46 protein-coding genes (1 of these 46 running past the window's edge) are annotated in these 57,048 nt (G+C 71.2%); 36 read left to right on the forward strand and 10 right to left on the reverse strand.

Annotated elements, in window-relative coordinates:
- Nucleotides 1-80: 80 nt before the first annotated feature.
- On the reverse strand, nt 81-1,388 hold the full coding sequence (locus G4D85_RS23310) for a GEVED domain-containing protein (protein ID WP_164015616.1): 1,308 nt from the start codon (nt 1,386-1,388) through the stop codon (nt 81-83).
- Nucleotides 1,389-1,572: 184 nt separating this feature from the next.
- Here G4D85_RS23310 and G4D85_RS23315 point away from each other — a divergent pair, with 184 nt between their 5' ends.
- The 4 genes from G4D85_RS23315 to G4D85_RS23330 all read left to right on the forward strand — a co-directional run bounded on the left by G4D85_RS23315 (nt 1,573) and on the right by G4D85_RS23330 (nt 4,979).
- Nucleotides 1,573-2,058 carry a zinc-binding dehydrogenase gene (locus G4D85_RS23315; protein WP_164015619.1) on the forward strand — a complete coding sequence of 162 codons (486 nt, stop codon included), beginning with the start codon at nt 1,573-1,575 and terminating at the stop codon, nt 2,056-2,058.
- 166 nt (nt 2,059-2,224) lie between these two features.
- Nucleotides 2,225-3,241, forward strand: a complete 1,017-nt coding sequence (locus G4D85_RS23320) for a serine/threonine-protein kinase (protein WP_164015622.1) — start codon at nt 2,225-2,227, stop codon at nt 3,239-3,241.
- 218 nt (nt 3,242-3,459) lie between these two features.
- Complete coding sequence (locus G4D85_RS23325) at nt 3,460-3,768, forward strand: hypothetical protein (RefSeq protein ID WP_164015625.1); 309 nt, start codon at nt 3,460-3,462, stop codon at nt 3,766-3,768.
- 251 nt (nt 3,769-4,019) lie between these two features.
- A complete protein-coding gene (locus tag G4D85_RS23330; protein ID WP_164015628.1) occupies nt 4,020-4,979 on the forward strand; it encodes a type VI immunity family protein in 960 nt (319 codons plus the stop codon).
- Between the two features lie 53 nt (nt 4,980-5,032).
- Here the strand turns inward: G4D85_RS23330 and G4D85_RS23335 are convergent, their stop codons facing one another.
- A complete protein-coding gene (locus G4D85_RS23335) occupies nt 5,033-7,594 on the reverse strand; it encodes a protein kinase domain-containing protein (protein WP_164015631.1) in 2,562 nt (853 codons plus the stop codon).
- Nucleotides 7,595-7,749: 155 nt separating this feature from the next.
- Between G4D85_RS23335 and G4D85_RS23340 the strand changes: the two genes are divergently transcribed.
- The 11 genes from G4D85_RS23340 to G4D85_RS23390 all read left to right on the forward strand — a co-directional run bounded on the left by G4D85_RS23340 (nt 7,750) and on the right by G4D85_RS23390 (nt 28,015).
- Entirely contained in the window at nt 7,750-17,298 is a 9,549-nt protein-coding gene (locus tag G4D85_RS23340) for a tetratricopeptide repeat protein (protein WP_164015635.1), read from the forward strand.
- A 20-nt stretch (nt 17,299-17,318) separates the two neighbouring features.
- A complete protein-coding gene (locus tag G4D85_RS23345) occupies nt 17,319-17,924 on the forward strand; it encodes a hypothetical protein (protein WP_164015638.1) in 606 nt (201 codons plus the stop codon).
- Nucleotides 17,924-18,616, forward strand: a complete 693-nt coding sequence (queC, locus tag G4D85_RS23350) for a 7-cyano-7-deazaguanine synthase QueC (protein WP_164015641.1) — start codon at nt 17,924-17,926, stop codon at nt 18,614-18,616. The genes G4D85_RS23345 and queC overlap by 1 nt, the downstream gene beginning before the upstream one ends.
- Entirely contained in the window at nt 18,613-19,284 is a 672-nt protein-coding gene (gene ddpX / locus G4D85_RS23355; protein WP_164015643.1) for a D-alanyl-D-alanine dipeptidase, read from the forward strand. The genes queC and ddpX overlap by 4 nt, the downstream gene beginning before the upstream one ends.
- 17 nt (nt 19,285-19,301) lie before the next feature.
- The gene (locus tag G4D85_RS23360) at nt 19,302-19,580 is read left to right on the forward strand and encodes a hypothetical protein (protein ID WP_164015646.1); all 279 of its coding nucleotides are present in this window, start codon (nt 19,302-19,304) and stop codon (nt 19,578-19,580) included.
- A 29-nt stretch (nt 19,581-19,609) separates the two neighbouring features.
- Nucleotides 19,610-20,284, forward strand: a complete 675-nt coding sequence (locus G4D85_RS23365; protein WP_164015650.1) for a peptidoglycan-binding domain-containing protein — start codon at nt 19,610-19,612, stop codon at nt 20,282-20,284.
- Complete coding sequence (locus G4D85_RS23370) at nt 20,284-23,337, forward strand: hypothetical protein (RefSeq protein ID WP_164015653.1); 3,054 nt, start codon at nt 20,284-20,286, stop codon at nt 23,335-23,337. Before G4D85_RS23365 ends, G4D85_RS23370 begins: the two co-directional genes overlap by 1 nt.
- Before the next feature lie 131 nt (nt 23,338-23,468).
- Nucleotides 23,469-23,810 carry a hypothetical protein gene (locus G4D85_RS23375; protein ID WP_164015656.1) on the forward strand — a complete coding sequence of 114 codons (342 nt, stop codon included), beginning with the start codon at nt 23,469-23,471 and terminating at the stop codon, nt 23,808-23,810.
- Between the two features lie 153 nt (nt 23,811-23,963).
- A complete protein-coding gene (locus G4D85_RS23380; protein ID WP_164015659.1) occupies nt 23,964-25,481 on the forward strand; it encodes a YfbK domain-containing protein in 1,518 nt (505 codons plus the stop codon).
- A 9-nt stretch (nt 25,482-25,490) separates the two neighbouring features.
- Nucleotides 25,491-27,314: a sensor histidine kinase gene (locus G4D85_RS23385; protein WP_164015662.1), complete on the forward strand. Its 1,824-nt coding sequence runs from the start codon at nt 25,491-25,493 to the stop codon at nt 27,312-27,314.
- Nucleotides 27,311-28,015, forward strand: a complete 705-nt coding sequence (locus G4D85_RS23390; RefSeq protein WP_164015664.1) for a response regulator transcription factor — start codon at nt 27,311-27,313, stop codon at nt 28,013-28,015. Before G4D85_RS23385 ends, G4D85_RS23390 begins: the two co-directional genes overlap by 4 nt.
- A gap of 2 nt (nt 28,016-28,017) precedes the next feature.
- Here the strand turns inward: G4D85_RS23390 and G4D85_RS23395 are convergent, their stop codons facing one another.
- Together G4D85_RS23395 and G4D85_RS23400 are read right to left on the reverse strand one after the other, a co-directional pair.
- Nucleotides 28,018-28,947: a hypothetical protein gene (locus G4D85_RS23395; RefSeq protein ID WP_164015667.1), complete on the reverse strand. Its 930-nt coding sequence runs from the start codon at nt 28,945-28,947 to the stop codon at nt 28,018-28,020.
- A complete protein-coding gene (locus G4D85_RS23400; protein ID WP_164015670.1) occupies nt 28,944-30,791 on the reverse strand; it encodes a protein-arginine deiminase family protein in 1,848 nt (615 codons plus the stop codon). The genes G4D85_RS23395 and G4D85_RS23400 overlap by 4 nt, the downstream gene beginning before the upstream one ends.
- A 145-nt stretch (nt 30,792-30,936) precedes the next feature.
- Between G4D85_RS23400 and G4D85_RS23405 the strand changes: the two genes are divergently transcribed.
- Nucleotides 30,937-32,193 (forward strand): serine/threonine-protein kinase, encoded by a 1,257-nt coding sequence (locus G4D85_RS23405; protein ID WP_164015673.1) that lies wholly within the window; start codon nt 30,937-30,939, stop codon nt 32,191-32,193.
- A gap of 10 nt (nt 32,194-32,203) precedes the next feature.
- On the opposite strand, the gene G4D85_RS23410 is transcribed toward G4D85_RS23405, so the two are convergent.
- Complete coding sequence (locus G4D85_RS23410; protein WP_205525667.1) at nt 32,204-33,523, reverse strand: hypothetical protein; 1,320 nt, start codon at nt 33,521-33,523, stop codon at nt 32,204-32,206.
- Between the two features lie 247 nt (nt 33,524-33,770).
- Here G4D85_RS23410 and G4D85_RS23415 point away from each other — a divergent pair, with 247 nt between their 5' ends.
- Nucleotides 33,771-35,003, forward strand: a complete 1,233-nt coding sequence (locus tag G4D85_RS23415) for a type IV pilus twitching motility protein PilT (protein WP_164015676.1) — start codon at nt 33,771-33,773, stop codon at nt 35,001-35,003.
- Nucleotides 35,004-35,068: 65 nt separating this feature from the next.
- Nucleotides 35,069-36,154 (forward strand): alpha/beta fold hydrolase, encoded by a 1,086-nt coding sequence (locus G4D85_RS23420; protein WP_164015678.1) that lies wholly within the window; start codon nt 35,069-35,071, stop codon nt 36,152-36,154.
- A gap of 52 nt (nt 36,155-36,206) precedes the next feature.
- Here the strand turns inward: G4D85_RS23420 and G4D85_RS23425 are convergent, their stop codons facing one another.
- Nucleotides 36,207-36,488, reverse strand: a complete 282-nt coding sequence (locus G4D85_RS23425; protein ID WP_164015681.1) for a hypothetical protein — start codon at nt 36,486-36,488, stop codon at nt 36,207-36,209.
- 121 nt (nt 36,489-36,609) lie between these two features.
- Between G4D85_RS23425 and G4D85_RS23430 the strand changes: the two genes are divergently transcribed.
- On the forward strand, nt 36,610-38,256 hold the full coding sequence (locus G4D85_RS23430; RefSeq protein WP_164015683.1) for a DUF1800 domain-containing protein: 1,647 nt from the start codon (nt 36,610-36,612) through the stop codon (nt 38,254-38,256).
- Between the two features lie 76 nt (nt 38,257-38,332).
- Complete coding sequence (locus G4D85_RS23435; protein ID WP_164015686.1) at nt 38,333-39,580, forward strand: DUF1501 domain-containing protein; 1,248 nt, start codon at nt 38,333-38,335, stop codon at nt 39,578-39,580.
- A gap of 37 nt (nt 39,581-39,617) precedes the next feature.
- On the opposite strand, the gene G4D85_RS23440 is transcribed toward G4D85_RS23435, so the two are convergent.
- A complete protein-coding gene (locus G4D85_RS23440) occupies nt 39,618-41,195 on the reverse strand; it encodes a right-handed parallel beta-helix repeat-containing protein (protein WP_164015689.1) in 1,578 nt (525 codons plus the stop codon).
- 159 nt (nt 41,196-41,354) lie between these two features.
- Between G4D85_RS23440 and G4D85_RS23445 the strand changes: the two genes are divergently transcribed.
- A complete protein-coding gene (locus tag G4D85_RS23445; protein ID WP_164016092.1) occupies nt 41,355-42,164 on the forward strand; it encodes an alpha/beta hydrolase in 810 nt (269 codons plus the stop codon).
- Between the two features lie 47 nt (nt 42,165-42,211).
- Here G4D85_RS23445 and G4D85_RS23450 read toward each other — a convergent pair whose 3' ends face one another.
- The gene (locus G4D85_RS23450; protein WP_164015691.1) at nt 42,212-43,510 is read right to left on the reverse strand and encodes an SGNH/GDSL hydrolase family protein; all 1,299 of its coding nucleotides are present in this window, start codon (nt 43,508-43,510) and stop codon (nt 42,212-42,214) included.
- A 56-nt stretch (nt 43,511-43,566) separates the two neighbouring features.
- On the opposite strand from G4D85_RS23450, the gene sitA6 (G4D85_RS23455) reads away from it, so the two are divergent.
- From sitA6 (G4D85_RS23455) to G4D85_RS23510, 12 genes are all read left to right on the forward strand, one after another.
- Nucleotides 43,567-44,277, forward strand: coding sequence for a SitA6 family polymorphic toxin lipoprotein (gene sitA6, locus G4D85_RS23455; RefSeq protein WP_476705375.1), 711 nt, complete (start codon nt 43,567-43,569; stop codon nt 44,275-44,277).
- Between the two features lie 30 nt (nt 44,278-44,307).
- Entirely contained in the window at nt 44,308-45,030 is a 723-nt protein-coding gene (sitI6, locus tag G4D85_RS23460) for a SitI6 family double-CXXCG motif immunity protein (RefSeq protein WP_164015694.1), read from the forward strand.
- A gap of 158 nt (nt 45,031-45,188) precedes the next feature.
- A complete protein-coding gene (gene sitA6 / locus G4D85_RS23465; RefSeq protein WP_164015697.1) occupies nt 45,189-45,899 on the forward strand; it encodes a SitA6 family polymorphic toxin lipoprotein in 711 nt (236 codons plus the stop codon).
- 18 nt (nt 45,900-45,917) lie between these two features.
- Nucleotides 45,918-46,652, forward strand: coding sequence for a SitI6 family double-CXXCG motif immunity protein (gene sitI6, locus G4D85_RS23470; protein WP_240359452.1), 735 nt, complete (start codon nt 45,918-45,920; stop codon nt 46,650-46,652).
- Nucleotides 46,653-46,828: 176 nt separating this feature from the next.
- On the forward strand, nt 46,829-47,521 hold the full coding sequence (gene sitA6 / locus G4D85_RS23475; RefSeq protein WP_164015702.1) for a SitA6 family polymorphic toxin lipoprotein: 693 nt from the start codon (nt 46,829-46,831) through the stop codon (nt 47,519-47,521).
- 30 nt (nt 47,522-47,551) lie between these two features.
- Nucleotides 47,552-48,274, forward strand: a complete 723-nt coding sequence (gene sitI6 / locus G4D85_RS23480; protein ID WP_164015705.1) for a SitI6 family double-CXXCG motif immunity protein — start codon at nt 47,552-47,554, stop codon at nt 48,272-48,274.
- A gap of 137 nt (nt 48,275-48,411) precedes the next feature.
- Nucleotides 48,412-49,065 (forward strand): methylthioribulose 1-phosphate dehydratase, encoded by a 654-nt coding sequence (locus G4D85_RS23485; RefSeq protein ID WP_164015708.1) that lies wholly within the window; start codon nt 48,412-48,414, stop codon nt 49,063-49,065.
- The gene (locus G4D85_RS23490) at nt 49,062-49,607 is read left to right on the forward strand and encodes a 1,2-dihydroxy-3-keto-5-methylthiopentene dioxygenase (RefSeq protein WP_164015710.1); all 546 of its coding nucleotides are present in this window, start codon (nt 49,062-49,064) and stop codon (nt 49,605-49,607) included. Before G4D85_RS23485 ends, G4D85_RS23490 begins: the two co-directional genes overlap by 4 nt.
- On the forward strand, nt 49,604-50,305 hold the full coding sequence (gene mtnC / locus G4D85_RS23495; RefSeq protein ID WP_164015713.1) for an acireductone synthase: 702 nt from the start codon (nt 49,604-49,606) through the stop codon (nt 50,303-50,305). The genes G4D85_RS23490 and mtnC overlap by 4 nt, the downstream gene beginning before the upstream one ends.
- Before the next feature lie 14 nt (nt 50,306-50,319).
- Nucleotides 50,320-51,204 (forward strand): S-methyl-5'-thioadenosine phosphorylase, encoded by an 885-nt coding sequence (locus G4D85_RS23500; protein ID WP_164015716.1) that lies wholly within the window; start codon nt 50,320-50,322, stop codon nt 51,202-51,204.
- The gene (mtnA, locus tag G4D85_RS23505) at nt 51,201-52,307 is read left to right on the forward strand and encodes an S-methyl-5-thioribose-1-phosphate isomerase (RefSeq protein WP_164015718.1); all 1,107 of its coding nucleotides are present in this window, start codon (nt 51,201-51,203) and stop codon (nt 52,305-52,307) included. Before G4D85_RS23500 ends, mtnA begins: the two co-directional genes overlap by 4 nt.
- Nucleotides 52,308-52,327: 20 nt before the next feature.
- Nucleotides 52,328-52,969, forward strand: a complete 642-nt coding sequence (locus G4D85_RS23510) for a class II aldolase/adducin family protein (RefSeq protein ID WP_164016096.1) — start codon at nt 52,328-52,330, stop codon at nt 52,967-52,969.
- 3 nt (nt 52,970-52,972) lie between these two features.
- Here G4D85_RS23510 and G4D85_RS23515 read toward each other — a convergent pair whose 3' ends face one another.
- Together G4D85_RS23515 and G4D85_RS23520 are read right to left on the reverse strand one after the other, a co-directional pair.
- A complete protein-coding gene (locus tag G4D85_RS23515) occupies nt 52,973-54,181 on the reverse strand; it encodes a metallophosphoesterase (RefSeq protein WP_164015720.1) in 1,209 nt (402 codons plus the stop codon).
- A 205-nt stretch (nt 54,182-54,386) separates the two neighbouring features.
- On the reverse strand, nt 54,387-54,920 hold the full coding sequence (locus G4D85_RS23520) for an FHA domain-containing protein (RefSeq protein ID WP_164015723.1): 534 nt from the start codon (nt 54,918-54,920) through the stop codon (nt 54,387-54,389).
- 69 nt (nt 54,921-54,989) lie between these two features.
- Here G4D85_RS23520 and G4D85_RS23525 point away from each other — a divergent pair, with 69 nt between their 5' ends.
- The 3 genes from G4D85_RS23525 to G4D85_RS23535 all read left to right on the forward strand — a co-directional run.
- Nucleotides 54,990-55,964 (forward strand): alpha/beta hydrolase, encoded by a 975-nt coding sequence (locus G4D85_RS23525; RefSeq protein ID WP_164015725.1) that lies wholly within the window; start codon nt 54,990-54,992, stop codon nt 55,962-55,964.
- Between the two features lie 52 nt (nt 55,965-56,016).
- The gene (locus G4D85_RS23530; protein WP_164015728.1) at nt 56,017-56,895 is read left to right on the forward strand and encodes a bestrophin family protein; all 879 of its coding nucleotides are present in this window, start codon (nt 56,017-56,019) and stop codon (nt 56,893-56,895) included.
- Nucleotides 56,896-56,988: 93 nt separating this feature from the next.
- On the forward strand, nt 56,989-57,048 hold the 5' end (the start) of the coding sequence (locus G4D85_RS23535) for a GNAT family N-acetyltransferase (protein WP_164015730.1). Its footprint extends 504 nt past the window's final position; only the first 60 of its 564 coding nucleotides appear in the window; it begins with the start codon at nt 56,989-56,991; its stop codon lies off the right edge, out of view.

The raw sequence follows: 57,048 nt of genomic DNA on the forward strand, positions 1-57,048 counted from the left end.
GCTGGAGAGGGAGTGGATGCGCTGGGGCACCTGTCGCTGAGGCTCGAGGCTCACTTCCGGCTCAGCTCGAAAGCGCCGGACTATTCCCCCGCGAAGCCCGGAGCGGGGAGCACCGTCAACGGACGCTCTCGGGACGCTTCGGGAACACCCTGGACCGTCTGGCTCCGGGGCCCAGACACCGTGAGCGACGCCGGTTTGGAATCCTGGGCCCGGACCCCGGACGTGAATGCGGGCATGGGGAGCACGTTGAGGAGGTAGTCCTCGGTTTCGCCGTAGTTGTAGATGCCGCAGGAAGAAACGTCGGACGGGTCGACCACCGTGGTTCCGTCGTAGACGGCGGTGACGAAGCGAACCCGCTTGTTGCCTGGGAGCACCGACGCCGGGATGTTGAACGTGATGGTGTAGGTGACGTCGCTGGAAACAGAGGGGGCGTCGATGATGAGCTCCCCCGCATCCGTGAAGTCATTGTCCGCATTCCAGTCAACGTACATCTTGAAGAGCTTCTCGTAGTTCGCCCCCCCGCAGGAGCCGAAGGCGATGTCGATCTGCTTGCCAACCTGTCCCGCGGTGGCGGACGTCACGAGCTGCGTGTTCCTGGTATAGACGGGGCAGGTTGAACCCCCACGCGTGTCGTTGACGAACTCGGACGTGGCCACGTAATCAATGGCGCCATAGGCCAGATAGTCCGCAGTGGACTGGCAATAGGGGTCGACCTCGAAGTTCGTGGTGGAGGCCTGCTGCACGTTGCAGATGCGCAGATTGGGCGTGCTCGTGTGCCCGACCCGGATGACGCCCGAGGCCGCGCCAGCGGGCACCTGGGCAATCATTGACGTTGGACTCAGGATGGCTCTCGCGGCGCTCACCCCGTTGAAGGTGACGAAGGTCTGGGCGGTGAAGTTGGTGCCCGTGAGGGTGACGATGCCGCCCACTGGAGCCGACGGTGGAGAGAAACTGGTGAGGGTCGGCTGGTTCCCCGCGGTGACGGCCAACAGGACCGACATGGTGTCGGTTCCCGCCTTTGCGACGACGTAATAGTTGCCCACCGCGAAGCAGGAGCCATTCGTCGTCGAAGGCAGGGTGAGGTATTCCTGGACGATCTCCGAGCAATAGGGCCCGGGCTGGTAGATGTAGGCTTGGTAGTTGGTCTTCAGATAGATGCTGGAGGTTGTCAGCGTCGGGGTCGTCGACAGATAGAACTCGACGGGAATGTAGCCAGACGCTGTGCGAAGCGCGCCCGCGGAAAAGGAGATGTTGTGGGTCGTTCCCAGGGGCCAGGTCGACGTCGAGCCCATTGAGCAGACATCTTCATCGTATATATATGCCTGGGCTGAACCACCCAACGACAGGAGCCCCAAGGCAAGAGCGGCGGCAATGGACTGCTTTCGCATGTGAAATCCCTTTCCGAATGCAGGCGGACAATTGGCTTTGCCTTTTGCTATCGCTCAAGTCAAGCTGAAGTCGGGTTTGGGAAGTGATTGGGAGATTGGAAATGACCCGCCAGGGCTGTGGAGCGAACCTGGGCGCCGGGTGAGCTGACAGGCTAGGGAGCCGCCGGGTGCCTGGTGGTCGGCGGTGCAGCTCGCGCGCGCACCTGGCGCTGAAGTGACTGCTGTCTGTGGCGCGCGCAATGCGGAGTGGGTGCGCTCGCTCGGCGCGGCCGAAGTCATCGACTATGCGAAGGAGGACTTCGTCGGGGGCGGTGCCCGCTTCGATGTGATGCTAGACCTCGGCGGCAACCGAGCGCTGTCGGACTGCCTGCGCGTGTTGAACCCGAAGGGTGTCTACGTCGCGTGCGCGGGCGACGGCGGCGATTGGTTCGGGCCGCTGGCCCGGCTCGCAGGCATGGCACTCCGGTCTCTCTTCTCCAGCCAGCGGCTCTGGACGTTCGTCGCGGCCCCGAAGCAGAAGGACCTGTTGTTCCCCAAGGTGCTGGTGGAGGTCGGCAAGGCCAGGCCCGTCATCGAGCGTTCGTGGGCGCTGAGCGAAATCGCCGAAGCGCTGCGCCACGTGGGCGAGGGACACAGCCGCGGCCAGTCGGTCGTCCGCGTCGCGGGCTGACCCGCGGCCTCTCCGGCAACGTGCCGTTCAGCGACCGGGCACGTGCGACGCCTGTGATGCACCGGCGGATGTAACGGCCCTGTAACCGCGCCTCCTTCCGCACGACCCGACAGACCTTTTCGCGCGTCCATGCGTTCGTGTCTTTAGAACACGAAGGAGGATGGCCATGGACGAGCTGTTGCGGTTGGGCCTGCGGGTGTTGGAAGGCTCGCACCTGGGAGGGGAGGCGGCCGCTCTCGAGCAGGAGATCGCGCGCAACCCGCGCGTGTTCCGGGAGCTGTGGCAGGAGTCGGAAGAGGTGCTGGAGCGACGCAGGGAGCTGGCGCGCCAGCTTCGGGAGCTGCGCCGTCACATCCGGAGGTTGCCCCCGGGGGACGCCTCGCGAGCGGGGAACCTGCTCCGCCGCGCGGGGGGAATGCGCCGGGTTGCGGGTGGGGCTCGACCTCCCCTGTCCTGGCGCCTCGCCGGCCAGGCCGAGCGCGTGGTCCGGTTTGCCAGCCAGGGCGCGCGCGGGGTGGCCTCGCGGCTGGGCCTCGTGGGCCAGTGGCTGGCCCGGGCGGGCTCGGTGTCCATGCGAGCCGCGACGCGGGTGGGGAATCTGGCGCTCCGGCTGCCGGGGGCCCGTTCGGTGGTGGCCATGGGGACGCGCGTGGTCGGAGCGGCGGGCCCCGTCCTGAGGCCGGCCGCCGCGGTGGCGGGCCGGGCCCTGGGCGCGGCGGGGACCCTGCTGCGACCCGTTGGCGCGCTGCTGGGCCGGGCCGTGGCGGCGGTGCTCCCCCGGGCCCTGCTCGCGGCGGCGGTGGCCAGCCCGGCGGTGCTCATCGCAGGGGCGCTCGTGCTCGCCATCGGACTGGGGCTGCTGTTCGCGGCGGCTCGCGGCGGCGGCGAGGTCGCTCGCGGGCCCGACTGCGACTGCAGCCGCATCAACTTTGGGCTCCTCACGAAGCCCTACCAGGACCACTGCCGGGGCGTGGAGGCAAAGCTTCGGACCCTGGACGCCGAGGACAAGCTGGGGCTGAAGACCGGTCCGGCAGGCACCTTCGTGGGCGGAGCATTCTGCGACTCCGTCGCGATGGGACCCTACGCGTGGCCCGTCTCGGGAGGCCCCCGGACGCCCCCGCCTCGCCCTGCGCCGCCCAAGGCCTGCACGTCCACGTCGGGCCTGGCACAGCGGTGTGGTTGATGGGGGCCGCTCGCGGGCCGGTGTGAGCCATCCACCGGCCCCGTTGGGTGAGCGGGTGGCCCACCGACGGAAGGGGCGATTTACGCAATTCACGAAATAACCCATGATTCTGCGGAATGAACGTGGGCGTGAAGGCCATGGCGCGGTGCTCCCCAGCGACCGTGGCTCATGGCCGGTGCCAGGCCCCTCGAACTGGGGAACCGAGATACCGGGTGTTGATGGCCAGCCTGTTGCTGGTCGCGTGCGGCGCCCCGCGCGCCAACAGGCACGGCGGGCCACGCCACTATGCGCAGTCGATGGACTCGGCGACGAGCGCCTGCCTGCGCACCCCCGCCTGCTACACGGCTACGGGCGAGGACGCCATCCTCCCGTGGCTGTCACGCGCGGCGAGCGCGGCGCGCACCACCGCCGCGGTGATGCGCCTGCTGGAGGAGGCGGACCTCAAGCGCGCCGAAGCCATCCTGATGGAGTGCGCCTCGGAAGCGAACGGCCAGGTCAATGAACAGCGCTACGGGAAGGGGAAATGAGCCACTCCCGAGCAATGCCAGGAGCGGGTGTCGACCCCTCGGGACAGCAGGAGACGCGTGCGGAGGAAATGGGCCGGGTGAAACACGCGGTGGCGCTGGAGTGCGCGCGCCAGAATTAGCAATACTCCCCAATGGAATGGATACCATCGCAAGCATCCCTTCTACGGGAAGAACCAAGGCCAGGTGTACTACGAGTCATTGGGAGGCAGGACGCCTGCCGTGGTGGTGCCCCATGCTGGAATCAAACCACCATGGCAGCCTTGAATCCAAAGCTTCGCGTCCACGAGACCTACCCTGCATGTCCGCCAGAAATCCCCGAGCCAAGACGATGTCTGGCCATTCGGGACAGCCTGAACATCACCTTCTACATGCGGCGTCCCCACAGTGAGGTGAGGCATGACATCACGCATGCCTTGGAGGTCTACTGCCAGGCTGTAGGCCGTCATAGACTGTCAACCTATGGGGGCTACTCGGAACACTGGCAGGCTCTCGACGACGAGGGCTGGGCGGCGGTCCGGGAGGACTTGCTCGATCCGGAAGGCGGCGGCAGCGTCGTCCTGCGTGAGTGGGCGACGGTGACGCCAGGGCACGCGTTCACCTATTTCGGCCGACTCTACGACTTCCCTGGATACAGGACCTGGCCCGACGAGTCTTCCACCGTCTCCTTCTGGCTGCCGACCGAATACCTGGAGGAACGTGGTCCCGACTGGGTGCGGGAGCTGGCGCTGGAACTTGCCTCCCGGCTTCCCTTCAACTCCGGCCATGCGGGCCTGTTCCTACAGTCGTACTTCGACCCGATGACGCACGCTGAGGTCCGCGCAGCCTGCTTCGCCTACCCAGGCATGGACATAGTGAGGGAGAACGAGCTGGCCAATCACATCGGCACCCGGGTGAAGGGCGCACACTGGCTGACCTTCCTCGGCCAGCCGGTGCTCGGAGAGCTGGGCGGCGCGACAGGCCTCCGCTCCCGGCTGCACTCGCCCAACACCGCCGTGCAGGGCCTGGGACAAGACCGCGTCGTGGTGACACTGGGCAAGCAGCCCGAATTCGGAGACGTGGAACCCGAGCGCACCCTGGCCCCGTACCGCGAGCTGGCCCGCGTGTGGAGCCCTGGCTCTACCGCGAGCGCGCGCCGTGGACCGGCTTCACCGAGGATGACATGCGCCGCTGGGAGCGCCGCCTCCTCGATTAGCGGCGCGCTGGGGTGTTGAGCCCGCGGCGGGGATTGTCAGAATGCCCAGGCCCCCAGCCTCGCTCATCACCCTCAGTCGCGCTTGTTCGAGAGCTTCTTGATGGCGGCGCCGGCCTCGTTGTGGCCGCAGCTCAAGTTCAGGACTCCCGTCCTGGGAAGCTGCGTGGCACGGGTGAGGGCGGGGAGGGCATCCGGGTTGCCCAGGCCCGCCAGCCGCACTGCCGCCTGCGCGCGGATGTCGCAGTCCTCCGACTCCAGCGCCCGGCTGTACGCGTCCACCAGGTCCACGCTGGCCGTGGCCTTGACGTACTCCAGGTAGCGCAGCGCGCCCCACTGTCGCAGCGAGTACTCCTCTTCGGCGAGGTCCTCGAAGTGCCCAAGCACGGACTCCTTGGGGAACTTGTCGAGCAGGGCCTCCATCGTGGCGCCACCGCCCCGGCCGTAGTCCTCCGCGAGCCCGTCGAGGACTGGTGCTTCCACCTGCGCGCGCCCCTCGTCATCCAGCTTGGAGAGCAGGAAGTACTCGCTCTTGTGGGTACCTTTCGCGTGGTACACCGCCGCGCGCGCCCGCCGCCAGGAAGGCTCCTTCTGCGCTTCCTCCGGCACCGCTTCCAGCTGCTCCTGGGCGTCGTCCTTCTTTCCCTCTTCCAGCAGGGCGTAGGCGCGCACGACCGGGTCGTTCAGGTGCACCAGCCACGCCGCGCCGGCGCCCAGCAGCGCCAGGGCGCCCACGAGCACCACCAGCTGCGCGCGCCGATTCGTGCGCAGCACCGTCAGCGCCGAGCGCAGCCACTCCGTCAGGCGCCGCGAGGCTCCGCTCAGTCGGGCCATTCCTGGCAGGGCGGCCACGCGTGCTCCGAGCGGGGAGAATGCTCCGCTCACCCGGCCCAGCAACGACGCCAGCTTCGCACCCATGCCGCTCGCGGGGACGAAGCGGTCACCGAAAGGTGGGCCCTCCGCCGCGCGCTGGCAGCGGTAGAGCTGGAGCTGCTCCTCGCGGCCGGGCAGGGTGATGGTGCCGCACGGCTCGGCGGTGGCTTCGGCGCGGTTGCGCGCGAGGTTCACCGCCTCGGTGAACGTCACTTCGCCCGCGGCGGCCACGTGCTCCACCGACGCCACGACCTCCATGGGCTCGCCCAGCACGGTGTCGCTCGTGAGGAGCACCTCGCCCGCGTGCAGGCACACCCGCACGTGGAACTGCTCCTCCGGCGGCACCGTCTGGTTGTGGCGCCACAGCCGGTCCTGCATGGCCATGCCGCACAGCACGCCCGCCGTGGGAGAGCGGAACACCGCCAGCAGCGCGTCGCCGCGCTTCTGCACCAGCCGGCCCTCGTGCTCCTTCACCAGGGGCGTCAGCAGCCGGTCGTGTGTCTCCAGCATCCGCGCGTTCTCTTCGTGCGTCTGCCGGCTGGTGCGCTCGGCGAAGCCCTGGATGTCGGTGAGCATCACCGTCAGGTTCTGCGGCTTCACCAACGAAGCGCCGCCCGTCACCGTCGCCACGCTGCCCGACGGCTTCGTCCCGAAGGCCGCCGTCCCCGTGCGCATCGCCACGGGTGCCATGGGGCCAGAGCCCACGGGACCGGTGCCGTACGCACCGGCGCCCGCGCCGAATGCAGCCGTGCCGCTGCTCTGTGGCGGCGCCGCGCCTCCCGCGAAGACGGCCGTGCCGCTCGGGCCCGCCGACACCACGGCGGACTCACCCGTGCCGAAGACGGAGGTGCCGGAGGACGGCCCGCCGCCCTGGGGCACATAGACGGGCGTGCCCAGGCCGGGCGTGAAGGCGGAGAGCGCGGAGTGCGCCGCCGCCAGCGCGTCCGCCAGCTCGTGCGCGCTCTGCGGTCGCTTCAGCGGGTCCTTCTCCAGCAGGCGCATCACCAGCGACAGCAGGCCGATGAAGCGCGACAGCGACGGGGCCGCCCTGTCGAGAGGCAGCGGCGCATGGGAGGCGTGCTGCGCGAGGAAGTTGCGCGGCGCGGGCCCGTCGAAGGGCAGCCGCCCGGCCAGCACGCGGTACATCAGCACGCCGAAGGAGTAGAGGTCGCTGCGCGTGTCCACCTTCGCGCCCACGGCCTGCTCCGGGGACAGGTACTCCGGCGTGCCCAGCACCACGCCCACCTGGCTGACGGCGCTGCCAGCCTCCGGCTCCACCAGCCGGGCGATGCCGAAGTCCAGGAGCCGGGCCTGCTCCCCGCGCGCTCCCGGGGAGATGAAGACGTTCTCCGGCTTCAAGTCCCGGTGGATGATGCCCTTGTCGTGGATGGCGGCCAGCCCCTCCGCCAGCTGATGGAGCAGCGGCAGCGCGCGGCCCGGGTGCATGGGGCCGGGGATGAGCACGTCGTAGAGGCTCTGACCCTCCACGAACTCCATGACGAGGCAGGCGTGGTCTCCGGACTCGCCGAAGTCGACGATGTGCACCACCGCCGGGTGCTCCACGGCGGACAGGAGGCGGGCCTCCCGCTTGAAGCGCTCGGCCATGCCGGCCTGGGCGTGCAGGTCCTGGTGGAGGACCTTGATGGCCACCTTGCGCCCCAGGGACACCTGCTCACCCAGGTACACCTCTCCCATCCCACCCGAGCCCAGGGGGCGGAGCACCCGGAAGCGACCTTCGAGGACGAGGGAGTCGGGAGCCAACACGTCTGACGCATATAGTCCGACTTCCGTCCGGGGTGCATGTCGTTCCTCCGGCACGTCGTGCGCCAGTCATCACGCCTCGTTGCCTGCTCCACAAGCGGGGGGATTGTCAGAAATTTCGGGGGCTTGGGTGGCGTGGTACCCTCCCCGCTTCTGCGATGGCTACTGATAGCGACTCTTCCAAGCCCGCCGCGGCGCAGGATGCGCGCGCCGCCGCCCCCGAGCTGCGCCTGCTGGACCGCAGGGCGTTCGTGGGCTTCCCGGCATTGGAGGTGCTGCCGGGCGTGCGCGTCTCCGACTTCGCGCTGCAGATTCCGGACGTCAGCTTCCCCTTCAACGTCAGCGCCGGCGCCACGCGCTACCAGCGCAAGAAGCTGCTCTTCGGCTTCCTGGAGCTGTCCGTCGACGCGGACGTCGTCACGCGCCGGGTGGCGGAGCTGGCCGGGCGACTGGCCGGCATCGAAGAGCTGCGCCTCCACTTCCGCCCCGGCTACCTGGAAGGCCAGGGGCGGCTGCCGGCCCCGGAGCGCACGCCCTTCACCTTCAAGGTGGCGTTCGACGCGGACGGGGAGAAGCTCGCCGTCTACCTGTACGACGTGCGCCTGTACGGCTTCTCCTCCACGCCCTCGGTGCAGGTGCCCGGGATTCTGGCCACCGCCGTGGGCGCGCTGGGACTGGTGCCCGACGTGGAGGTGCGCGGGGCCACCGGCTTCTCCACGCGCGTGCTGCCGGCGCTGTGCCAGCTCGCGGCGGTGAGCCGGGGCTACAAGATGCCCTCGCTGGACACCGCGCGCCTGTCCGCCGCCGAAGTCTCCGGCACCGGCCTGCGCCTGCGCTTCGCCGCCGGGGGCCTGCCTCCGCCGGCCGCGCCGGACGAGGAGCTGATGCTCGCGCTGGAGGGCGCTCGCGCCTTCGCGGACGCGGAAGGACTCATTGCCCAGGGCCGGCTGGCCGAGGCGCGCCAGGCGTACCTCCAGGCCGGGGACGCGCAGGACGCGCACCCCTTCGCCGCCGAGCGGCTGCTGTCGCTCATGGTGGCGGACCCGCAGGCACACGACCTGGCGCTGGATATCGCGGCCACCCTGCAGCGCCGGAGGGACCGCAGCCCCGCGTCCCTCTGGGGCGAGGCGGTGGTGCGCGAGCGCCGGGGCGAGGGTGCCCGCGCCGCCGAGCGCTACCTGGCCCTGTGCGCGCTGGCCCGCCGCACCTCGGAGGAGGCCGCGGCCTTCTTCGCCGCCGAGGCCGCCGCCCGCTGCTCGCGCGACACCGCGCCGCAGGTGGCGGTGAAGGCGCTGCACGAGCTGCTCGGCCTCAAGCCGGACCACCTGCCTTCCCTCAAGGCGCTGGCGCGCGCCTCCGACCAGGCCCGCGACAGGGCCGGCGCGGTGCGGGCCTACCGCCGGCTGGCGGCGCTCGCGAGAGACCCGGCCGAGGCCGCGGACGCTCACGTCCACCTCGCCCGGCTGTGCGCGCAGACGGAGGACGATGTCGCCGGAGCCCGGCTGCACTGCGAGGCCGCGCTGCGGCTGGCGCCGGACCACCCGGACGCGCTGCTGCTGCTGGGTGAGCTGTGCCACCGGGGCGGAGAGCACCTGCGCGCGCTGAAGGCGCTGGACCGCCTGCGCGAAGTCGCCATGGCCCGGCACGAGCTGGACCGGGTGGGCCATGCGGACCTGCTCGCCGGCCGCGTGTGGGAAGAGGGACTGAAGCAGCCGGACAACGCGCTGCTGCGCTACCGCGAGGCCGTGTCGCTGCTGCCCGGCGAGCCGGAGCCGCTGTTCGCCGCCGCCCGCGTGGCGGAGGGACTGGGGCGCTTGCAGGAGGCGCTCGCGGGCTACCAGCAGGCGCTGGAGCTGGCGGGGCCGGCGCCGCGCTCGGAAGGGGTGCGCCAGGCCGCGCACGCCAGCCACCACGCGCTGGCGCGGCTGTACCGCACGCGGCTGGGAGACCCGGCGCGCTCGCGCGAGCACCTGGAGTCCGCGCTGTCGCTGGACCCGCGCGACGCGGTGGCGCTCGAGGAGCTGATTCCGTACTTCCGCGCCACCGGCCGCTCGCAGGAATTGGCCGAGGCGGTGGAGAAGGCCGCCGCGCTCCAGGAGGAGTCCGGCAAGCGCGCCGCGCTGTGGGCCGAGGCCGGTGAGCTGTACCGAGGCAAGCTCCAGCAGCCGGAGAAGGCCGAGCGCCTCCTCCTGCTGGCCCTGGAAGCCGACGGCGACCACCGGCCCGCGCTGGAGTCGCTGCTGGCGCTCGCCGAGTCACGGCGTGACGGCGCGCTGCTGACGCGCTGCCTGTCCTCGCTGGCGCGGCTGTCCACGGACCTGAAGGACCGCGCGCAGAAGTACCGCCGCCTCGCGGTGGCCGCGCGCGACCTGGCCTTCGACCTGGACCTCGCGGTGCACGCGCTCCAGGAAGTGCTGCGCGCGGAGCCGGACGATTTGCCCGCGCTGGGCGAGCTGTGCGCCCTGCAGCGCAAGCGCGCGGACATGGCGGGGCTGGCGACGGCGCTGGAAGTCCGCGCGCGGGTGGCGGAGACGCAGAACGACAAGCGGCTCGCGGCCGCGGCGCTGCGCGAGTTGGCCGGAGTGTTGGAGGCCCGCCTGGGCCGCGTGGGCGACGCGCTGGTGGCGCTGGAGAAGGCCGCGCGGCTGGCGCCGGACGCCGCCGTGCTGCTGGACCTCGCCGACCTGTCGCTGCGCTGCGAGCGCCCCGAGCACGCCCGCCGCGCGCTGGAGACGCTGCTGTCCACGCTGCCCCGCACGGCGGCGCCGGAGAAGCTGGCGGACGTGCGCGCCCGGCTGGGCCGCGCGTGCGAGATGCTGGGCGACCGCGACGGCGCCATCGCCGCCTACGCGCAGGCCTTCCCGCTGCGCCGGCTGGACGATGCGCTGGCCGCGCGCCTGGAGGCCCTCTACACGGAGGCCGGTGAGACGCAGGCCCTGGCCGAGCTGTGGGCCAGCCGCGCGCAGGCGCTGATGGGCGCCGACCGCGCCGAGGAGGCCGCGCCCCTCTTCCTCCAGAGCGCCCGCGCGCTGCTGGACCGGGGCGAGAAGGCCGCCGCGCTGCTGCGCCTGACGGCGGCCCTGGAGGCGAGCCCCCAGGGCCCGCTGGCCGCCGAGGTGCTGGAGTCGCTGGCCGAGCTGGAGCTGGAGCGCGGCGAGAAGCTGGAGGCCGCGAGGCTGTACGCGCGCCGCGCCGCGCTGGTACTGGACGCGCGCACCGGGGCGAAGCTGCTCTACCGCGCCTCGCTGCTGGCGGCGGGCACCAGCCGGGAAGAGGCCTTCCTCGCCGAGGCGCTGGAGCGCGACGCTTCCTTCGCCCCCGCGCGGCAGCGTCGGGGCGAGCTGCGCCTGCCGACGGACGCCCGCGCCGCGCTGGAGGACTTCGAGGCCGTGCTGGCGCTGCCGCCGGTGGACGCGGACGCGCCTCGTGAGCAGGAGCGCGTGGCCCTCACGCGCAAGGCCGCCACCGCCGCGGTGCGCGCGGGCCGCACGGACGCCGCGCGCCGCCTGCTGGCCGAGTACTGCGCCCGCGCGCCGGAGGACCTGGACGCCCGGCTGGAGCTGGCCGCGCTGCACCGCAAGGCCGGCGCCCGCGAGGCCCTGGCGGACCTGCTGGTGGAGCTGTGGCCGCGCCTCTCGGGCGACCCGCGCCGTGCCGCCCGCCGCGAGCTGGCGGAGCTGTCGCTGGGGCTGGGCCGTGCGAGCGCCGCCGTGGACTCGCTGCGCAGCCTGCGGCTGGAGGAGCCCCACGACACCTGGGCCGCGCAGGCCCTGCTGGATTTGCTGCCCCCGCCGGGCACGGGCACGACGGAGGAGGAGGCCGAGCGGCTGGAGCTGCTGGGCACCCTCGTGGCCGCCGCCGCGGGCGAGGCCCGTGCGGAGCTGCTCGCCCGTCGCGCCGTGCTCCACCGCGCCGCGGGCCGCATGGCCGCCGCGCGCGACGACTTCTCCGAGGCCGCGAAGCTCTCCCGCCGCCCCGCGCCGCTGCTGCTGGCGCTGGCCGAGCTGGCCCGCGAGTCGGGCGACGAGACGGCGGAGCTGGAGGTGTGGCGCAGCGCCGTCGCCGCCGACGCCAACCTCTCCACGCGCGCCCGGGAGCGCCTGCTGGCCCTGGCCGCCGTGCTGGTGGAGAAGGACGTGCGCGGCGCCGCCCGCGACGCCCTCCGCGCCGCGATTGCGCTGGAGCCGCCCGCCGCCGAGCGCTGTGACGCCTTCTTCGCCCTGGCCGAGCTGGCCCACCGCGACGCGCAGCCGGACGACGAGGCCGCCGCGCTCGCCGAGGCCGCCCGCCAGGGCCCGACGCCCCGCCGCGTGGAGGCGCTGCTGGCGCGCGCCACGCTGCTCGAGGCGCGAGGACATATAAAGGATGCGGGGCAGAGCCTGGAGGCCGCGCTCGCCCTGGCGCCCCGCCACGCGCAGGCCACCATCGCCCTCCAGCGCGTGCTGCGCGCCCAGCAGGACTGGGCCGCCCTGGCGGAGCTGCTCTCCTCCGAGGCGGCGCACACGCCGCCCGCCGAGGCCACCGCGATGTACGCGGAGCTGGCGGACCTCTACCTGGACCGCCTGGAGCAGCCCATCCCCGCCGAGGCGGCGCTGCGACAGGCCCTGCGCCTGTCTCCCGCCGACGCGGCCGTGCGCCGCCGTCTGGTGACGCTGGTGGCGGGCCGGGGCGAGCCGAGGGAGGCCGCCGCGCTGCTGGAGACGGCCGCCGAGAGCGCCTCCGCCTCCGAGGCCGCCGTGCTGCTTCGCGAGGGCGCCGGGTATGCCCGGAGCGCTCAGGATTTGGAGCGAGCGCTGAAGCTGGCGCGCAAGGCCCACTCGCTGGTGCCCGCGCAGGGCGCGGAGCTGGCGTCGCTGGCCGAGCTGCTCTACCTGCGCGGCGCGGTGCTGGAAGCGCTGCCGCTCCAGGACACGCTCGCCGCCGGGGCGGACTTCCGCGCCGCGCCGGACGCCGCCGAGGCCACGTGGCTGCGGCTGGGCGAGCTGGCCGAGCAGGCCGGAGAGACGAAGCGCGCGGTGGGCGCGTACCGGAAGCTGCTCTCCGAGCGCCCCCTGTGCGAGGCCGCGGTGCAGCGGCTCGCCGCGCTGCTGGAGAAGGATGACCCGCGCGGCGCGTTCGACGTGCTCGTCGCCCACGCTCGCGCCCTGGCGCCCTCCGAGGACACGGTGCGGAGGCTCGTCGCGCTGGCGGAGCGTGCCCGCGCGGCGCTGGCGGACGCGGGCGTGGCGGCGTCGCTGCTGTCGCGCGCGGCGGAGCTGTCGAAGGAACCGCTGCCGCTGCGGCGCCGGCTGGCTGCTCTCTACCGAGACACGGGACGCTCGCTGGAGCTGCTCACCGAGCTGCGCCAGGTGGCCACCCTCAGCCTCCAGGCCGGAGACGTGGCCGAGGCGCTCGCCGCGTACACGGAAGAGGCCCGGCTCGCCGAGGACGTGGGCCGCGCGGACGACGCGCTGCGGGCCCTGGCGGACGCGCGCGACGTGCTGGAGTCGAAGGGGCAGGCCGCCGAGGCCGCCGCCTGCGAGCGCCGGCGCGCGGAGCTGCTGCGCGACGTGAAGCTGGACCCCACCGCCGCGGAAGCGGCGCTGGAGCGGGCCTTCGCGCTGGCGGAGGACCTGGGCACGGCGCGGCTGGGCGCGGCGCTGGCCGAGCGGCGTGACGACTCGGAAGCCGAGGCCCGCTGGCTGGAGCGCGCGCTGCCGCTGCTGCGGGACGCGAAGGAGGCGGCGACGCTGCGGCTGCGGCTGGCGCGGCTGCACCTGGGCGTGCTGTCGGACGTGGCGAAGGCCGAGGACTTCCTGCGCGAGGCGCTGCGCGGGGACCGCTCGCTGGCGGAGGCCGAGGCGCTGCTGGCGAAGCTGCTGGAGAGCGACGGGCGGCTGGCGGAGCTGGCGGCCTGGTACGAGGAGTGCGCCGAGGGAGAGACGGACTCGGAGCGTCGCGCGGACCTGCTCCAGCGCGCCGCGGTGCTTTACCGCGACAGGGCGGGGCGCCCGGATGCCGCCGCCGCCGCGTTCATCGCCGCCCGCGCCGCGCGCCCGGATGACCTGGAGCTGACGGCCCAGGCCGCGGAGTTGCTGCACGAGGTGAAGCGCCACGCGGACGCCGCCGAGTTCGACGCGGTGCTGCTGGAGGCGGACCCGTTCCGCGAGCCCATCTTCACGCGTCACCTCGCCTTCCTGGAGGAGACGGAGGACCACCAGGCGCTCGCCGAGCTGATGCTGCGCCGGGCCCAGCGCCAGGAGGCCACCGACGCCGCGGAGAGCTACCTCGCCGCCGCCCGGGCCTTCCGCGCGGGTGGTGCCCGGGAGCGCGCGCTGCTGTGCGAGGACCAGGCCTTCGACCTGAGCCCCGCCAGCGAGGAGGCCTTCGAGCGCGTGCGCGAGCGCGCCGCCGGAGACGTGCGCCGGCTCTCGGAGTTGCTGGCCCTGCGCGCCGAGGCGCTGCCCGCGCCCCATGCCCTGCCGCTGCTGCGCGAGCGCGCCAACGGCCTGCTGGAGGCGGGCGAGGTGTTGCTGGCCGCCGAGGCCTTCGACGAGTACCTCTCCCGCGCCGGAGACGACGTGGAGGCGCTGTCCGCGCGCGCCGAGCTGGCCGCGAAGGGCGGCGGGCCCATCGCCGCGCGTCCGTATGACCGCCGCCTGCTGTCGGCCGGTGGGGACGCGCTGCCGGTGCCGGTGCGCGCGCGCACATGGCTGCGGCTGGGGCACGCCTCGCTCGGCGCGGGCGCGTACCACGACGCGGCGGATGCCTTCGAGGCGGTGGTGTCGCTGGAGCTCGAGGGCGAGCGCGGCCGTGAGGCCCTGTCGCTGCTGGCCGAGGTGCACTCGCGCACGGGCAACGGGCCGGGGCTCTACCGGGCCTCGCTCCAGCTCGCGCGCCGCGCGGACGACGCGGCCACGGCCGAGGTGCTCTACCGCCGCGCGGCGGACCTCTTCGACGACCCGAAGGACGCCATCGACGCGCTGCTGCCCCTGGCGCGGCTGCGGCCCGCGGACGCCGCCGTCATCGACCGGGCGGTGGCGGGCCTGCGCGCCCTCGGCCGGCACGGTGACTTGCTGGAGGTGTACGCGTCCGGCGCCGAGGCCGCGGGAGGAAAGCGCGCCGCCGAGCTGCTGCTGGCCGCCGCCTCCGTCGCCACCGAGTCCCTGGCGGACGAGGACGCGGCCTGGTCGCTCACCCAGCGTGCGGCCGAGGCCGCCCCGGAAGACCTGACGGCGCTCCGCGCGCTGGTGGACGGCCTGCGCAAGCGCGACGAGTCCACGCGGCTGCTGGAGGCGCTGGAGCGGCTCGTGCCCCGCCTGGAGGACGCGGACGAGGCGTCCGTGCTGCGGCTGGAGCTGGCCGCGCTCGCTCGTGGCGCCGCCCGTGAGGACGCGGCCCGCGAGGCGCTGGAGGCGGTGGTGTCACGCGGGGCCTCGGGCGCCGGCTACGCCGACGCGCTGGAGGCGCTGGAGAAGCTGCTGGGCGACGCCCCCGGGCGCAGGGCCGAGGTGCAGGTGGCTCGCGCGGAGCTGGTGTCCGGCCGTGAGCGCCAGGTGCTGTTGATGGCGGCGGCGCGGGCCTTCGAGTCCGCCGGCCGGCTGCCGGATGCGCTGAAGGCCGCGAAGGCCGCGGCGTCGGTGGAGCCGGACGTGGAGGCCACCCTGCGCGTGGCCCACCTGTACCGCGCCTCTGGAGACTCCCCGGGCGCGGCGCGGGCGCTGATGCAGGCGGCCCGGCAGGCGGCGCCGGAGGAGCGTCCGCCGCTGCTGCTGGAGGCGGTGGGCCTGTGGGAGAAGGCCGGCGAGCATGGCGAGGCGCTGGAGGTCATCGAGCGCATCGCCACCGAGGCGCCGGACATGCTGCCCCCGTCGGAGCTGGCGGAGCGCTTCGGCCGGCTCGGCGCCTTCACCCGCGCACTGGACGTGGGCTTCGCGCCCGCCATGGCCGCGGGCGACTACACGGACGCGCTGGCCATGGCCGCGCAGGCCGGAGACGCGGCGCGCTCGCGCGAGGCGCTGTGGGCGCTGGCCGCGCTGCCGGACGTGGACTCCGCCCATGCCTCCGCCCTGGCGGACGGCCTGCGCGCGGAAGGCGAGACGGAGGGGCTGCTGGAGCTGGCGGGCCTGTCCGCCTCCCGTGACGCCGCCTTCGCGGTGTCGCTGCTCGACGAGGTGCTCCGCTCGGTGGAGGCGCCCGTGCGGGCCCGCCTGCGCGCGCTGGAGGAGCTGTCGACGGACGCGGGCTTCGCCACCCGCCTCACGCTGCTGCTGCCCGTGCTGGAGAAGCTGCCGGTGGAGCTGGCCGAGGCGGTGCTGGCGAAGGTGCGCGCCCAGCCCGAGGCCGCGCGGGTGGAAGCGCTGGCCATGGCGGCGGACGGCTGGCCCTCCCGTCGCAAGGCGCTGCTGCGCGAGCGCCACGCGCTGGAGTTCGAGCTGGGCCGCTTCGACGCCGCGGCGCAGACGCTGGTCCGCCTCATCGACGCCGAGGAGGACGCACACGTCCGCGCCGCCCTGCACCACGAGCACGGCGAGCTGCTGCTCAGCCCGCTCGACCTGCCGGACGCGGCGCGCGCTGCGTTCGAGAAGGCGCTGGCCGACGACGGCGCGCACCTGCCCGCGCTGCGAAACCTGCTGGCGCTGGTGGACGTGACGGCCGAGCCCGCCGTCTTCGTGGCGCTGGCGCAGCGGCTGTCGGTGGAGGAGGGCCCCGACGCGAGCGCTCCCTACCGCGAGCGGCTGGCGGACGCCTACGAGGCGCTGGGCATGGTGGTGGACGCCGCCGTGCAGTTGGAGGCCCTGCCGGAGACGGAGGAGCGGCTGGCCCGCCGCGCCCGGCTCGCCGAGGAGCGCGGCCTCGTGGGTGAAGCGCTGCGCCTGCGCGAGCGGCTCACCGACGAGCCCGCCGTGCTGGAGTCCATCCTCCGCGGCTACCTGGACGCGCAGCTCGTGTCGCCCGCGGCCCGGCTCGCCGAGCGCCTCTTCGACGCGGGCGTGCTGTCCGCCGAAGTCACCCGGATGTCGGCGGAGCGGCTCTCCCCGGCGCCCGAGGGCGCGACGCTCGCGGCCCGCATCTGGCCGGAGCTGCTGCGCGCGCAGCCGCTGGACGTGGATGGGTGGACGCTCTACGCGGAGGCCCTGCGCGGGCTGGGCCGGGTGGAGGCCGCGGAGCGCGCCGACGGCATTGGCGCGGCGCTGGACTCCAGCAGCGCGGCGGCGCGCATGGCGCCCGTCACCGTGCTGCCGGTGCCCGCCGGCTTCCAGCACCCGGTGTCCCCGGACGCGGTGCCGGTGACGTCGGAGCGCTTCCCCCGCCTGGCCGCCGCGCTGCGCCCGCTGCTGTCGTCACTGGGCGCGGGCGGGCTGCGCGTGGTGGTGGACCCGGTGGGCGGGGTGGAGGCGTACCTGGCGAACTCCGAGGCGCTGGTGCTGGGCGCGGGCGCGCTGTCCTGCTTCGGAGCGACGGAGCTGGGCTACCTGTGCGCGCTGGCGCTGGCGCTGGGCGAGGCCGGCGTGAAGCTGGCGCGGCCCGGCCCGGTGCCCGAGCTGGAGGCCGCGGCGGTGGCGGCCTTCCGCGCGATGCCGTCCTCGCTGGCGGCCGGGCGTGTGCTGGCGCGGCTCGACCCGGAGGTGCGCGGAGGAGATCCGGCGAAGGTGGAGGTAGGACCCGTGCTCGCTCGGGGCGGGGTCTTCCGGGCGTTGGCCCTTTCCGTGCTCGAAGGCACATAGCCGTGTAGCCTTCCCGGCGCATGTTCCTGAAGCGCCTTGCTCTTTCCGTCCTCCCCGTCGCGGCCGTCGCCGCGGCAATGGCCTGTTATTCGGACCCGGTGTACCCGGGCAACCAGGTGCTCGGCACCTTCCGCTTCGAGGCGCGATTGGACCCCGCGCGCACCACGTGCGACGCCTCCGTGCGGGACTTCGCGCAGCTGGACGACGCGGGCCTCTTCCGCTTCGAAGGCACCTTCTCCCGCGACACGGACGCGGGCACCGGCTACCTCACGGTGCAGGGCTTCTCGCGCGACGCCGGCTATGAAGGGCAGGGAGTCACCTCCACCCTCCGGGCCACCGCGCCTCGCGCCTCTTGCGGCTCGGGCTGCGAGGACTCGGCGATTGAAGAGACGCTGAAGGTGACGCTCTTCAGCGACAGCCAGGCGCGCACCCTCAACCGCGACTGCAAGCTGCACGACGGCGGCATCCCCGAGGGCACGCCGCCCGCCCCCACGGAGAATGGCTACGACGTGTCGCTGGCGTGCGGCTCGCTGACGGACGTCTTCCTGCCGGGCACGCGCAACTGCAACTGCCAGCCGTCGACCTGCACCACGGCCTACACCATCCAGGGCGCGCGGAGGGACTGATGGCACGGCGCGCGGTGGTGTTGATTTCGGGCGGCCTGGACTCGACGACGTGTCTGGCCATGGCGAAGGCGAAGGGCTTCGAGCCGGTGTGCCTCGCGGTGGCCTACGGCCAGCGGCACGCGGTGGAGCTGGAGCAGGCGCGCAAGGTGTCCTCGGCCATGGGCGTGAAGGACTTCCGCATCGTCAGCATCGACCTGCGGCAGGTCGGCGGCTCGGCGCTCACCGCGGACATCGACGTGCCCAAGGACCGGCCGGCGGACGAGATGAGCCACGGCATCCCGGTGACGTACGTGCCGGCGCGCAACGCGCTCTTCCTCTCGCTGGCGCTGGGGCTGGCGGAGGTGGTGGACGCCACGGACATCTACATCGGCGTCAACGCGGTGGACTACAGCGGCTATCCGGACTGCCGGCCGGAGTTCATCCGCTCGTTCGAGCAGATGGCGAACCTGGCCACCAAGGCCGGCGTGGAGGGCGCGCGCTTCACGGTGCACGCGCCGCTGTCCGGCCTGACGAAGGCGGACATCATCCGCGAGGGCGTGAAGCTGGGCGTGGACTACGGGTTGACGCACTCCTGCTACGACCCGGACCCCCAGGGTCGCGCGTGTGGCCGGTGTGACAGCTGCGTGCTGCGCAAGAAGGGCTTCGAGGAAGCCGGCGTGCCGGACCCGACCCGCTACATGGAGACGACATGACGATGCGGACCTGGACGGTGGGCGCGGTGGGGCTGGGGCTCTGCGTGAGCGGCCTCGGGCTGGCGCAGGACGCTGGTACGCCGAAGCCCGCGAAGGCCCCCAAGGCCAAGGCGAAGAAGGCCCCGCTGGTCCAGGCCAACACGGTGGTGACGGACCTGGTGGAGGACCTGCGCTATGCGACGGCGGACAACTTCCTCAAGAAGAAGGTGTACCCGGACTCGGCGCGCTGCCTGCTGCTGCCCGAGTCGGCGGAGCGACTGAAGAAGGCGGCCGACGTGCTGCGGCCCCAGGGCTACCGGCTGAAGGTGTACGACTGCTACCGGCCCCGGGCGGTGCAGTACCAGATGTGGGAAATCATGCCGGTGCCCGGCTACGTGGCGGACCCGCGCAAGGGCTCCAACCACAACCGGGGCGGTGCGGTGGACCTGACGCTGGTGACGCTGGACGGCCAGGAGGTGGAGATGCCCACCGCCTTCGACTCGTTCACCAAGGAAGCGCACCACGGCTACGAGGGCGGCACCGAGGCCTCGCGCAAGCACCGTGAAATCCTGCGTGAGGCGATGGAGGGCGCCGGCTTCACGCCCAACCGCATGGAGTGGTGGCACTACGACCTGCCGGACGCGAAGACGCGCCCCGTGCTGGACGTGCCCTTCGACGCGAAGAAGTAGCAAGCCCGGAGACCACGATGCTGACCATCCGGAAGGAGCAGATGGACCAACTGGCCTCCCAGCATCCGGGCGGCGCGGTTCTTCCATGTGAGCTCAACTGGATTGAAATCGAGCTCGTGGGCGAAGACGACCTGCCCATCGCCGGCCAGCGCTACCGGGTGGTCATGCCAGACGGCAGGGTCGTCGAGGGCACCCTCGATGCGCGCGGGGTCGCCCGTGTCGAGGGAACCGTGGCAGGGCAGTGTGAGGTGACCTTCCCGGGCCTGGATGAGGAAGCCTGGGAGAGTCGGGTATAGGGCGCGAAGCAGGCGGGTATACTGCGCCCATGGGCCGGCACCGCATCGAGCAGGGCGACAGCATCGTGAAGCTCGCGCAGCTGCACGGCTTCTTCCCCGACACCCTCTGGAATCACCCGGACAACGCTGACCTCAAGGCGCTGCGCAAGGACATGAACGTCCTCGCGCCTGGCGACGTCGTCGTGGTCCCCGAGTTGCGGGAGCGCGTGGAGCGGTGCCCGACCGGCAAGCGGCACACGTTCCGCAGGCGCGGCGTGCCGATGCTGTTCCGCGTGCAGCTGTTCGAGCGCAACGAGCCGCGCAAGAACCAGTCGTACGAGCTGGAGGTCGACGGCAAGCGCTACACGGGCACGACGGACGCGGAGGGGAAGATAGAGCTGTACCTGCCCACCCGCGCTCAGCGCGGGAGGCTCGTGGTGGGCGGCGGCCAGCTCGACATGGAAGTGTTGTTCGGGCACATGGACCCCATCACCGAGCTCTCCGGAGTCCAGAAGCGGCTCGCGAACCTGGGCTTCGAGTGTGGGGCCATCGACGGGCAGTTGCATGCGCGGCTCGCGGCGGCGCTGCGCGCGTTCCAGGCGCTGGTGGGGCTGGAACCCACCGGAGAGCCCGACGACCGCACGCGCGCGGCCCTGGCCGACTGCCATGACCAGCCGGGCAAGCTCGCGGAGCTGACCGCCGCCGCCGCGAAGGCAGGTGGGTGATGCCCAGCATCTTCGACGACGGCACGCTCGGTCCGCACATCCGCCGGCTGCACTGCCCTCCCTTCGACGGGAAGACAGTCGAAGCCGCGTGCAAGGCGCAGGAACAGGCGCTCCTCGCACGGCACCGCTCCCAGTTGGAGGAGACGGCGCGGCAGGTCGAGCAGGACGTCCGCGCGCGGGCCGCCCAGGAGCTGCGAGACGCGGTGTGGGACTCGCGGTGGGGGATGGGGCCGGGCGGGCCGCTCCTGCTCGCGGACCCAGGGACGCTGCCGGTGCCCATCCAGGGAGAGGTCGCCCACCTCAGGGGGACACTGCCGCGGGAGCTCACGCAGCTCGTGGAGTCAGCGCTCCTGGGCGGTGAGGCCAAGCTGGACCTCGCACGCCGTTTCGGGGCCAGGCTTGGCGACTACAATGTGCTGGTCGCGCGCAATATCGAGGAGGCGCGCGCGCGCACGTTCCAGCCCATCCTGCAGCGGCACAGGGGCGAGCACGTCGACCTCACCGAGCGCCTCAAGGAGGCGGTCGCGCGCTGGAAGAAGAGCCAGGAGCCGCGGCCCCCTCAGGGGATGGGCTCGGCGTCTTCGCTGTCCTTCATCCCGTCGAACACCTTCAACACGGTGTCGTCTCAGCCACGGTACTTCCGGATCCTCGTCTGGAATCTGGAGAACTTCACCCGCGACCGCCGGCCCCGGGGCGCGCAGCCGCTGGACTCGATGCGCAACGCGGCGCGCACCGCCATCGTCGCGGACGTGCTCGCCCGGTTCGACATCGACCTCCTGCTGATGATGGAGACCGGCACGGACGTCGGCACGGTCACCACGCGCATCGCCACCCGGGTCGCGGAGAAGGTGAGAGACCGCCGCGGGTGGGAGCCGCTCGTGAGCCCTCCCACCGGCGCGCTTCCGGAAGTGCGGGCCTCCTACGCGAACCACTCGCTCGGGCGTCCCTCGGGACTCAAGGCCGTCGCGCTGCGCACGCTCTTCGACGTGTACGTGGTCACACCCCGGTATGACGGCGTGCCGGGAGCCGTTACGGGCCAGCAGCTCGTCGACGCCTGGGCGACGCTCTGTACCGCTTCTCCCGAGGTGGGCCATCACCTCCGCGGGTTCCTGGAGTTCACGGCCGAGCAGGCGATGGTCCGTGGGGCACCGTCGTACGAGTTGTTCATGAAGCTCGTGGGCCTGCTCGAGCGCACCGCCATGCAGGTGGCGTCCACGGTGGGCGGGTCGCTCGATCAGGATGTCAGGATGGTCCACGACGCGCTGCACTCGGTCGTGAACGAGCTCGCGAATGGCGACCTCCAGACCGGGCTGAGCCACCTGGCGTACGCAGTCCTGTCGGCGAGGGACGCTATCGCCGAGCTCTACGATATCGAGGTCGAGCAGTCATTCCAGCAGGACATCATCGACCAGGGGATTGGGTGCCTCCAGGCGCTCGAGCTGCTGACGCTGTTCCTCATCAAGAGCCAGCCGGGTGGGATTCCGACCACGGGAATCGAGGGGCGCGTCTTCCGCTCCGACTCGACACAGTACTGCCTGATTCCGCTCGCGGTCTTTCTCTGCACAGGCGCCCAGCGCGTCACGATGAAGGCCATCGACCGCAAGCAGGGCCCGATGAATGGCGAGCTCGATGATGACGTGCTGCTCGATGCGCTCCAGCGCATTGGCGCCGTCGAGCGGCACATCGAGACGTACGGCATGGTCTACCGGCAGCCGTTCGACGGCGCACTGAGAACGCTCATCGAGCGGGGCGTCAGCTCGCATGGCTTCTCGGGAGGCACGGACCAGGCTGCCGCGCGCTACGGCATCATCCGGGCGCCCCTCGCGGGAGGCGGGTTCTCGATTCAGGCAGCCGGGGGGCTCCTCAACTGGCGCTCCGCCTTGCAGATCACGGTGCCCGCGAGCAGCACGGTCTTGCTGCCTCTCGTCGTCTACCACACGCGCTACAGCGGCACGGCGGAGATAAGCGGGATGGAGCCTGACCTGACCGCGGCCGAGAACACCATCCTCGCGCGGTGCAGGAGCGTCGAGATGATGGCGGGAGCCGTCCTTCCCGGTGATCCGGCGCTGGGGCCGCCGCTCATCGCGGGCGACTTCAACGTGCCGGACGAGTATCTCAACCAGGAGCCTCCCCCGAAGTCGAAGGCCAAGAAGACGCTGGAGGCCTACGCGCGCCGGACGCGAATGCGCCAGGGCTTCTTTGGCAACATGGCCCTGAGCGGCTACCTGCGACACTCGACCGACGGCAGGCCCGACGATGGCTATCCCGCCACGACGCTCAAGGCCTACTCGTCCATCGCGCGCGGCGATGGTGCGGAGAGCGAGCCGTACGACGGCACCTACCAGCCGTTCGACTACGGACGAGGCAGGGCCTCGCCGTCGAGTGGTGTCGTGCAGGTCTCGGGCCTCCTCGTCGACTCGGTGATGGGGGAGAAGATTACGGGCATTCCTTCGCAGGCCACCGGCGGACAGGTGGTCGACCCGGACGCGGGGGAGGCCGAGGATGTGGGCGGGGACGCGCCGGACCTGCCCGGGGACGATGCGCCGTCGGGGCTCGTGACGTGGCCGGTTGCACAGGCGCTCGGGGTGGAGCTCGGGCGCGTGTACCGCGGCCTCCTGCGACGCATCTACCGGGCCATCGAGGACCTCAAACCGTGGATGGGCGCCATCGGGGCGAAGAACCCGTCCGTGGAGCTCTTGACGTTCATCTTCCAGATCAACGAGTTGTACGAAGCGTGGGACAAGCTCGTCGGGCCGCGCGTGGAGTGGTTCGTGAAGAACTGCGCGAACGGCGCGACCGGCAAGTGGGCCGCGGCAAGCGGTTCCGATGCGATGCTGACGTGGCGAAAGCTGTTCGTGGATGCGGCGACGCAGCAGAAGACCGATAGGATTGGCGGGACAGGCCTCGCCGACCTCGTGGACCTGGTCGACGATGTCGGCGTCCAGCTCGCGGCGCTGGAGACCGGGATGCAGGTGCGGCAGCTCATCGCCTACCGCGCGGTCGTGTCGGACCATCTGCCGCAGCTCATCGAAATCGACCTTCAGCCGTCTTGAGCTGTACGCGCCTGAAAGGCCGCTTCGCCGGGTTCCATGATGGAACGGTGATGAAGAACGGAGGCTCGCGTGCGACGGGGCGCGGGCCGGTTGGAGAACATGGTGTCACCCTGAACCATGAGGTGACACCCATGACGCCGCTCCTTCGAAGTGCCCTGCTCTGTGCGCTGCTGTTCTCCACCGCGTCGGCTGCCGCTGATTCCTCGCCGACCGGCGTAGCAGGGGACATCGAGGAGGGCACCGCTGCTCCGGGTGGCAAGCTCGATGTCGAGCTCCTCCGGCGCATCGTCATGTGCTGCAGGCTGGTCAGCATGGACGAATGCGAGATTCGGGAGCCCTGTCCTCCGGACCCGCGTGAAAGCACTCCCTCCTGGATGCTCTCCCGGATGGTGGTGCTCGTTCCGGACGGTACACCCCAGCTCGTCTATCGGGCGCCCTCCGGGGCCACCTGGAGCCCGGACTTCGGGCGCTGACACTTCACGCGCCCGGTCGCGCCCGCCCGGTGGGCAGGCGTCCTCCAGAGCGCCATGCCATGATGAAACCGTGATGATTGGAGGCCCCACCTGCGGCACGCTGTGGGGCCCTCTCAAGGATGGCCACACCCCGGTGTCCGCGCTGGCCCCACGATGAAGCCCGTCCCCTTCAAAGCCCTGTGTGGCGTCCTCCTGCTCCTCTCCGCGCCCGCGCTGGCCCAGAGCGGCGTCCTCCACGGCACCGTGGTCGACAGCGTGGGCAAGAAGCCCCTCGCGGACGTGCGCGTCACCGCCACCTCGCCCGCGCTCAAGGCGGAGCAGGTGGTGCTGACGGACGCCCACGGTAACTACCGCCTCCCCCAGCTCCCTCCGGGCGTCTACGCGCTCCGGTTCGAGAAGGAGGCCTTCCGGACCTTCACTCGCGCGGCCGTCCGGCTGCAGCCCGAGGGCACCGTGCGCTTCAACGTGGAGCTGACCTCGGCATCGCGCTCCCAGGAGGCGCAGTCCGCAGCCACCGCGCCGACCGTCGACAAGGGCTCACCGCCCCTGTTCCAGGAGCCGGACCGGGGCATCACCGTCGAGCGGCCCGTCACTCCACAGGACCCCACCCGTGCCTTCCAGTCCGTGGGCCCGCTGGCCCCACCCCTGCGCACGGAGGCGGAAGGCGTGGCTCGCTACCTGCCTCCCACCGTCCCCTACGCCGCGCCGAGCAGCCCCCCACAGGGAGCCCCGGCCTGGGCGCTGCACCAGATGTCCGTCCTCGGCCAGGCAGGTGAATCCCAGTACCTCTACCGCGCGCCCGAGCGCGGTCCCCGCTCCGAGGCCGCACCTGGGAGCAACGGGGTGAACCCCACCATCGACACGGAAGAGGACCGCTTCTCCGTCTTCTTCGTCGGCGTGGACCCGACCCCCTACGCCGTGGCGCGCGACTACCTGGAGCGCGACGTGCTCCCGGACGAGCGGACCGTCTGGGCAGAGGCCTTCATCAACGCGTTCGACTACGGCGACGTAGGCGACACGCACGGGCCCTTCATCATCGACGTGGAGGGGTTCCCCTCTCCCAGCCGCAAGGGCTACCACGTGGTGCGCATCTCCCTGAAGGCGCGTGAGGCGCTCACGGACGTGGACGCGCAGGTGGAGTTCGACCGCCAGTCCGTCGCCCGCTACCGGCTGGTGGGCTACGAGCGCGCGGCGCCCGCGCCGGAGTCCCTCGACGAGTTCGAGGAGCAGCTCACCCCGCTGCTCGCGGGACAGTCCGTCACCGCCATCTACGAGGTGAAGGTGCGCGGGCCCGCCATCGCCTTCGGCACCCTGCGCATCCACTACGAGCAGGGCGGCTCGAAGAGCTGGAGGCGGGTGCAGAAGCTGCTGCCCTCCAGCGTGCTGCGCCCGACCTACGCCCGCGCCGCGCCCACGACGCGCCTGGCGTACGTGGCCTCCGCCTTCGCGGAGAAGCTGCGCGGCTCCTACTGGACGCGCACGCTGGACTGGCCGCGCCTGGCCTCGCTCTGTGACGACGTGGGCGAGCCGCTGCGGAGCCGTCCGGATGTGGTGGCGCTGGGCACGCTCATCCGCAAGGCGCAGGCGCTGGACAAGCGCAAGGACCGCTTCGAGCGTGTCGCTCCGGTGAACGCCATGGACTACGACAACGCGCCGGACACCGGAGACTAGTTCGCGACGATGCTCCGCCGCCTGCTGCCCACGCTCATCGCCCTCGTCGCCGGCCTCGCCGGACTCGGCTGGGGGCTGGGCTACCTCCAGCGCATCTTCGCCGCCGAGCGCGAGGACGCCCAGGCCTCGCTCGACTCCCGGCGAGAGGCCCTGGAGCAGTACGCCCGCGCCTCGCTGGCCCAGTCGCTGAGGGACAGGCTGGAGTCCGCGCGCCCCGCGCTGGAGGCCGCGGTGGTGGACCCGCTGGTGTCCGCCGCCGGCCTGTATCTGCGCGAGCGCGGGGAGCAGCTCCTGCCGCGCCTGTCGCACCACGACACCGGCGAGGACTCGCCCGCGAAGGAGCGTTACGCCCGGCTGCGGGCCGGCACCGAGCGCGCGGACGAGGAAGAGGACCCCTGGGCCGAGCGGCTCGCCCTGGTGCGCGCGGTGGACGGCGCACTGGCGCGGGGAGACCGGCGCGCCTCCACGGTGGCGCTGATGTCGCTGTTGCAGCACCGCGCCCAGTACGTGCTCGCCTCCACGCGAGACGTGCCCGGCCTGCTGGTGGTGCTGGAGTCGCTGGCGGAGCGGGGAGACCCGGTGCCCCAGCTCATGCACGCGCTGGTGCGCGAGGGCCTGGCGGACGGAAGGGGAGGGCGGCTGGAAGGGCTCCAGCGCCTGCTGCTCCTGCGCCGCTCGCGCTTCACCCCCACGGACTTCGCCTTCCTGCGCGAGCGCGTGGCCGCCCTCTCCGCGCGGGTGGGCGCGCCGGTGGCGGACTTCGAGTCGCGCGCGAGTGAGCTGGCCACGGAGCCGCTCCCGCTGCCCCGCACGCTCCCGGGCCCGGTGCTGGTGCGCGCCGGCTGGTACCTGGAGCCGCGCGGCGGCAGCCAGGTGCGCGGCGTGGCGGTGGACGCGGCGGCGCTGCTGGAATCGCTCACCCGCGAGATGCGTGAGCGCGGGCTGCTCGAGGTGGACGGGCAGGTGCGGTTGCTGGGCGACGCGGAGGTGCTGTCGCTGGACGGGCTGCCCCTGTCGGTGGAAACGCCCGAGTGGGCGCGGGCGCAGGGCGCGCTGGAGCGGCGCTACCGGTTGAAGACGGGCATGGTGGCGCTGTGCGCGGTGCTGGCGCTGGGCATCGCCGCGCTGGCCTTCGTGGCGCAGCACCGCAAGTACCGCTTCCTGGAGCTGAAGAGTGACTTCGTGGCCACCGTGTCGCACGAGCTGCGCACGCCGCTGGCCTCCATCCGCCTGCTGGCGGAGACGCTGGAGTGGCGGCTGGCGGAGGGCACGGACGCGCGCGACTACCCGGCGCGCATCGTCCGCGAGACGGACGGGCTGAACTTCCTGGTGGAGAACCTCCTCTCCTTCAACCGCATCGACAAGGGCCGCTGGGTGCCGAGGCTGGAGCCCGTGCGTCTGGACGAGCTGGTGTCCCTGTTGCGCCGTGACTTGGAAGCCTGGTCCAAGGTGCCGGTGGAGCTGGAGGCGGAGGTGGGGGAGCAGGCCTTCCGCGCGGATGCGCAGTTGTTGCGTCTGCTCCTGTCCAACCTGGCGCGCAATGCCTGTGCCTACAACACCCGCACTCCGGTGCGCCTGCGCATCGAAGCGCTGCCGGGTGGGCGGGTGCGCTTCTCCGACAACGGCATCGGCATCCCCCAGGCGCAGTGGGAGACGGCCTTCGAGGAGTTCGTCCGCCTGCCCGGACAGGGAAGAGACGTTCCCGGAAGCGGCCTGGGTCTGGCACTCTGCCGCCGCATCATGCGCCTGCATGGGGGGAGCCTGCGCGTCGCGGCCTCCAGCCCCGAGGGCACCACCTTCGAGCTCGCGTTTCCTCCCACGGTGACGACATGACCACCCCCATCCCCGCCATCCTCCTCGTCGAGGACGACACCAACCTGCGGCTCGCGCTGCGCGACAACCTGGAGAACCAGGGCGGCTACGCGGTGGAGGAGGCCGCGAGCGTGCGCGAGGCGCGAGAGCACCTGGCGAAGCGCACGTTCCAGCTCGTCCTGCTGGACGTCATGCTGCCGGACGGCGACGGCTACACGCTGTGCCGTGCGCTGCGGGAAGAGGGCGTGACGACACCGGTGCTGATGCTCACCGCTCGCACGCTGGAGGACGACGTGGTGCGCGGCTTCGAGGCCGGCGCGCAGGACTACCTGGGCAAGCCCTACCGGCTGCGCGAATTGCTGGCCCGGGTGGGCGCGCTGGTGCGTCGCTCCGGGGGCGCGGCGGCCACGAAGGCGGTGCGCTTCGCCGGCTACAAGATGGACCTGGACCGGCGCAAGCTGGAGTCCCCCGAGGGCGCGTCCGTGGAGCTGACGCGCACGGAGTTCGACCTGCTGGCCTTCCTCGTGCGCGAGCGCGAGCGCGTGCTGCGCCGGGACGACATCCTCGACGCGGTGTGGGGCAAGGACGTCGTCGTGGACCCGCACACCGTGGACAACTTCGTCTCCAGCCTGAAGAAGAAGCTCGGGTGGAACACCGCCTCGCGCTTCGCCATCCAGACGGTGCGCGGCGTGGGCTACCGCATGGAAATCGAAGCGCCCTGACGTCAGCGCAGCGGGTTTCGGCGCAGCCGCTCCGCCAGGGCCTCCAGCTCGGCCCGCCGGGGCTCCTCCACCTGGAGCCGGACCGCGTCGATGAGGGACGGCGTCTCCGGCGCGTCCACCCGCAGCACGGCGTTGGAGAGCGCCTGCCGCACGTCCCCCGTGTAGTGGAGGTACGCGCGCACCAGCGCCTCCGCCGCCACCCGCCGCACGGCGCCTTCCTCGGAGCGGGCGCTCACCGAGGACGTCTTCCACGCCCAGGCGGAGCCCGCGTCTCCCAGCGCCCGAGCCAGCCGTCGTGCCTCCTCGGGAGCGGGACGGGCCTCGAGCGCGTCCGCGAGCGCGCGTGCCACCACGAGGCGCCGGCACTCGCCCAGCTTCTCCTGCACGGCCTCGCCGCGCGGGCCGCCCAGGCGGGAGAGGGCGATGAGCGTCTGCGCGGCCTCCAGCGTCTCCAGCCGTGCCAGCGCTCCCGCCGCCGCGCGCAGCACGGGCGCCCGCGTGTCCGCGCCCTCCAGGATGTTCTTCCACAGCGTCGCCAGCCTCGCGTCGCGCAGCTCTCCGGCCGCCTCCATCAACCCCACTGTCAGCGCCAGCTGGGCCGAGTCACGCACCGGCCGCAGGTCCTTCTCCAGCGGGAAGGCAATCCGCTCCACCATGGGCCACAGCGCCTCAGGGCCCAGCTCCTTGAAGACGGGGGAGACGGTGGCCAGCGTGCCCCGCTTGCGCGCGTCCAGCAATTCCGCCCGGGCAGTGGCGGCGTCGAGCCGGGAGAAGGCCTCGGGCGTCTCACGGCGGGCGACGGCAATCTGCTCCAGCAGCTCCGCCTGCCAGCCGCCGACGAGCGACGTCGCGCGGGGCGCACCCGAAGCACCCGCCGTCAGCGCCACGAGGAAGAGGGCAGCGCCGAGGCCGCGGCACAGGTCGCGTTTCATCGTCCACCCTCCCACCACTTCACCTGGGGCACCTCGCGCGAGGCGTTGGTGGCGCAGTGCACCTGTCCTCCGCCGATGTGGTACGGGCTCCAGACGTCGCTCCAGTGCACGCGGATGCCGTACGCGGCGAGCGCCGCTTCCAGATGCGCCTTGAAGGGGTCCACCCCGTCGATGAGGGGCCCATGCGGCTCCGGGGCGACCACCTGCGTGGAGGACACCGCCAGCAGGTTCAGCGTCGCCGGCTGGAGCGCGGACATGCCGCCCGTCACCTCCTGGAAGAGGAAGGGCACGCGGATGATTTCCGCCTCGGTGAGGCCCGTCTCCTCCTTGAGGATGGCGAGCTGCGAGTCGATTTCCAGCGCGGCCAGCGCGCTCGCGTCCATGACGCCGGGGTTGTCGAGCACCTGGGAGAGGGTCAGCTCCGCGGGCCGGTCGAAGCCCCACGTCAGGCCGGTGAAGAGCTTCGTCTCGCCATGGCCCCGCGCCTGCGCGTCCAGGAGCATCCGCCGGGCGAGGGCCGGGTCGGCCACCAGGGCAATCCACCCGCGCGGCGTGTTGGCGGGCAGGAAGCTGAACGTCTCATCCACGTGGCTGACATTGAGCCACGACGTGTCCACGTACACGGGAGGCTGCACCGCCTGCGCCTCCAGCAGTCGCGTGAAGCTGGGGTCGGGCTGGTAGTCCGGCCGCGAGTCCGGACCCCGGCCGCGCAGCAGCCGGCCCAGCGGGTAGCGCACTCCGTCCTTCTCATACGGAGGGATGACCTCCGTGTTGCCGAAGGAGTTGAGCGTCTGGGACTCCTTCGACAGGCCCGGCTGGTACTGCTGCACGGCGGCCTGGTCCGGGCCGCGCAGCCAGTAGACGATTCGCCCGGCCGCGCGCAGCGGGTCATTCTTCCGGGTGCTGATGACGAAGGGCGCGCGGTAGTTGACCTGGATGACGTGCTGCCGGCCGCCAGCGGCGGGCATCGACATGTACGCAGGCTCGAAGTAGTCCTGCGTCCAGAGGTCCTCCACCTCGAACTCGGACAGCGTCACGGGCGGGGCTCCGGCTGTCAGCGCGGCGCGCAAGTCCTTGCGGAACCGGGCCGCCTCCGGCTCGTCGGCGATGTGGGAGACGAAGACGTTTCGGGCCGGGCTCAGGTGGTGGAACATCACCACCGGCGCGACGCGCATGCGGACGGTGTCCTGGAACTCAGTCTCGGTGGGGCGGCCCCGGGTGATGGTGAACACCACGTCCGCGGTGCCGTCCCACTCGCGCGGGTCCCTGACGATGTCCGTGGCTTCGATGGCCAGCCGCACGCCGCGCCGCAACTCCGCCGCGGAGAGGGAGAGCCGGTAGGGCGTTCGCTGTGAGAAGTAATTTCCCGCGCTCCTCTTGAACAGCCGCACCTTGCGGGCCGCCGGCCCGGAGACGGTGACGTAGCCGATGGCATAGTCCGGCGCTTCCGGCCACGGCGCGGTGCGCAGGCGCGCCAGGTCGGCGAGGTCATCCTCGCCATTCACCTGCGAGTCCAGCGCGTCATTGCAGCGCGGCAGCATCTCGTCGCTGACGGTGAGGGGCGACAGCGAGAAGTCGCAGACTCTCTCGTCGTCATCGATGTTGGCCAGGAAGATGGCGCCCCGCTCGGCGGACCAGGAGTCCTCGCCCTCGTCGTCCGTGGGGTCCTCCAGGTCCACCACCCCGTCGCGATTCACGTCCGCGCGCAGGTCCGGGATGGGGTTGAACGGGCCCGTCAATCGGACGGGGGTGTGGGGCCGGACGCCCTCGGGCTCCTGGATGGGCTCACAGGCGCTGGCCAGCAGCAGTGGCAACAACAGGACAGGAAAGAGGCGAGCGTCCATTGTTGGGGGGCATGGGAATTACAGCTCGCGCTCCATTTCAAGCCACGAGTCGTGCGGGCCGGGTTCACCCCCAGCCGGAAACTGATTATTGACAAGGGCTGGGGGGTTGAGCGGGCCAGGGGAGGCCCTGTTATTCAGGTGGCCCATGACGGACACGCTTCGCTACGCCCCGGACACGCTGGACGCCACGGTCCTCTCCCAGAACCCCCGGAGCGGACCCGCGCCGACGCCCGCCGCCACCTCGCGCCGCAACACGGTGCTGCCCCGGGTGGAGTGGAATGGGGAAAAGGCGGACCTCATCCCACCCCAGCGCGAGCGCTTCGAGGAGATGCGTCCCCTGGGCCAGGGCGGCATGGGCGAGGTGGTGCTGTTGAAGGACCACGACATCGAGCGGCTGGTGGCGCTCAAGCGGCTGCCGGAGGGCGCGGACGTCGACCGGGTGCTGCGCTTCGTGGAGGAGATTCGCACCGTCGGGCAACTGGACCACCCGAACATCGTCCCGGTGCACGACGTGGGCATCGACGAGCGCGGCCGGTACTTCTTCGTGATGAAGCACCTGCAAGGCGACACGCTGGAGGCCATCATCTCCCGGTTGCGGAAGGGCGACCGGGCCACGCACGAGCGCTTCGGCTTCCGGGCGCGGGTGCAGGTGTGCCTCGGGGTGCTCAACGCCGTCGCGTACGCGCACCGCAAGGGCATCATCCACAGGGACTTGAAGCCGGCGAACATCATGGTGGGGCCGTTCGGTGAAGTGACGGTGATGGACTGGGGCCTGGCGCGGCTGGTGCGCACGCCGGCGGTGAGCACGCCCGACAGCCAGGGCGTCGCGGCCCGCATCCACCCGATGCCGGACGTCGCGCGGGTGGGGCTGAGGGACTCGCCCTCGCTGCGCACGCAGGTGGGCTCCGTCATCGGCACGCCGATGTACATGTCCCCGGAGCAGGCCCGAGGCGAGCAGGACCGGCTGGATGCGTGCAGCGACGTGTACAGCCTGGCCGTGCTGTTCCACGAGCTGCTGTTCCTGCGCCACTACCTGGACGGGCGCGAGTCGCTCGCCGACATCCTCGACGGAGTGCAGAAGGTGACGCCCGCCGTGGGTGCGCTCCAGTCGAATCCGCACCAGCCGCCCGTGCCCGCGGAGCTGTCGTGGTTCGTGGCGAAGGGGTTCGAGAAGGAGGCGGCGAAGCGCTACCAGTCGGTGGAGGAGATGATTGGGGCGCTCCAGGACCTGCTGGAGGGGCACATCGTGGTGCAGTGCCAGCGAACGATGGTGAAGCGCGGCCTGCACGAGGTGCTTCGCTTCGTGGACCGGAACCCGGTGGGCGTCATCGTCGGCGGCATGCTGGGCGCGGCGGTGGTGCTGGGCTCGGTGGCCTACACGCTGGTGTCCCTGCTGGGCTGAGCGCGAGGCCTCACGTCGCGCGGGTGCCCGGGTGCCAGCGCTCCAGGTGCCTCGCGTGCGTGGGCAGGTACGCGCCGGGCTGGAAGTGCGTGTCGTAGAACTCCAGGTCCAGGTGGTGGGCCTGGAGGTAGGTGAGGCAGAAGACGCTCGGCACCGTGCCGGGGAACTTGCCGAACCTGTCGAGGATGACCTGGGCCATGTGGGCGACGCACTCGCGGAACCGTGCGTCGTGGACCTTGGCGGCGCCGCGCACACGGGGGCTCTCCTTCCAGGCGCCGGGGGTGCCGGGGTTGAAGGGGCCGCCCTTGGAGAACTTGCGCTCGCACAGCGCGTCCACCGCCGCGCGCATGTCCGGGTAGTGGGGCGGGCAGAAGGCCTCGAAGACGCCGGGCAGGCCCGTGGGGTTGGGCATCGTCCAGCGCGAGTCCACGTCGAAGCGGAAGCGCAGGCCGGGCGCGCGCGGGTCTCCGGTGGCGCCGAGGATGGTGTGCCGGTCGATGCCGTCGAACATCCACCCGCCCAGGCCCATGGCCTGGAGCATCAACGCTCCGGCGTAGCAGCTACAGGCCAGCTCGGCCGTGGCCTCGGTGAGGATGTACTGCTCGACGTAGGAGAAGGGGAAGGGCGCGTCCACGTTGACCAGCCCGCGGAAGCGCTCCATGTCCGGGAAGGGCTCGCCGTGGACGTCATCGAAGAGGCAGTAACCGTTCTGCACGAGGAAGCAGAGGCCGGCGAGCATGTGCTGCGCCAGGTCCGCCACGGGGATGACGAGCATGGAGCCGGGCACGTTGGCGCACCACGTGTTGTGGCCCTCCATGAAGGGCTCCTCGCGGGGGAACTGGAGCCGGCCCGAGTCGAGCTTGCGGATGCGGCCCCGGTGGGCCTCCAGCAAGTCGTCCAGGTCGAAGGAGCCATCCTCCTCCTTCTCCGCGAGCGCGGGCGCGTCGCGGGTGGCGAAGAGGTAGACGCCGCTGTCGTCGGTGAAGAACAGCTCGCTGGTGTGGAAGCCGGCGGCGGAGGGGAAGGTGCGGCCTCCCGCCGCGCCCGCGTAGTTGGGAAAGTGGGGCGCGTAGTGCGCGTTCCGGGTGATGGCGTAGTGCCAGCCCGTGTTGCCGCCCGCCGCCAGCAGCAAGAGCAGCTGCTCCAGCTCGCTCAACGGCATCGGTTCCTGGTGCGAGGTGTGGGCCAGCGGCCCATCGGGAATGGACGCGCCCATGGAGAAGCGGCGGGCGCGGCGGCCGAGCAGTGCCTGGAGCAGCGGGAAGGAGAGGACGTCTTCGAACCCAGCGGGCAGTGAGGGCCGGGCGGAGCCGGGAGCATCAGCGGGCACGAGAACCTCCAGGGGGCCAGGAGCAGGTCGTGCGGGTGGAGGGTGCGGTGGCCGTATGTGACGGGCAGGCGAGTGGGCTGGCGGACGGACGACAGCCTTCCCAGGGCGCGGGGACAATCTGTCCCGGCGACCGTTGTCGCTCCGCCAATCCGGCACGTGAGGCTGTTGCGCTCCGGACGGCACTCCCTGAGGTAGTTGCCCGGCACGCCGGTTGCTCCAGTGTGGCGAGTCAGGAGGGATGACCCGCATGGAGCTCGAAGCCATCATCCGCCGCGCCCGGGAGCAGGGGGCCAGCGACGTTCACCTGGAGGGCGGCATGCCCATGGCGCTGCGCGTGCGAGGGACGCTGAGGCTGGTGGGCGAGCCGGTGCCTTCCTCCACGCTCACCGCCCTGGCTCGCGAGGTGGTGGGCGAGGACGGCTGGCACGAGTTCCTGGAGCGTTGCTCCTACGACGTGTCGCGCACGTTGGAGGGCCAGCGCATCCGCATCAACGTGCTACGGAGTGCGCGAGGCGTGGGCTTCGCCATCCGCCTCCTGTCCACGTCGCAGGCGACGCTGAAGCGATTGAACCTGCACCCGGACCTGCGCCGGCTCGTGGAGCCGACCCATGGGCTCGTCCTGGTGAGCGGGCCCACGGGCTCGGGGAAGACGTCCACGCAGGCGGCGCTGCTCCAGGAGCTGAACCTGGGCGAGGCGCGGCACATCATCACCGTGGAGAGCCCCATCGAGTATGCGCTGGTGCCCCGGCAGTCCTTCATCCGGCAGCGCGAGGTGGGACGGGACACGCCGTCCTTCGAGCAGGCGCTCATCGACGCGATGCGGGAGGACCCGGACGTGTTGATGGTGGGGGAGATGCGCGAGCCGGAGGTAATGCGCCTGACGCTGAATGCGGCGGAGACGGGGCACCTGGTGCTGGCCACGGTGCACTCGGCCAGCGCGGGTGAGGCCCTGTCGCGGGTGGTGTCCGCCTTCCCACCGGAGATGCAGGCGGCGGTGTGCGCGCAGCTCGCGGACTGCCTCGTGGGCGTGGTGTGCCAGCGGCTGCGCTACCGGCCGGAGGTGGGCCTGCGCGTGCCCGAGTGCGAGGTGCTCATGGCCAGCACGGCGGTGAAGAGCATCGTCAGGCAGGGGGCCTTCTACAAGATTCCGTCGGCCATCGAGACCGGCGCCGCCGACGGCTGCTGGTCCTTTGCGCGCTACGCGGACTGGCTGGCGAAGAAGACGGACTGGAGCCAGCCCACCCCCGCGCCCGAGGACGCTCCGGCGCCCGAGCCCATCGACGAGCTGCGTGCCACGCCCATGGCCCGGACCCGGCCCGCCACCGTCACCCGACTGCCGCCGTCAGCGGCGAGGCCGAAGCGGAGTCCGCCGCCCGCCGAGTCCCGGCCCGGGGAGGAAGGCGTCTTCGTCATCCAGGGGGAGCAGGACGACCTGGTGTCCCTCATTCGCGAATTGGAGGGAGGCGGCTCCCGGGAGTGAGCGACAGGGCTTCCGCTCGGGCGGGCGCTGGTCGATTCTTGCGCCCACTTCCTCGGAGCCACTGGATGACGACCCCGAACCTGCTGCCTCGAAGCGCATCCCTGAAGGTCCCCACGTCCCGCCTCCGGGTGCAGCACCTGCTGGTGAGCGGTGCTCCGGACGGGGTGCCCGTGCTCTTCATCCACGGCAACGTGTCCTCCTGCCGCTTCTACGAGGAGACGCTGGCGGCGATGCCTCCGTCGTTCCGCTGCCTCGCGCCGGACCTGCGTGGCTTCGGGGAGACGGAGCGCGCGCCCATCGACGCGACTCGCGGCGTGGGTGACTTCGCCGATGACGTGCACGCGCTGCTGGAGCATCCGGACCTGCTGCCCGCGGGGAAGCAGGTGCACCTGGTGGGCTGGTCCGCGGGCGCGGGCGTGGTGATGCGCTTCGCGTTGAATCACCCGGAGCGGGTGGCCTCGCTGGTGCTCCTCGCGCCCATCTCCCCGGCGGGCTATGGCGGCAAGAAGGGAGACACCTCGGTGGCCCCGTGCTGGCCGGACTTCGCGGGCTCGGGCGGCGGCACGGTGAACCCGGAGTTCGTCCGGCGCCTCCTCGCGGGGGACACGTCGGATGAGAACGACGCCTCGCCGCGCACGGTGATGAACCGGTACTACTTCAAGCCGCCCTTCCGCCTGGAGCGCTCGCGGGAGGACGCCCTCGTGGCGGAGATGCTGAAGATGGGCGTGGGCGACGACTTCTATCCGGGCAGCCGCGAGCCTTCCGCGAACTGGCCGGGCGTGGCGCCCGGGACTCGGGGCATGAACAACGCCATCTCCGGGAAGTACTTCGACGTGCGGGACTTCCCCTCCATCCCCACGCGGCCTCCGGTGCTCTGGGTGCGCGGCGCGGATGACCAGATTGTGTCGGACACCTCGCTGTTCGACTTCGGCTTCCTGGGGCAACTGGGCGCGGTGCCGGGCTGGCCTGGAGCGGACGTGTATCCGCCGCAGCCCATGGTGCGGCAGATGCGGGCCATGCTCGACGCGTACCGGCGCCAGGGCGGTCACGCGCGCGAGGAGGTGCTGCCGGGCGTCGGCCACTCGCCGCACCTGGAGGCGCCGGAGGTCTTCCGCTCGCTGCTGCTGGGCTTCTTGAAGGACGGACGCTGAACGGGCCTGACAAGGTCCGGCCAGCGCCCCTCACCACCTGACTGGCTCCGCGCTACTGGCAGTCGTTCGGACAGGTCTGACTGGTCTCCCCGGCGCTCGCGTTACAGTAGTTATCGCCACAGCCGATGTACGGCATGCAGGCGCCGAACACGTCCCTGCAATAATCCACGTAGTAATCCCGAATCCAGTCCACGGGCTCCGCGTTTGCCCGGTCCATGCAGGCACTGTACTCCGCCAGGCAGGCATCCTCCTCCTGCGCCTCCGCGGGAGCGGCCCACAGCGCCGCCACGGTGAGGGTGGAAATCACGAGCCACACGCCTGTCTTCGCGGTCATCTCGATTCGCCTTTCGTTTCCTGTCCGTCAGGAACAGACGGGGTAGGTGAAGGAGCCGACGAGGTCGAAATCGATGCACGCGAAGTAACTTCTGGCCTCTTCCCGGGTTGAAACCTGCGACATGCGCCTTCTGTCCCTCTGGCCCCTGGTGGCCGTCCTGCTCTCGTGTGGGCACGGCCCGCACCCCGAGGGGGCGTCCGTCATCTGGACGCCGCCGCCCATTGATGAGGCACGCGCGGCGCACGTACTCAACCGGCTGGCCTTTGGCCCCTCGGCGCGGACCCTGGAAGAGGTGCGGTGGCTGGGGGTGGACGAATGGGTGGAGACCCAGCTCGCCCGCCGCTCCTCGGGGTCTACAGCGGCGTTGGAGAAGAAGCTTCAGGCGCTCCCCACGCTGACGATGTCGATGGCGGACCTGACGCGCGACTTCCCCCAGAAGAAGCAGCGGGAGCAGGCGCTGCTGGACGGACGCGAGCTTCAGCGCCCCGCGCTCATCGGCCTGGAGCTGTCCGCCGCCAAGGTGCTCCGGGCGGTGGAGAGTCCCCACCAGCTCGAAGAGGTGCTGGTGGACTTCTGGTTCAACCACTTCAACGTGTCGGCGGACAAGGGCGCGGTGCGGTGGATGGTGACGTCCTACGAGCGCGACGCCATCCGCCCGCATGTCTTCGGCCGCTTTCGCGACCTGCTCGGAGCGACGGCCCGTCACCCGGCGATGCTCTTCTACCTGGACAACTGGCGGAGCACCCGGGACGGGCTGCCCATGCTCCGCGCCGGGAGGAAGGACGCGCGGCCGGAAGCCGTGGCCCTGCCCGAGGACGAGGCCATGGCCGAGCACGAGGACGCGGAGGAGCCCGAGCCCCGCCCCGGCCTCAACGAGAACTACGCGCGCGAACTGCTGGAGCTCCACACGCTGGGCGTGGACGGCGGCTACACGCAGCAGGACGTGCGCGAGGTGGCGCGCTGCTTCACCGGCTGGAGCATCCGCCGGCCGCGCCGCGAGCCCGAGTTCCTCTTCCGGCGCCGGGCGCATGACGCGGATGAGAAGCACGTGCTCGGGCAGCGGATTCCCCCGGGAGGGACGCTGGAGGATGGAGAGCGCGTGCTGGACCTGCTGGCGAAGCACCCGGCGACCGCGCGTCACGTCGCGACGAAGCTGGCGCGGCGGTTCGTCTCGGACACGCCACCGCCCGCGCTGGTGGAGCGTCTGGCGAAGGTGTTCCTCGACTCGGATGGGGACCTGCGCACGGTGTACCGCGCGCTCTTCCAGTCACCGGAGTTCTGGGCGCCCGAGGTGCGAGGGACGAAGGTGAAGACGCCCTTCGAGTTCGTGGTGTCGGCGCTGCGGGCGACGGGGGCGGAGGTGACGGTGCGGCCCAGGCTGGTGCAGTCGCTGGCGAAGATGGGCGAGCCGCTCTACCGCGCGCCCGCGCCCACGGGCTTCCCTGAAGTCGCTGCTCCGTGGGTGAACAGCGGCGCGCTGGTGGCCCGGCTCAACTTCAGCCTGGAGCTGGTGTCCGGACGGCTGCCGGGGACTCGCGTGGCGCTGGAGTCGCTGGCCTCGCCTGCCAGCTCCTCGGTGGAAGGCCAGGTTGAGGCGCTCGGCAGGGCGTTGCTGGGAGCGCCGCCGTCGGCGGAGACGCGGGCCACCATCCTCGCCGCGCTGTCGAAGCGGGCGGAGGCCGCCAGCGCCGAGGGCGAGCCGAGCCCCGTGGACCTTCCCCTCATCGCCGGGCTGCTGCTCGGCTCGCCGGAGTTCCAGAAGCAATGAGCCCGCCACTCTCCCGCCGACACCTGCCGCGCGCCCTGGGCTTGTCGGGCGCGGACCTGCCGGAGTTCCAGAAGCCATGAGCCCGCCACTGTCTCGCCGCCACCTGCTGCGCGCCCTGGGCCTGTCGGGCGCGAGTCTCCTCCTTGCACCCGGCTTCCTCGGACGGGCGCTCGCCGCCAGTCCCCAGGGGCCCTCGCGTCGCGTGCTGGTGACGGTCTTCCTGCGCGGCGGCGTGGATGGACTGTCCCTGGTGCCTCCGGTGGAGGACGCGGCGTACCACCGCGCGCGCCCCGCGCTGGCGCTGAAGTCACCGGGGAGCGGTGCCGACGCCGCGCTCGAGCTGGACGGCCGCTTCGGCCTGCATCCAAGCCTCGAACCGCTGCTGCCCCTGTGGCGCGAGGGACGGCTGGCGGTGCTGCATGGCGTAGGGCTGCCGGTGCCCGTGCGCTCGCACTTCGACGCGCAGGACTTCGTGGAGTCCGGGACGCCGGGGCGGAAGGCGACGGCGGACGGGTGGCTCAACCGCGCGCTGGAGGGTGAAGAAGGTGGCGCCGCGCTGCGGGCGGTGGCGCTCCAGCCCACGCTGCCCCGGGCGCTGTTCGGGAGCTCGGGAGCGCTGGCGATGGGACGGCTGGAGGAGTTCCGCCTCCGGGGTGGAAGGCGAGGCGAGGAGGCCGCGAGCGGCTTCAGCGCGCTCTACGCGGGCGCGGTGGACGAGGCGCTGCGCACGACGGGGCAGGGCGCCTTCGAGGCGCTGTCCCGACTGGATGAGGACCGCCTGGCGAAGCTGCCCACGGACTCCTCCGTGGAGTACCCGAAGGGACCACTGGGACAGCGGCTCCGGGACATCGCGAGGCTCATTCGCGGTGACATGGGGCTGGAGGTCGCCGCCACGGAGATGGGCGGCTGGGACACGCACGCGGCGCAGGGCGCGGCGACGGGCGTGTTCGCCAACCGGTGCCGCGAGCTGGCGGGAGCGCTGTCCGCCTTCGCCGCGGACCTCGGGCCGAAGCTGGAGCAGGTGACGGTGGTGGTGCTGACGGAGTTCGGCCGCACGGTGCGGGAGAACGGCAGTCGCGGCACGGACCACGGTGTGGGCAGTGCCATGCTGATGCTCGGTGGAGGCGTGCGGGGAGGGAAGGTGTACGGGCGCTTCGACTCCCTGGCGCCGGAGCACCTCCAGGACGGGCGCGACGTGCCCTCGTGGACGGACGTGCGCGCGCCGCTGGCGGAGGCGCTGCGCGCGGCCCGGCCCGGCGTGGAGCTGGCGAAGGTGTTCCCCGGCTTCACCCCGCCCGCGCCGCTGGGGCTGTTCGCGGGGTAGCCCGTGAACAGCCCCAGGTCACGACTCCGGAGTGGCCTCAGCGCACGTCGATGGTGCCGATGGGGTCATTGGAGATGCGGACGCCGTTGCTCGGGCCGTCGAGGTAGTCGGCGACGAGGTTGTAGCGGCCCGGAGCGAACTGCCCGGCGCTGATGGGGAAGAGCTGCTGGTTCACCACGCAGTTGCCGTTGGCGTTCTGGGAGGTGAAGGCCGCTACCAGGGCGCCGTCCTGCCGCAGGAAGCGGAAGGTGGTGGAGGTGGACGGCTGCATCCCCGCGGCGGCGAGCAGCAGGCTCTGTCCCCGGTTCACGAACACCTGGCCGGCCGGATAGTTGAAGAAGGCGTGGCCGTAGTCGCCGCAGCGGCTGCTCCCCGGGCGGAAGCTGCTGGCCACGTTGGTGCCCGCGACTCCCCGTCGCAGCCCTATCTGGTCCGGAGCGTCCGCGTTGAAGTTCACATCCACGCAAGAGCCATCGCAGCCCGGCCTGCCTCGACCTGAGGTGAAGGTGTTGAAGTCCACCTTGTTGTGATGCGACGGGTTGACCAGCGACTGGAAGGAGCTGCGCACCTGGGCGCCGAACTCGGCGGTGCCGGCGCCGACGAAGCGGTTGCTCTCGAAGGTGCCGTACTGGACGCCGCACACCAGGTCGAGCCCGGAGCCGCCCTGCTGCCCATTGGCCCCGCCGAAGTCTCGGGCGTCATTGCCTCGGACCACGAGGTTTCGCAGCGGCAGTTCGTCCTGCACGTCCGTGCGGCCGCAGGCCTGGAGCTTGATGGCTCGCCCTTGCGAGCAGCCCGGGCAGTTGATGTTGGCCGCGCCGACCAGCGTGTTGCCCGTCACGACGGTGCCGCTGGAGTCCCCCGTGAAGCCGAAGGCCGGGCTGAAGTTGGAGACGGAGATTTGGAAACCGACGCGCTCGACGACGTTGCTCTCCACGCGGACGCTGGCCGAGTTCTCGATGGCGATGCCGTTCTTCCCCGCCGAGTTGGTGCCCACGTCCGCGGCGAAGCCGACGTCCCGGATGTCGTTGCCCCGGATGGTGCCGCGCGCCGAGTTGACGTACTGGACGCCGCCGCCATTGGCCCCGCCGCTCGTGTACTCGGGCGTGCCGAACTGCGAGCCCCGGATGCGGAGGTTGAGCACCTGCACGTCGTCTGACTTGTCGACCATGATGGCGTAGGCGCCCTTGTGGCCGCAGTCGCGCCGCAGCTCCTGCAGGTTGAGCCGGAAGTTGCTCAGCACCGCACCGGGGGCGCGCGTGACGTTGATGACAGGCTGGTACTGGCCGCTCGTCGAGCCCTGGGCAGGCACCACGAAGGGCGAGGCCTGGCCGCAGGCATACGTGGGCCTGAGGACGGACTCCGCGCCGACGCCCTGGAGCCGCACTCCCGAGGCGCGGGGGAACTCGATGGGGCGCGAGAGGCGGAAGACGCCGGAGCCCAGCACGGCGCGCCGGGCGTTCGCCAGGCAGGCGTTGATGGCGGGCGCATCGTCTCCACCCGAGGGTACGAGCGCGTCACAGCCTTGCTGGGCTTGGGCCGCGAGCGGCAGGAGGAAGAGGAGCGCGAAGGACGCGAGCAGCGCGCCCGCGCCGTGAAACCTGGAATGCGACATGGATGAGACCTCCGGTGCGTGGGACTTCGGTGGTGAAGCCACCAAAGCGGCTACGCGAGGACTTCCGGAGGTGGATGCGGGAGGGGCGGGGCCCGCCATGTGGCCATGCGGCGGACCGGGCGCGTACCCGGGGCCCGGATGAGGCAGACTGGCGAGCCAATGCCCCGGCTGCGCCGCATGCTCGTCATCCTGCTCTCCACCCTCGCGTTCTGCTACCTCGTGCTGTGCGTGGCTGCCTTCTCGCTCCAGCGCTCGATGCTCTTCCCCGCGCCCAGGGCACCGATAGCCCTCCCGCAGAACCAGGGCTTCAGCCGCCTGCCGCTGAAGGGAGACCTCTTCGCGGACACCTTCTACCTGCCCGCGCTTCCCGGAGCCCCGACGGTGGTGCACTTCCATGGCAACGGCGAGCAGCTCCTGGACCAGATGGACCTGGGGGGCCGGTTGCACGCGTGGGGCCTCGGCTTCCTCGCCGTCGAGTACCCCGGCTATGGCGCCTCGCCCGGCAGCCCCACCGAGGACGGCATCTACGCCGCCGCGGACACAGCCCTCGCCTGGCTGCGCGCCCAGGGAGTTTCCCCGGAGCGCACGGTGCTCAGTGGCCGCAGCATCGGCACCGGCGTGGCCGTGGAGATGGCGAAGCGTGGCCACGGCAGCCGGGTGATGCTCGTGTCGCCCTACACCTCCATCCCCGACGTGGCGGCCCTGAGCTTCCCCTTCCTGCCCACCTGGCTCCTCGTGAGGGACCGCTTCAACTCCGCCGCCAAGGCGCCCGAGCTGCGCTTGCCCGTGCTCATCATCCACGGCGAGCAGGACACGCTCATCCCGGTGGAGATGGGACGCCGGCTCGGGAAGCGCTTCCCCCAGGCCACGGTGGAGACGGTGGTGGGCGCCGGGCACAACGACGTCCTGGAGCGCTCCGGCACGAAGCTCGTGGACCGCATGGCCGCCTTCGCCCTCGGCGGTCCGTGAGCGCGGGCCCTCGCGTCAGTGCGGCATCGCTGGAGTAGCGCGCGGCCTCAGCGCGCGGGCTCCAGGTGCCAGGAGCCGAACATGCGGTCGAGCGTCGTCGGGTCCTCGTACGCCGCCGTCCCCACCAGCGTCCCTTCGCTGCCCATCACCGCCTCGTAGCGCACGACGCCCGACGAGTTGGCGCCGAAGGGCGCGGTGAAGCGCAGCTCCCCCTCCGGGCCGCGCTCCGCCCGCACCTGGAAGGGGCCTTCGCTGTTGCCGTCAGCGAAGGTGACGCGCAGCACCCCGGTGTACTGCGCTCCGGCGCGCGCCAGCTCCAGCCGCAGCTTCGCGGGCGACCGGCCCCACTCCTCGGGGTAGAAGCGCAGCTCGCCAGTCCAGGTGCCGGGGAGCGCCTCCCAGCGCACGCTCGCGCCGGGCGGGAGCGAGGGCAGCGTCCTCGGCGGCGGAGCCTCGATGACCGCGCCGCGGGCCTTCAGTGCCTCGACGGCCTGCCACGCGGCCTGCTGGAGGATGCGCGCCGTGGGCTCGGGGAGGGAGACGAGGGCGATTTCTCCGCCCTCCGGCTGGCCGTCCGGAATGGCGACTCCACGCACGGTGGAGCTCAGCCCCTCCGGGGAGCGGCCGAAGAGCGTCGCGTACAGGGTGCAGGCCGCGAGATAGGTGCCGGCGGGAGTGGGGTGGCTCCCATCGTCGAGGTACAGCGGGATGTCGGGGTGTTGCTCGCGCACTGTCTTCCAGGCGAGCCCCATGGGCGTCACGGTGGCGCCCAGCTCACGGCCCAGCGAGAGGAACGCCTGGTTCAGCCGGGCCTGGGCCTCCGGGGCATTCCGGCGAGACCACGTCAGCGCGAGGACCGTCTTCGCGCCCCGCTGCTTCGCCTCGTCGTGGAACCTCCGGGCGTACGGGGAGAGGAGGCGCTCGGGGTCGTTGATTTGCTGCCGGCCGTCCACCAGGAGGACTCCCAGCGTGCTCTGCTCCTGGAGGACGACGTGGCTCCAGCCTCCCTCGCGGATGGCCTCCGCCGCCCTGCCGCCGTCCCAGTGCGTCTTCAGCCGCGCGCTGCCCAGGAGCACCCCACGCGTCTCGATGCGCTCCGGCGGGGACGCGGAGGCGGCCAGCGCCTCCAGCACCCGGGGCAGGTTGTTGTAGTAGGTGTAGCTGTTGCCGATGAACAGCACCCGCGTGGCACGAGGCGCATCCGCGCGGGGCTTGCACGAGGACAGCCACGCGCAGCCCGCGACGAGCGCGAGGAGCAACACACGTCGCGAGGTGCTGGCGCCCTGGGACTTCGGATGGCGAAGGCGGGAGATGGCGTCGAAGTCGGAGAGCCAGACGGAGGGCATGGACGTGGAGGATAGCGCCGGACCGTCCATTCGCTTCTGGTAGGGTCCGTGGCCCCATGGTGCGAGCCCTGCGAATGCCCTCCGCGTTGCTGGCGCTTGCCACGGTGCTGCTGGCCGCATGCGGCGCCAGTTCTCCCTCGCTGCGTGCGTGGGACGAAGCGGGTGGCACGGCTGCATGTGCGCAGGAGGATGCGGACCAGTGCGTCGCGATTGCCTGCGATGAGGAGGCCTGCGGAATCTTCAACTGCGGGGACGTGGCCTCGGAGGCCGTGGCGCGCGCGACGATGTCACCAAGCGTCGAGTTGGCGCAGGCGTACAGGACGCCCTGGCGCCCGCCGGCTTTTCGCAACTGGCGGAGCATGGGCATCCGGCCGGGTGCGCAGCCCCGGATGACGTTCCACTTCCGCTACCGCCAGGGCTTCCTGCCCGCGCTTCGACAAGAGCCGGGCAAGCGGGTCAAGCACCACTTGTTCCCGCAACAGGAGGAGCTCGCGAACTGGTTCAAGGACCGTGGTGTGGACATCCATCAATTCACGATGCTCATTCCGGAGCACATCCATCGCGAGATTCACGGTGCTACCGGGCGCGGTGGGAGGTGGAACCAGGCCTGGCGGGAATACTGGTTTGCGAATCGTGGGCGCGACGTGACTCCCTTGGAGCTTCATCGCAAGGCGGTTGAGCTGATCTTCCGCTTCGAGCTGACCGGCCCGGTCATGCCGTACAGCACCCGGGTGGATTCATTCGGCCCCAACATCCAGGCGCCCTGACAGTGGAACCGTGGCACATAGGAAGCGCTCGTGAAATTCTACATCGTCGAAGAGGACGCATCGCCACCCTATACGGGGGACATCAATGGTTCGCACATGCAGCGGCTCCCCGGTAAGGAACTCTGCCCGACGTGTGGCGCCGGCGGTGGCATCGGCGGGTTGAATTATCCGTGCGTGGAGCTGTCCTCCCTGCCCGCACCGGAGCTCAAGAAACTGTCCAACTCGTGGCCCGTTCCCCGGCCTGAGTTCGAGAGGCTGCGTGAGCTGGTGCGGCCCTTTGCTCCTTCATGGGCCCGCCTGGAATCCGGAGTGGGATTGGGTCCCTTGACCGGGAAGGGCTCGGGTCACTTCGGCCAGCTCTTCGCGTACCTGCGCTCGGACCTCCTGGTTCAAGTCCAAGCCCTGGCACAGCTCCGGGATGCCGGGGTGCGCGGTCTGGAGCAGTCGTGCTCCATCCTCGTCCGCTTTCGCGGGAAGAACCCTCCTGAGTTCCATGAGGTGCAACTGGAGCTTCGTGGCCTGCCCCACCCGGACAGCGTGTCGCCCAAGAGCAAGCCTCCGTGCCCCACGTGTGGTTCCGCGGACATCCGGTATCTGTCCCCACTCATCCTCGACGCCGCGTCCATACCGCCGGACCTGGACGTGTTCCGGCTCCACCAGCACCTGGACATCATCGCTTCCGAGCGCTTCAAGGAGACGGTGACGCGGCTGGAGCTGGGAGGCGTGAAGTTCCGTGAGGTGGAGGCCCGCTGACGGCGTCTTCAGGCCAACGGTGCCCTCGTCGTGAGGCTGGACGTTCATGCCCCGCCGCCCGGCAGCCCGGCGGAGTCGCACCTGATGCCGTGGCAGGTGCGGGAGTGGGCGTCCATGGAATGAGAGCCCCTCCTGCTTCTGGTAGGTTCCGCGGCTCCATGGTGCGAGCCCTGCTGATGCCCTCCTTGTTGCTGGCGCTTGCCATGGTGCTGCTGGCCGCGTGTGGCTCCAGTTCTCCCTCGCTGCGTGCGTGGGAGGAAGCGGATGGCCCGGCTTCGTGCGAGCAGGAGGATGCGGCCCAGTGCGTCGCGGTTGCTTGCGAGGACGAGGCCTGCGGAATCTTCGACTGCGAGGACGTGGCCTCGGAGGCCGTGGCGCGTGCGCCGCTGTCACCGGGAGTCGAGCTGGCACAGGCGTACCGGACGCCCTGGCGCCCACCGGCCTTCCGCAACTGGCGGAGCATGGGCATCCGGCCAGGGGCGCAGCCCCGGATGACGTTCCACTTCCGCTACCGCCAGGGCTTCCTGCCCGCGCTCCGGCAGGAGCCGGGCAAGCGGGTCAAGCACCACCTGTTCCCGCAGCAGGAGTACCTTGCGCGGTGGTTCAAGGACCGTGGTGTGGACATCCACAAGTTCACGATGCTCATCCCGGAGCACATCCATCGGGAGATTCACAGCGGCACCGGGCGCGGCGGAAGCTGGAATCAGGCGTGGCGGGAGTATCATGCCGCCAACCAGAGACGCGCGGTGAGCCCCGAAGAGCTCCACCGCAAGGCGGTGGAATTGATCTTCCGTTTCGAGCTGACGGGCCCGGTCATGCCGTACAACTTCCCCGCCGGTTCTCTCGGCCCTCAAATCCACGCTCCGTGATGGCGGAGCCGCAAATTCATGGGACATCCTTTGAGATTCCATGCAATCGAGGAGGACACGTCGCCGCCCTATACGGGCGACATCAATGGCACCCACAAGTGGGGGCTACCAGGAGTGGAGCCCTGCCCGACGTGTCGCGCGGGTGGAGGCATTGGCGGTCTGCACTACCCATGTGCGGACCTGTCCGCTCTGCCGGCAAACGAGCTCAAGACGCTGTCCGATTCCTGGCCCCTCCCCAGAGCCGAGGTGAAACGGCTGGTCGAGCTGGTGCGACCTTTCGTGCCACCAGGAGCCCGGTTGGAATCGGGAGTGCACCTGGGGCCTCTGGCGGGCAAGGGGAGTGGGCACTTTGGTGAGCTCTTCGTGTTCTACTCAAGCGCATTGCTGGTACGCCGCGAGGCGCTGATTCAGCTCCAGGAAGCAGGTCTTCGCGGGCTGGAGCATGTCTGCCCCACGCTTGTCCGCTTTCGCGGAAGGAATCCTCCCGAGCTGCTGGACGTGCAATTGGCCGCTGCGGGTCGTCCGCACCGGGATTGTGTGTCGCCGAAGAGCAAGCCTCCCTGTCCCACGTGTGGCTACGCGGACATCCGGTATCTCTCGCCGCTCATTCTGGATGCCATGTCTCTTCCTGGTGACCTGGACGTGTTTCAACTCCGCGAGGAACTCTCCATCGTTGTTTCCGAGCGCTTCGTGGATGCCGTGAAGCGACTGGAGCTGGGAGGCGTGAAGTTCCGTGAGCTGGAGGCTCGCTGACGGCGTCTTCAGGCCAACGGTGCCACCGTCGTGAGGCTGGACGTTCATGCTCCGCCGCCCGGCAGCTCGGCGGAGTCGCACCTGATGCCGTGGCAGGTGCGGGAGTGGGCGTCCATGGAATGAGAGCCCCTCCTGCTTCTGGTAGGGTCCGTGGCCCCACGGTGCGAGCCCTGCTGATGCCCTCCTTGTTGCTGGCGCTTGCCACGGTGCTGCTGGCCGCGTGCGGCTCCAGTTCTCCCTCGCTGCGTGCGTGGGACGAAGCGGATGGCCCGGCTTCCTGCGAGCAGGAGGATTCGGACCAGTGCGTCGCGATTGCCTGCGAGGACGAGACCTGCGGAATCTTCGACTGTGAGGACGTGGCCTCGGAGGCCGTGGCGAGCGCGCCGCTGTCACCGCGAGTCGAGCTGGCGCAGGCGTACCGGACGCCCTGGCGCCCGCCGGCCTTCCGCAACTGGCGGAGCACGGGCATCCGGCCGGGTGCGCAGCCCCGGATGACGTTCCACTTCCGCTACCGCCAGGGCTTCCTGCCCGCGCTCCGGCAGGAGCCGGGCAAGCGGGTCAAGCATCACCTGTTCCCCCAGGAGCCACAGCTCGCTGACTGGTTCAGGCAGCTCGGTGTGGACATCCACAAGTTCACGATGCTCATCCCAGAACACATCCACCGTGAAATCCACAGTGGCACCGGGCGGGGAGGGAACTGGAATCAAGCGTGGCGGGAGTACCATGCCGCCAACCAGAGGCGCCGGGTGCCTCCCGACGAGCTTCATCGCAAGGCGGTCGAGCTGATCTTCCGCTTCGAGTTGACGGGGCCGGTCATTCCATACAGCTTCCCCGCCGCGTCCTTCGGTCCTCAAATCCATGCTCCGTGACGGCGGAGCCGCAACTCATGGGAAATCCTTGTGAGGTTCTACGCAATCGAAGCGGACACCGCGCCGCCCTATTCCGGTGACATCAACGGCAAATACAAATGGGGATTGCCCGGAGTGGAGCTATGCCCGACGTGCCGTACCGGCGGTGGCATCGGAGCGCTGAACCATCCCTGCGCGGACCTGACCTCGCTGCCCGCAGCCGAGCTCAAGAAGCTGTCCGATCCATGGCCTGTTCCTCGGGAGGAACTCAGTCGGTTGACCGAGTTGGTGCGTGCCTTTGTGCCACCAGGGGCCCGCCTGGAGGCGGGAGCGCATCTGGGTCCCTTGACAGGGAAGGGCTCGGGCCATTTCGGTCCTCTCTTCGTGTTCTACTCCAGCGCGCTGCTGATCCGCAGCGAGGCGCGGGTTCAATTACAGGACGCGGGCCTGCGCGGGCTGGAGCGCGCCTGCCCGACACTCGTGCGCTTTCGCGGCAAGAGTCCTCCCGAACTGCTGGATGTGCAGCTGGAGTTCCAGGGGCTGCCCCACTCGGACTGTGTGTCCCCGAAGAGCAAGCCCCCATGTCCCACGTGTGGCTATGCGGACATCCGGTACCTCTCACCGCTCGTCCTGGATGCTGCGTCCCTGCCAGCGGACCTGGACGTCTTCCGACTCCGCGAGGAGTTCTCCATCATCGTGTCCGAGCGCTTCAAGGAGACGGTGACGCGGTTGGAGCTGGGAGGCGTGAAGTTCCGTGAAGTGGAGGCCCGCTGACGGCGTCTTCAGGCCAGGGGGCGCGCCCGGGCACGACGCCCCGCCCGCTTGCGTCGGGAGGGCCCGGCCCCTACGCTTCGGCTCCTCGGAAAACCTCCCCGCTCCCGTCTTCCGGGGAGCCCTCCAAGAGAGTACGGATGAGCGCTCCGGCAGCCGCCCCCACCCTTACCGCCACCGCCACCGCCACCGCCCTGGCCGAGGCCGCCCGCGAAATCGTCGAGGTGGGCCGCTTCCTCAGCGTGCGCAACTTCGTCCCCGCCACCAGCGGCAACTTCTCGCGCCGGCTCGACGCACGCCATGCCGCCGTCACCCGCTCGGGCGTGGACAAGGGTGAGCTCACCGAGGCCGACGTCCTCGCTCTGGACGTCCACGCCCCGCCGCCGCCCGGCGCCTCGGCGGAGACGCCGCTGCACCTGCACCTGTACCGCGAGCGCCCCCAGGTCGCCGCCGTGCTGCACACGCACTCCGTCGTCTCCGCGCTCCTGTCCCACCTGCGCCAGGCGGAAGGGGAGTTGCTGCTGCGGGACTTCGAATTGCTCAAGGCCCTGGGCGACAACCGCACCCATGAGACGACGGTCTCCATTCCCATCTTCCCCAATGACCAGGACGTCCCCCGGCTCGCCGCGCGCGTGTCGGAGGCGCTGGCCCTGCGCCCCGAGTGCGTGGGCTACCTCATCGCCGGACACGGCCTGTACGCCTGGGGCCGCTCCATGGCCGAGGCCCGGCGCCACACGGTGGCCCTGGAACACCTGCTGACGTACGAGCTCGAAATGATGAAGGTGCGACGATGAGCCAACTGACCCTCTACCCCGCCACCCGGCCGGACGCGCCGCTGGACACGTTCACCGACTTCGACGCCATCCGCCGCGAGCTGGCCGCCATCGGCGTGCGCTTCGAGCGCGTGGACGCCTCCATTCCCCTGCCGGACGGCGCCGGCCAGGACGACGTGCTCGCCGCCTACCAGCACGTGGTGGACGCGGAGAAGGCGAAGCACGGCTACAACACCGTGGACGTCGCGCGAATCAAGCCGGACGCCCCCAATGCCGCCCAGGCCCGCCTCAAGTTCCTCTCCGAGCACACCCACTCCGAGGACGAGTCTCGCGTCATGGTGGAGGGCAGCGGCTGCTTCTACCTGCGCGCCGGGGACAAGGTGTACCAGGTGGTCTGCACCCGCGGAGACCTCATCAGCGTGCCCGAGGGCATGCGCCACTGGTTCGACATGGGCCCCCGCCCCGAGTTCGCCGCCATCCGCTTCTTCATCCGTCCGGACGGCTGGGTGGGCAGCTTCACCGGAGACGCCATCGCCGACCGCTTCCCCCGTTACGAGCCATGAGCGGCGTGCGCGCGGTCGTCACTGACATTGAAGGAACCACCAGCTCCATCGCCTTCGTGAAGGACGTGCTGTTCCCCTTCGCGAAGCGCAACCTGGACGGCTTCGTCGCCGACCACCGGGACTCGCCCCCGGTGCGTGAGTGCCTGGACGGCGCCCGCGCGCTCGCGGGCTCCCCGGGCCTGTCCGACGCGGACACCGTGGCGCTCCTGCGCCAGTGGATGGATGAGGACAGGAAGGCCACGCCCCTCAAGGTGCTGCAGGGGCTCATCTGGGAGCAGGGCTACGCGCGCGGCGAGCTGCGGGGGCACGTCTACCCCGACGCCGTGGACGGCCTGCGCGCCTGGCATTCGCGGGGCTTTCGTCTGTACATCTACTCCTCGGGCTCAATCGCCGCGCAGAAGCTCGTCTTCGGCCACACGGCCTGGGGGGATTTGACGCCCCTCTTCTCCGGCTACTTCGACACCACCACCGGCCCCAAGGTGGAAAGCCCCTCCTACGCGCGAATCGCCCGGGAGCTGGCTCTGCCACCCGCGCAGGTGCTCTTCCTGTCGGACAGCGTGGCGGAATTGGATGCCGCCCGCTCGGCCGGCCTGCACACGGCCTGTCTGGACAGGGGCGAGACTGTCATCCCCGCCGGGCATGGCCACCCCACGTTTCACGGTTTCGCCACGCTGGACCCGTCCGCCTTCAACCCCTGAGCCGGGAGTCCCCCATGTCAAACACCCCTACGCCCGTCATCGGCATCCTCGGCGGCAGCGGCCTGTACCAGATTGAAGGTCTGAAGGACGTCACCTGGAAGAAGGTGGCCTCGCCCTTCGGAGAGCCCTCGGACGAGCTGTGCTTCGGCACGCTGGAGGGGCACCGCGTCGTCTTCCTGCCCCGTCATGGCCGGGGCCACCGCGTGGCGCCGTCGGACATCAACTACCGGGCGAACATCGACGCGCTCAAGCGCAGCGGCGTGACAGATTTGTTGTCGCTGTCCGCCGTGGGCAGCCTGCGCGAGGACCTGCCTCCCGGCACCTTCGTGGTGACGGACCAGTTCATCGACCGGACCTTCGCCCGCGAGAAGAGCTTCTTCGGCACCGGCATGGTGGCCCACGTGTCCATGGCGAAGCCGGTGTGCTCGCGCCTGGGCGACGCGCTGGTGGCCGCCTGCGAGGGCCTGGGCGTCACGATGAAGCGCGGTGGCACGTACCTCGTCATGGAGGGGCCGCAGTTCTCCACGCTCGCGGAGAGCCGGATGTACCGGAGCTGGGGCTGCGACGTCATCGGCATGACGAACATGCCCGAGGCCAAGCTCGCCCGTGAGGCGGAGATTTGTTACGCGACGGTGGCCATGGTGACGGACTTCGACTGCTGGCACCCGGACCATGACGCCGTCACCGTGGACCAGGTTGTCTCCGTGCTGCTGGGCAACGCCGGCAAGGCGCGCGGGCTGGTGAAGAACGTGGTGCCGCTGCTCGGCGCTCATGCCGGCCCCTGCGAGAAGGGCTGCCAGCGCGCGCTGGACCACGCGCTGATTACGGCGCCCGAGGTGCGCGACGCCGCGCTGCTGGAGAAGCTGTCCGCCGTGGCCGGACGGGTGCTGGGCAAATGAAGGTCCACGGCCAGCCGATGCGCTCCATCTGGCTCGAGCCCGACGGCCAGGCCGCCGGTGTCATCGACCAGACCCGCCTGCCGCACGCCTTCGTCACGGTGCGCCTCTCCACCCTGGACGAGGCCGCCCACGCCATCCGCGCCATGCTCGTGCGAGGTGCCCCGCTCATCGGCGCCACCGCGGCCTACGGTGTCTGGCTGGCCATGCGCGCGGACGCGTCCGACGCGGCCCTGGAGAAGGCCCTCACCGTGCTGCGCGGCACGCGTCCCACCGCCGTCAACCTGCACTGGGCGCTGGATGAGATGGGCCGCGTCCTGGCCCCGCTGCCGCCCTCCGAGCGGGGGGCCGCCGCGCTCCGCCGTGCGCAGGAGCTCAGCGACGAGGACGTGGACATCAACCGCGCCATCGGCGGGCACGGGCTGAAGCTCTTCCAGGCGGCATGGGAGAAGAAGGGGCGCCAGGGCCGGCTCAACGTCCTCACCCACTGCAACGCGGGCTGGCTGGCCACGGTGGACTGGGGCACGGCGCTGTCGCCCGTCTACCTCGCGCACGACGCGGGCATCCCCGTCCACGTCTGGGTGGACGAGACGCGCCCGCGCAACCAGGGCGCCCTGCTCACGGCGTGGGAGCTGGGACAGCACGGCGTCCCGCACACCGTCATCGCCGACAACGTGGGGGGCCACCTCATGCAGCACGGCGAGGTGGACCTGTGCATCACCGGCACGGACCGCACCACCGCGCACGGCGACGTGGCGAACAAGATTGGCACCTACCTCAAGGCGCTGGCCGCGAAGGACAACGGCGTGCCCTTCTACGTGGCGCTGCCGTCGCCCACCATCGACTGGACGCTGAAGGACGGCGTGCGGGACATCCCCATTGAACAGCGCGACGGCGCCGAGCTGAGCGACGTCACCGGGCGCCTGCGCTCGGGTGAAGTGGCCACGGTGCGGATTACGCCCGAGGGCAGTCCCGCGGCCAACTACGCCTTCGACGTGACGCCAGCGCGGCTGGTGACGGCGCTCGTCACCGAGCGCGGTGTGTGCCCGGCCTCGCAGGAGGGCCTGCTGTCCCTCTTCCCCGAGCGGCGGGGTAGGACGGCGTGAGCGTGGCCCTCCGAGAGGCGATGATTGCCACTGCCCGGAAGATGAACGCCGCGGGGCTCAACCAGGGCACGTCCGGCAACCTGAGCGTGCGCGTGGAGGGCGGCTTCCTGCTGACGCCCACCGGCATGGACTACGACGCGCTGGTGCCGGACGACCTCGTCCTCATGCGCTTCGACGGGAGCCACGAGGGGCGGCGGCGGCCGTCCTCGGAGTGGCAGCTCCACCGCGACATCCTGGCCGCGCGGCCGGAGGCGGGGGCGGTGCTGCACGCGCACTCCATGTTCTGCACCACGCTGGCGTGCCTGCGCCGCGGCATCCCCGCCTTCCACTACATGATTTCGGCGGCGGGAGGCTCGGACGTGCGCTGCGCGCCCTACGCCACCTTCGGCACGGAGGAGCTGGCGCGGGGCGCGCTGGCCGCGCTGGAGGGCCGCAAGGCGTGCCTGCTGGCCAACCACGGCATGCTCTCGCTGGGGGCGGACCTGGCCGGCGCCTTCAAGCTGGCGGTGGAGGTGGAGACGCTCGCCGCCATGTACTGGCGGGCGCTCCAGGTGGGCGAGCCCGTCGTCCTCGACGGCGCGGAGATGGCGCGCGTCATCGACAAGTTCAAGACGTACGGGCAGCAGCCCGGCCCCGGCCCCAACTCCGGTGGTGCCTGGTAGCCGCTACGTCGCGCGCAGGGTGAGCACCGTCACCTCGGTGGGCACGCCCAGGCGGAAGGGCAGCCAGTGTCCGGTGCCGCCGGACACGTAGAGCTGGTGGTCGCCCTGGCGGTAGCGGCCCAGCATGTACTTGAAGGCGAACCAGAAGGCCGGCATGCCGAGGAAGGCCACCTGACCGCCGTGCGTGTGCCCGGCGAGCGTCAGCCGCGCGCCGCGCTCGGCCGCGAGCGGGAAGAAGTCCGGGTGGTGCGACAGGCACAGCAGCACGTCGTCCGGCGAGGCGTCCTTGAAGGACTGCTCCGCGGACTGGAGCATGCGCTCGGCCTTCACGCGGTGGCTCCGGCCGGACATGGGGTAGTCCACGCCCACCACGCGCACGCGCTGCCCGGCGTGCTCGAAGGCGTGGGACGCGTCCACCAGCAGGCGCACCGGGCCGCCGCGCGCCTCCACGTCGGCGTAGGCGCGGCGGATGGCGCCCAGCCCGCGCCAGTGCTCGTGGTTGCCGAGCACGGCGAGCATGCCGTGGCGCGCCTTGCACTCGGACAGCGCGGCCATGGTGCCGTCGAGCTGGTCCAGGTCGTCGATGAGGTCGCCCGTCATCACCTGGAGGTCCACCTTCGCGTCGTTCATCGCCTTCACGGCGTCGTGCAGGTACTGGGTGTCGATGAACGTGCCCACGTGGACGTCGGTAATCTGGCCGATGCGGAAGCCGTCCAGCGCCGCGGGCAGGCCGGGCAGCCGCACCTCCACCGGGCGCACGGTGAACTGGGAGGCGCCGCTGGCGAACCCCACCGAGCTCGTCCCCGCCGCCAGCACCGGCACCGCGCGGCCCACGTTCGTCAGCAGCTTCCGCCGGCCCAGGTCCACGCCACTGTTCGCGGAGGGGCTCGTCGCCAGCGTCGTGGAGGCGGCCGGCGTCCTGGCGGCACGGCGCTCCACCCAGGCACGCACGAGCGCCACCGGTGCGCCGAAGAGCACCACCATGACGACGGTGAGGGACCAGGCCGCGGCGATGATTCGGACGGCCGCATTGCCCGTAGGCAGCCCGGACTGGTGGACGACCACCAGCGGGAGGCCCCAGATGGCGAGCGACAGGAGCGCCGCGGCGATGAACGCCTTCTGCCGCCACCCGCGAAGCAGGCCGGGCCAGAGTGAACGCAGCAGGGCCCACGCGCCCACGTTGAACAGAAGGAGAAGCAGCAGCCTGGCCATCTACGGTGCTCCCTGGCGTGTGAAGGGAGCAGTCATAGCGGGGGACGGCCGGCCGCGCCGCATGAAGGCACCGGGTGGGAGCGCTGGAGCCATGAACGGTCGAAGGGGGGCGGTGGCCAGTCGGGAAGCCGGGCCCTCGCCCGGCCCCACGCCCTGCGGACCCTTCCTCATACTCCCGGCGCGGGAAGGGCATTCCCGGCCGCCGTCACATGCGGCTGGGGCTGGCCATGCGCAGGTGTGCGTGCAGCGTCTCCGTGCGCAGGTAGAGGAACTGGGCGTCGCCGAAGGACAGGGCGTCGCCGTCGTTGAGCATCCGCTCCTGCTCCGGGCCCAGCGCCTGGGCGTTGACCCAGGTGCCATTCATGGAGCCCGCGTCCCGCACGGAGCAGTCATGGGCCTCGGCGTGCCAGCGCAGCGTCGCGTGGTGCTTGGACACGGACGGGTCCGGCACCACCAGCGAGCACCCCTCGACGCGCCCGACGGTGAACTGCTGCCCGTCCACGTCGGGGCGGAGGAAGTGCACCTCCAGGGCATCGAAGCCGCGCAGCATGACGAACAGCCGGTCCACCAACCGGCTGCGGTGGGCCATGCCCACGGTGCGGGCCTCGCCCAGCCGCATCGCCACCTGCTGGAAGACGGGCTCGGGTGGCTGCTGGACGAGGACCACGGGACCGGAGGCCTCCAGGAAGGCCTCCAGGGTTGCCAGGGCGAACGGGCGAAGTTGCTTCACGGACGGCATGGTGCGGTGACGTTAACCCGGGACGTGGGTCCTTGCCGCCCCTGGTGTCGGAGCCGTAAGGAAGTCGTCATGTCCCGCCCCGATGAGCCCCTCCCGACGTATGCCACCCATGAGTCGGGCTGGCGCCGCATCCAGGAACTGCTGCCACCGGGCCTCAGGCTCGGCGGGGCGGAGGCGCCGATGCCGGAGGAGGAGTGGCTCGACCTGGGGCCCTTCCGCGTCCACCTGGACTGCTGGCGCCGGCCGGACGCGCCCGCCACCGTCGTGCTCGTCCATGGAGGCGGGGGCAATGGGCGGCTGCTCGCGCCCTTCGGAGCGATGCTCGCCGCGCTCGGGTACGAAGTCCTGGCCCCGGACCTGCCCGGCTACGGGTTGACGCGTGTGAAGGACAAGCGCTCGCTCGTCTATGACGACTGGCGGGACACCCTGGCCTCGCTGCTGGAGGTGGAGGCGGGCCGCTCACGGCGCCCGCTCGTGGTGTTCGGCGCGAGCATGGGAGGCATGCTCGCTTATGACGTGACGGCGCGGACGCGCATCCCCGCCGGGCTGGTGGCGACCTGCTTCCTGGCCCCGAGAGAGCCAGAGGTGCGCCGCCGCATGGTGCGCTGGCCCTGGATGGCGGGCCTCGCGGGGCCGATGCTGACGGCGCTGCCCATGCTCACGGACTCGCTGCCGGTGCCCATGCGGTTGGCGGGCAACATGCTCGCCATTGCCAACTCCGCGGCGCTCGCGCGCGCCATTGCCGCGGACCCGCGCGCGGGAGGGACGTGGATGCCGGGGCGCTTCCTGCGCACGTTCCTCGAGTCCGAGCCCCTCGTTCCGCCCGAGGCCTTCGACGCGTGCCCCGTCCTGCTGACCCACCCGGCCGAAGACCGGTGGACGCACGTCTCGGTGTCACGGCCCTTCTTCGAGCGCCTGCGGGTGCCGAAGCGGCTGGTGCTGCTGGAGAACGCCGGCCACTTCCCGGTGGAGGAGCCCGGGGTGGGACAGCTCCGTCAGGCGCTGTTGGACTTCCTGTCCGAGCGCGGCCTCGCCGCACGCTAGCGCGGGGCCACCCGAGGTGCGCGCGGCCCTGGTATGACGCACCTCCACGGCCATGATTGATTACAACCCGAAGGACTGGTTCACCTTCATCTTCCGGTTCCACAAGGCGGACACCGTCCGGAAGCTGTTTCCGATGATTGTCGCCATCTGCGTGTACTCGGGGCTGGTGGCCTGGCTGGAGTCCGAAGTCTGGGAGCTGGCAGACGACAGCCGCGTCAAGAACATCTCCGTGCTGCACAGCCTGCTGGGGTTCGTCATCTCCCTGCTCCTGGCCTTCCGCTCGAACAGCGCCTACGACCGCTGGTGGGAGGGGCGGAAGCTCTGGGGCTCCCTGGTGAACAACAGCCGGAACCTCGCGCTGAAGCTGAGCGCCCTCCTTCCCGAGGAGGACGGCGAGAGCCGCCGGCTGTTCCGGGCGATGATTCCCAACTACGCCTTCGCCCTGAAGAACCACCTCCGGGGACAGTTCCGACCGGAGGACTTCGTCGCGGCGGGGGACCTGGGGGCGCAGCACCTGGATGCGGCCAGGCACGTGCCCAACCAGATAGCCTCCGTCCTGCTGCGCAAGGTGTACGCGCTGCAGAGACAGGGCGTGCTCACGGGAGAGCAGTTGCTGTCCGTGAACCCGGAGCTCCAGTCGTTCACCGACATCTGCGGGGCCTGTGAGCGCATCCTCAACACGCCGATTCCGTTCTCGTACTCGGTGTTCCTGAAGAAGTTCATCTTCTTCTATGTGATGACGCTGCCCTTCGCCCTGGCCTTCAGCCTGGGCTACTTCGTCATCCCGGCGATGGCCTTCGTCTTCTACGTCCTCGCGTCGATGGAGCTCATCGCGGAGGAAATCGAGAACCCCTTCGGCACCGACGCCAACGACCTGCCCACCGAGCGCATCAGCGAGAACATCCGCCGGCACGTCGAGGAGATTCTCTGAGGGGTTGCTCCGCGCGAGGACGCACCCGTGGAAGTCTCGGTGTCAGGGGGCCGGTGGCTGAGGCGTGGAAGTGGGTTTGCGTGGAGGACGACCATGGCGCTACCGGTGTTCGGCAGGGTGGAGACCCCGAGGCTCGTGTTGAGGCGACTGCGC

This window comes from Pyxidicoccus trucidator (genome assembly GCF_010894435.1).
GTDB lineage: Bacteria > Myxococcota > Myxococcia > Myxococcales > Myxococcaceae > Myxococcus > Myxococcus trucidator.

Coding starts and splice junctions, on each gene's coding strand:
- G4D85_RS23510 (WP_164016096.1), top strand. CDS start 52,328: ATGATTGCCACTGCCCGGAAGATGAACGCCGCGGGGCTCAACCAGGGC.
- G4D85_RS23520 (WP_164015723.1), bottom strand. CDS start 54,920: ATGCCGTCCGTGAAGCAACTTCGCCCGTTCGCCCTGGCAACCCTGGAG.
- G4D85_RS23365 (WP_164015650.1), top strand. CDS start 19,610: ATGGGCCGGCACCGCATCGAGCAGGGCGACAGCATCGTGAAGCTCGCG.
- G4D85_RS23450 (WP_164015691.1), bottom strand. CDS start 43,510: ATGCCCTCCGTCTGGCTCTCCGACTTCGACGCCATCTCCCGCCTTCGC.
- G4D85_RS23440 (WP_164015689.1), bottom strand. CDS start 41,195: ATGTCGCATTCCAGGTTTCACGGCGCGGGCGCGCTGCTCGCGTCCTTC.
- sitA6 (WP_476705375.1), top strand. CDS start 43,567: ATGGTGCGAGCCCTGCGAATGCCCTCCGCGTTGCTGGCGCTTGCCACG.
- G4D85_RS23385 (WP_164015662.1), top strand. CDS start 25,491: ATGCTCCGCCGCCTGCTGCCCACGCTCATCGCCCTCGTCGCCGGCCTC.
- G4D85_RS23360 (WP_164015646.1), top strand. CDS start 19,302: ATGCTGACCATCCGGAAGGAGCAGATGGACCAACTGGCCTCCCAGCAT.
- G4D85_RS23380 (WP_164015659.1), top strand. CDS start 23,964: ATGAAGCCCGTCCCCTTCAAAGCCCTGTGTGGCGTCCTCCTGCTCCTC.
- G4D85_RS23415 (WP_164015676.1), top strand. CDS start 33,771: ATGGAGCTCGAAGCCATCATCCGCCGCGCCCGGGAGCAGGGGGCCAGC.
- G4D85_RS23435 (WP_164015686.1), top strand. CDS start 38,333: ATGAGCCCGCCACTGTCTCGCCGCCACCTGCTGCGCGCCCTGGGCCTG.
- G4D85_RS23420 (WP_164015678.1), top strand. CDS start 35,069: ATGACGACCCCGAACCTGCTGCCTCGAAGCGCATCCCTGAAGGTCCCC.
- G4D85_RS23425 (WP_164015681.1), bottom strand. CDS start 36,488: ATGACCGCGAAGACAGGCGTGTGGCTCGTGATTTCCACCCTCACCGTG.
- G4D85_RS23445 (WP_164016092.1), top strand. CDS start 41,355: ATGCCCCGGCTGCGCCGCATGCTCGTCATCCTGCTCTCCACCCTCGCG.
- G4D85_RS23375 (WP_164015656.1), top strand. CDS start 23,469: ATGACGCCGCTCCTTCGAAGTGCCCTGCTCTGTGCGCTGCTGTTCTCC.
- G4D85_RS23345 (WP_164015638.1), top strand. CDS start 17,319: ATGTTCCTGAAGCGCCTTGCTCTTTCCGTCCTCCCCGTCGCGGCCGTC.
- G4D85_RS23485 (WP_164015708.1), top strand. CDS start 48,412: ATGAGCGCTCCGGCAGCCGCCCCCACCCTTACCGCCACCGCCACCGCC.
- G4D85_RS23430 (WP_164015683.1), top strand. CDS start 36,610: ATGCGCCTTCTGTCCCTCTGGCCCCTGGTGGCCGTCCTGCTCTCGTGT.
- queC (WP_164015641.1), top strand. CDS start 17,924: ATGGCACGGCGCGCGGTGGTGTTGATTTCGGGCGGCCTGGACTCGACG.
- sitA6 (WP_164015702.1), top strand. CDS start 46,829: ATGCCCTCCTTGTTGCTGGCGCTTGCCACGGTGCTGCTGGCCGCGTGC.
- ddpX (WP_164015643.1), top strand. CDS start 18,613: ATGACGATGCGGACCTGGACGGTGGGCGCGGTGGGGCTGGGGCTCTGC.
- G4D85_RS23500 (WP_164015716.1), top strand. CDS start 50,320: ATGTCAAACACCCCTACGCCCGTCATCGGCATCCTCGGCGGCAGCGGC.
- mtnA (WP_164015718.1), top strand. CDS start 51,201: ATGAAGGTCCACGGCCAGCCGATGCGCTCCATCTGGCTCGAGCCCGAC.
- G4D85_RS23390 (WP_164015664.1), top strand. CDS start 27,311: ATGACCACCCCCATCCCCGCCATCCTCCTCGTCGAGGACGACACCAAC.
- mtnC (WP_164015713.1), top strand. CDS start 49,604: ATGAGCGGCGTGCGCGCGGTCGTCACTGACATTGAAGGAACCACCAGC.
- sitI6 (WP_240359452.1), top strand. CDS start 45,918: ATGGGACATCCTTTGAGATTCCATGCAATCGAGGAGGACACGTCGCCG.
- G4D85_RS23340 (WP_164015635.1), top strand. CDS start 7,750: ATGGCTACTGATAGCGACTCTTCCAAGCCCGCCGCGGCGCAGGATGCG.
- G4D85_RS23330 (WP_164015628.1), top strand. CDS start 4,020: ATGGCAGCCTTGAATCCAAAGCTTCGCGTCCACGAGACCTACCCTGCA.
- G4D85_RS23310 (WP_164015616.1), bottom strand. CDS start 1,388: ATGCGAAAGCAGTCCATTGCCGCCGCTCTTGCCTTGGGGCTCCTGTCG.
- G4D85_RS23395 (WP_164015667.1), bottom strand. CDS start 28,947: ATGAAACGCGACCTGTGCCGCGGCCTCGGCGCTGCCCTCTTCCTCGTG.
- G4D85_RS23490 (WP_164015710.1), top strand. CDS start 49,062: ATGAGCCAACTGACCCTCTACCCCGCCACCCGGCCGGACGCGCCGCTG.
- G4D85_RS23530 (WP_164015728.1), top strand. CDS start 56,017: ATGATTGATTACAACCCGAAGGACTGGTTCACCTTCATCTTCCGGTTC.
- G4D85_RS23515 (WP_164015720.1), bottom strand. CDS start 54,181: ATGGCCAGGCTGCTGCTTCTCCTTCTGTTCAACGTGGGCGCGTGGGCC.
- sitA6 (WP_164015697.1), top strand. CDS start 45,189: ATGGTGCGAGCCCTGCTGATGCCCTCCTTGTTGCTGGCGCTTGCCATG.
- G4D85_RS23325 (WP_164015625.1), top strand. CDS start 3,460: ATGGCCAGCCTGTTGCTGGTCGCGTGCGGCGCCCCGCGCGCCAACAGG.
- G4D85_RS23400 (WP_164015670.1), bottom strand. CDS start 30,791: ATGGACGCTCGCCTCTTTCCTGTCCTGTTGTTGCCACTGCTGCTGGCC.
- G4D85_RS23525 (WP_164015725.1), top strand. CDS start 54,990: ATGTCCCGCCCCGATGAGCCCCTCCCGACGTATGCCACCCATGAGTCG.
- G4D85_RS23405 (WP_164015673.1), top strand. CDS start 30,937: ATGACGGACACGCTTCGCTACGCCCCGGACACGCTGGACGCCACGGTC.
- G4D85_RS23370 (WP_164015653.1), top strand. CDS start 20,284: ATGCCCAGCATCTTCGACGACGGCACGCTCGGTCCGCACATCCGCCGG.
- G4D85_RS23320 (WP_164015622.1), top strand. CDS start 2,225: ATGGACGAGCTGTTGCGGTTGGGCCTGCGGGTGTTGGAAGGCTCGCAC.